The 46043-nt window shown below is 58.4% G+C and carries 42 protein-coding genes, 1 tRNA gene and 1 pseudogene; 29 read left to right on the top strand and 15 right to left on the bottom strand.

Features of this window, described 5'->3' with window-relative positions; translation table 11 throughout:
• The first annotated feature begins 394 nt into the window (after positions 1-394).
• Positions 395-604, top strand: coding sequence for a hypothetical protein (locus MP439_07870; GenBank protein MCI2975978.1), 210 nt, complete (start codon positions 395-397; stop codon positions 602-604).
• Positions 605-629: 25 nt separating this feature from the next.
• Here the strand turns inward: MP439_07870 and MP439_07865 are convergent, their stop codons facing one another.
• Genes MP439_07865 through galU form a run of 3 tightly spaced genes read right to left on the bottom strand, consistent with a single transcriptional unit; the run spans position 630 to position 3266 of the window.
• Positions 630-1118, bottom strand: a complete 489-nt coding sequence (locus MP439_07865; GenBank protein ID MCI2975977.1) for a YbaK/EbsC family protein — start codon at positions 1116-1118, stop codon at positions 630-632.
• 10 nt (positions 1119-1128) lie between these two features.
• The gene (locus MP439_07860) at positions 1129-2385 is read right to left on the bottom strand and encodes a molybdopterin molybdotransferase MoeA (protein MCI2975976.1); all 1257 of its coding nucleotides are present in this window, start codon (positions 2383-2385) and stop codon (positions 1129-1131) included.
• Positions 2382-3266, bottom strand: a complete 885-nt coding sequence (gene galU, locus MP439_07855) for a UTP--glucose-1-phosphate uridylyltransferase GalU (protein MCI2975975.1) — start codon at positions 3264-3266, stop codon at positions 2382-2384. The genes MP439_07860 and galU overlap by 4 nt, the downstream gene beginning before the upstream one ends.
• A 137-nt stretch (positions 3267-3403) precedes the next feature.
• Between galU and MP439_07850 the strand changes: the two are divergent.
• Positions 3404-3496: pseudogene (locus tag MP439_07850) on the top strand (FmdB family transcriptional regulator).
• An 86-nt stretch (positions 3497-3582) separates the two neighbouring features.
• Here the strand turns inward: MP439_07850 and MP439_07845 are convergent.
• Positions 3583-3843, bottom strand: coding sequence for a hypothetical protein (locus MP439_07845; protein MCI2975974.1), 261 nt, complete (start codon positions 3841-3843; stop codon positions 3583-3585).
• 40 nt (positions 3844-3883) lie between these two features.
• The gene (locus tag MP439_07840; GenBank protein MCI2975973.1) at positions 3884-4630 is read right to left on the bottom strand and encodes a hypothetical protein; all 747 of its coding nucleotides are present in this window, start codon (positions 4628-4630) and stop codon (positions 3884-3886) included.
• 339 nt (positions 4631-4969) lie between these two features.
• On the opposite strand from MP439_07840, the gene MP439_07835 reads away from it, so the two are divergent.
• The 5 genes from MP439_07835 to MP439_07815 all read left to right on the top strand — a co-directional run bounded on the left by MP439_07835 (position 4970) and on the right by MP439_07815 (position 10794).
• Positions 4970-6064, top strand: coding sequence for a polyprenyl synthetase family protein (locus MP439_07835; GenBank protein ID MCI2975972.1), 1095 nt, complete (start codon positions 4970-4972; stop codon positions 6062-6064).
• The gene (gene crtI / locus MP439_07830; protein ID MCI2975971.1) at positions 6064-7551 is read left to right on the top strand and encodes a phytoene desaturase family protein; all 1488 of its coding nucleotides are present in this window, start codon (positions 6064-6066) and stop codon (positions 7549-7551) included. Before MP439_07835 ends, crtI begins: the two co-directional genes overlap by 1 nt.
• Complete coding sequence (locus MP439_07825; protein ID MCI2975970.1) at positions 7548-8402, top strand: phytoene/squalene synthase family protein; 855 nt, start codon at positions 7548-7550, stop codon at positions 8400-8402. The genes crtI and MP439_07825 overlap by 4 nt, the downstream gene beginning before the upstream one ends.
• 158 nt (positions 8403-8560) lie before the next feature.
• Positions 8561-9850: an acyltransferase gene (locus MP439_07820; protein MCI2975969.1), complete on the top strand. Its 1290-nt coding sequence runs from the start codon at positions 8561-8563 to the stop codon at positions 9848-9850.
• Between the two features lie 95 nt (positions 9851-9945).
• Entirely contained in the window at positions 9946-10794 is an 849-nt protein-coding gene (locus MP439_07815; protein ID MCI2975968.1) for a hypothetical protein, read from the top strand.
• A 293-nt stretch (positions 10795-11087) separates the two neighbouring features.
• Here MP439_07815 and MP439_07810 read toward each other — a convergent pair whose 3' ends face one another.
• From MP439_07810 to MP439_07800, 3 genes are all read right to left on the bottom strand, one after another.
• A complete protein-coding gene (locus MP439_07810; protein MCI2975967.1) occupies positions 11088-11549 on the bottom strand; it encodes a sterol desaturase family protein in 462 nt (153 codons plus the stop codon).
• Positions 11550-11904: 355 nt separating this feature from the next.
• Positions 11905-12249: a lycopene cyclase domain-containing protein gene (locus MP439_07805; GenBank protein ID MCI2975966.1), complete on the bottom strand. Its 345-nt coding sequence runs from the start codon at positions 12247-12249 to the stop codon at positions 11905-11907.
• 1 nt (position 12250) lies between these two features.
• A complete protein-coding gene (locus MP439_07800) occupies positions 12251-12583 on the bottom strand; it encodes a lycopene cyclase domain-containing protein (protein ID MCI2975965.1) in 333 nt (110 codons plus the stop codon).
• Between the two features lie 293 nt (positions 12584-12876).
• On the opposite strand from MP439_07800, the gene dxs reads away from it, so the two are divergent.
• The gene (gene dxs / locus MP439_07795) at positions 12877-14781 is read left to right on the top strand and encodes a 1-deoxy-D-xylulose-5-phosphate synthase (protein ID MCI2975964.1); all 1905 of its coding nucleotides are present in this window, start codon (positions 12877-12879) and stop codon (positions 14779-14781) included.
• Here dxs and MP439_07790 read toward each other — a convergent pair.
• Complete coding sequence (locus MP439_07790) at positions 14723-15379, bottom strand: SOS response-associated peptidase (protein ID MCI2975963.1); 657 nt, start codon at positions 15377-15379, stop codon at positions 14723-14725. The genes dxs and MP439_07790 overlap by 59 nt on opposite strands.
• A gap of 382 nt (positions 15380-15761) precedes the next feature.
• Between MP439_07790 and MP439_07785 the strand changes: the two genes are divergently transcribed.
• Complete coding sequence (locus MP439_07785) at positions 15762-16496, top strand: class I SAM-dependent methyltransferase (protein ID MCI2975962.1); 735 nt, start codon at positions 15762-15764, stop codon at positions 16494-16496.
• Positions 16497-16698: 202 nt separating this feature from the next.
• Positions 16699-18288, top strand: coding sequence for a divalent metal cation transporter (locus MP439_07780; protein ID MCI2975961.1), 1590 nt, complete (start codon positions 16699-16701; stop codon positions 18286-18288).
• Between the two features lie 234 nt (positions 18289-18522).
• Here the strand turns inward: MP439_07780 and MP439_07775 are convergent, their stop codons facing one another.
• A complete protein-coding gene (locus tag MP439_07775) occupies positions 18523-19770 on the bottom strand; it encodes a CBS domain-containing protein (protein ID MCI2975960.1) in 1248 nt (415 codons plus the stop codon).
• Between the two features lie 121 nt (positions 19771-19891).
• Here MP439_07775 and MP439_07770 point away from each other — a divergent pair, with 121 nt between their 5' ends.
• From MP439_07770 to MP439_07760, 3 genes are read left to right on the top strand one after another with little or no spacing between them, the layout of a single operon-like run.
• Positions 19892-21121 (top strand): glycosyltransferase family 4 protein, encoded by a 1230-nt coding sequence (locus tag MP439_07770; GenBank protein MCI2975959.1) that lies wholly within the window; start codon positions 19892-19894, stop codon positions 21119-21121.
• Positions 21118-21783 (top strand): class I SAM-dependent methyltransferase, encoded by a 666-nt coding sequence (locus tag MP439_07765; protein ID MCI2975958.1) that lies wholly within the window; start codon positions 21118-21120, stop codon positions 21781-21783. The genes MP439_07770 and MP439_07765 overlap by 4 nt, the downstream gene beginning before the upstream one ends.
• Positions 21780-22766 (top strand): hypothetical protein, encoded by a 987-nt coding sequence (locus MP439_07760; GenBank protein MCI2975957.1) that lies wholly within the window; start codon positions 21780-21782, stop codon positions 22764-22766. Before MP439_07765 ends, MP439_07760 begins: the two co-directional genes overlap by 4 nt.
• Positions 22767-22772: 6 nt before the next feature.
• Here the strand turns inward: MP439_07760 and MP439_07755 are convergent, their stop codons facing one another.
• Both MP439_07755 and MP439_07750 read right to left on the bottom strand, forming a co-directional pair.
• Positions 22773-23405 (bottom strand): class I SAM-dependent methyltransferase, encoded by a 633-nt coding sequence (locus MP439_07755; protein ID MCI2975956.1) that lies wholly within the window; start codon positions 23403-23405, stop codon positions 22773-22775.
• Between the two features lie 137 nt (positions 23406-23542).
• Positions 23543-26086: a M1 family metallopeptidase gene (locus MP439_07750; protein ID MCI2975955.1), complete on the bottom strand. Its 2544-nt coding sequence runs from the start codon at positions 26084-26086 to the stop codon at positions 23543-23545.
• 242 nt (positions 26087-26328) lie between these two features.
• On the opposite strand from MP439_07750, the gene MP439_07745 reads away from it, so the two are divergent.
• The gene (locus MP439_07745; GenBank protein ID MCI2975954.1) at positions 26329-27333 is read left to right on the top strand and encodes an adenosine kinase; all 1005 of its coding nucleotides are present in this window, start codon (positions 26329-26331) and stop codon (positions 27331-27333) included.
• Between the two features lie 154 nt (positions 27334-27487).
• On the opposite strand, the gene MP439_07740 is transcribed toward MP439_07745, so the two are convergent.
• Positions 27488-28654, bottom strand: coding sequence for a hypothetical protein (locus MP439_07740; GenBank protein ID MCI2975953.1), 1167 nt, complete (start codon positions 28652-28654; stop codon positions 27488-27490).
• Positions 28655-28770: 116 nt separating this feature from the next.
• Here MP439_07740 and MP439_07735 point away from each other — a divergent pair, with 116 nt between their 5' ends.
• From MP439_07735 to MP439_07725, 3 genes are all read left to right on the top strand, one after another.
• Positions 28771-30549: a glycoside hydrolase family 15 protein gene (locus tag MP439_07735; GenBank protein ID MCI2975952.1), complete on the top strand. Its 1779-nt coding sequence runs from the start codon at positions 28771-28773 to the stop codon at positions 30547-30549.
• A gap of 476 nt (positions 30550-31025) precedes the next feature.
• Positions 31026-32393 (top strand): glucose-6-phosphate dehydrogenase, encoded by a 1368-nt coding sequence (gene zwf / locus MP439_07730; protein ID MCI2975951.1) that lies wholly within the window; start codon positions 31026-31028, stop codon positions 32391-32393.
• Positions 32394-33260: an ROK family protein gene (locus MP439_07725; GenBank protein MCI2975950.1), complete on the top strand. Its 867-nt coding sequence runs from the start codon at positions 32394-32396 to the stop codon at positions 33258-33260.
• A 350-nt stretch (positions 33261-33610) separates the two neighbouring features.
• Here the strand turns inward: MP439_07725 and MP439_07720 are convergent, their stop codons facing one another.
• Positions 33611-34609 (bottom strand): HIT domain-containing protein, encoded by a 999-nt coding sequence (locus MP439_07720; GenBank protein MCI2975949.1) that lies wholly within the window; start codon positions 34607-34609, stop codon positions 33611-33613.
• Positions 34610-34954: 345 nt separating this feature from the next.
• On the opposite strand from MP439_07720, the gene kynU reads away from it, so the two are divergent.
• The 11 genes from kynU (at position 34955) to MP439_07665 (ending at position 45636) form a co-directional block, all read left to right on the top strand.
• On the top strand, positions 34955-36169 hold the full coding sequence (gene kynU, locus MP439_07715) for a kynureninase (protein MCI2975948.1): 1215 nt from the start codon (positions 34955-34957) through the stop codon (positions 36167-36169).
• A gap of 107 nt (positions 36170-36276) precedes the next feature.
• Positions 36277-37371 (top strand): aminotransferase class V-fold PLP-dependent enzyme, encoded by a 1095-nt coding sequence (locus tag MP439_07710; GenBank protein ID MCI2975947.1) that lies wholly within the window; start codon positions 36277-36279, stop codon positions 37369-37371.
• Between the two features lie 43 nt (positions 37372-37414).
• Positions 37415-37882 carry a hypothetical protein gene (locus MP439_07705; GenBank protein ID MCI2975946.1) on the top strand — a complete coding sequence of 156 codons (468 nt, stop codon included), beginning with the start codon at positions 37415-37417 and terminating at the stop codon, positions 37880-37882.
• 763 nt (positions 37883-38645) lie between these two features.
• Positions 38646-39722, top strand: a complete 1077-nt coding sequence (gene ychF / locus MP439_07700) for a redox-regulated ATPase YchF (GenBank protein MCI2975945.1) — start codon at positions 38646-38648, stop codon at positions 39720-39722.
• Positions 39723-39727: 5 nt separating this feature from the next.
• The gene (locus MP439_07695) at positions 39728-40045 is read left to right on the top strand and encodes a hypothetical protein (GenBank protein ID MCI2975944.1); all 318 of its coding nucleotides are present in this window, start codon (positions 39728-39730) and stop codon (positions 40043-40045) included.
• Positions 40042-40881, top strand: coding sequence for a 16S rRNA (cytidine(1402)-2'-O)-methyltransferase (locus MP439_07690; GenBank protein ID MCI2975943.1), 840 nt, complete (start codon positions 40042-40044; stop codon positions 40879-40881). The genes MP439_07695 and MP439_07690 overlap by 4 nt, the downstream gene beginning before the upstream one ends.
• A gap of 39 nt (positions 40882-40920) precedes the next feature.
• Positions 40921-42420 carry a methionine--tRNA ligase gene (gene metG, locus MP439_07685; protein MCI2975942.1) on the top strand — a complete coding sequence of 500 codons (1500 nt, stop codon included), beginning with the start codon at positions 40921-40923 and terminating at the stop codon, positions 42418-42420.
• Positions 42420-43196 (top strand): TatD family hydrolase, encoded by a 777-nt coding sequence (locus tag MP439_07680; protein ID MCI2975941.1) that lies wholly within the window; start codon positions 42420-42422, stop codon positions 43194-43196. The genes metG and MP439_07680 overlap by 1 nt, the downstream gene beginning before the upstream one ends.
• Before the next feature lie 159 nt (positions 43197-43355).
• Positions 43356-43970 carry a septal ring lytic transglycosylase RlpA family protein gene (locus MP439_07675; GenBank protein ID MCI2975940.1) on the top strand — a complete coding sequence of 205 codons (615 nt, stop codon included), beginning with the start codon at positions 43356-43358 and terminating at the stop codon, positions 43968-43970.
• The gene (gene rsmA / locus MP439_07670; protein ID MCI2975939.1) at positions 43971-44828 is read left to right on the top strand and encodes a 16S rRNA (adenine(1518)-N(6)/adenine(1519)-N(6))-dimethyltransferase RsmA; all 858 of its coding nucleotides are present in this window, start codon (positions 43971-43973) and stop codon (positions 44826-44828) included.
• A complete protein-coding gene (locus tag MP439_07665) occupies positions 44812-45636 on the top strand; it encodes a 4-(cytidine 5'-diphospho)-2-C-methyl-D-erythritol kinase (GenBank protein MCI2975938.1) in 825 nt (274 codons plus the stop codon). The genes rsmA and MP439_07665 overlap by 17 nt, the downstream gene beginning before the upstream one ends.
• A gap of 67 nt (positions 45637-45703) precedes the next feature.
• On the opposite strand, the gene MP439_07660 is transcribed toward MP439_07665, so the two are convergent.
• Positions 45704-45802: an AURKAIP1/COX24 domain-containing protein gene (locus MP439_07660; GenBank protein ID MCI2975937.1), complete on the bottom strand. Its 99-nt coding sequence runs from the start codon at positions 45800-45802 to the stop codon at positions 45704-45706.
• Positions 45803-45887: 85 nt separating this feature from the next.
• Here MP439_07660 and MP439_07655 point away from each other — a divergent pair.
• A tRNA-Gln gene (locus MP439_07655) sits at positions 45888-45963 on the top strand.
• The last annotated feature ends 80 nt before the right edge of the window (positions 45964-46043 follow it).

Genomic DNA, 46043 nt, shown 5'->3' with positions numbered 1-46043 from the left:
GCTTGTTGTGGATGCTTACCCGCCCCAGGTGCCGGCCCCTAGGACCCCACCAATGCCATGCAGTTTTGGTGTCCGCCACCGTGCAATTATTTGTCCGCCACTGTGCAGTTTTAGATGTCCGCTAACAGAAGACTTGTTCCGCCTGCGGACGAGTAGCCGCGTCTATGCCGTTGAGCGTCCGTGAGTGGACCTGCGACGGTTGTGGTGCCTCCCATGACCGAGACACCAACGCGGCGAGTTCCGCCGGAAGTAACGACTGTGGAGAAGAAAGCTCTGGCCAAACACCAAGCCTAGGTTTGCCGTCTGGTGAAACTGGCTTCGACGAAGCAGTAAGTGAACTGCAAACCTACGTGAGTGGATTTGTGTGAGGTTCATAGAACGGTAGGATTGGGGCATGCAGACAAAAGACAAGTGGTTGCTGCGACTCAGTGCAGCGTGGAGTATCTACGTGTGGTCAGTGCTCATCAAGAACATGATCAAGGATCGGGAGCATTCAGTTCGCTTTCGACTCGTCCATATTGGCCTTGGTACAATATCGACGAGCTTTGCGGTGCTGACCTGGAAGATTGCTGCCAAGCCACGATTGAGTACCAATAGCGATTGATCAGCTGGTTCTTGGCAGAGCGACCTTAGTGATTTGTCGTCGTCTCTGTCACCCTAATCCATCGGCCACGGGTGAGCATCAGTAGATCGTCGGGCCGGAGTTGCAGCACGTGCGACGGTGTTCCTGCGCTTAACCAAATCCAATCAAACTTGGCTAGGGTGATATCAAGCAGACAGGGTACGTCGTCTGTGACCGCGAGCGGAGTCACGCCGCCCACCGCAAGCCCGAGGTGTCCGAGCACATAGTCGGCGCCGACCGAATGGACCGTGGTCCCGACGGTGGTGGCGATCAGTTGCTTGTCGATGCGGTGGTTACCAGCCGCCACCACGATCAACGGCGTACCGCCCAGGTCAAAGACAATGCTCTTGGCGATCTGTGCGACGTCGCACCCGACGGCTTGAGCAGCGTCTCTGGCGGTGTGGGTTCCGGCTTCAAAGGCCACGATAGTGTCGGCGATACCGCGAGCCGCCAGGCGCTGGCGAACGACCTGTAAGGGATCGTGCGTGGTGGCCATTTGATGGTGGTCAGTCCTGCTCGGCGATCGATGCAGGGATCGAGAGGGACTCGGCCCCGAGATCCCCGATGAGGAGCACCTCCACCGTCTCACCAGGCTGGTGATGGGCTCCGTCTGGTATGAGGATGAGTCCGTTGGCCTGGGCCATGCCGGTGAGGATGTGTGAACCTTGGTGGCCTTGGGGCGTGACGGTTAAGTCGCCAGCGCTATCGGTCTCGATGCTGCCCCGCAGCAGATGGAGCTTGCCATCTCGCTGGTGGTGCAGATCAACCGTCGTTCGGGCCCGAAGGGTGGGGCGAAAGATCGTGGTTGCACCGAGCATTTTAAGAATTGATGGACGCACAAAGAGTTCGAAGCTCACCAGGGCTGAGACCGGGTTGCCAGGCAAGCCAAAGACAGGCACACCGTCGATCAGACCAAACGCGTATGGCTTTGCGGGCTTGATGGCCACCTGAAACCAGGTGAACTGATTGTCTGAGAGTTCGTCAAGTACCGCCTTGGTGAAGTCGAAGTCGCCGACGCTGACCCCGCCCGAGGTGACCAGTGCGTCGCAGGTGGCAACGGCGTTGGTGAAGGAGGTTCTCAACTGCACGGGATCGTCTCCGATGTTGCCGAGATCGAGGGCAACCGCACCAGCAGAGCGAATCGAATCGAGCAACGAGGGTCGATTGGAGTCGCGAATCTTCCCGGGAGGCAGCTCGGGGGCATCGCTGAGTTCGTCGCCGGTGGAGATCACACCGATGATCGGTCGTCGAAAGGCGTTGACCTGCTTGGTCCCAAGCGACGCGAGCACGCCACGCACAGCAGGAGTTATCTTTGTCCCGGTGTCGAAGACGTGTTGGCCGACGTCGATATCGCTACCTTGGCGTCGGATATTGGCGCCAATGGATGGCGCCACGTGAATGGTGACCGTCTCTCCGTCGGTGCTCGTGTCTTCGACCATCACGATGGCCTCGGTCCCAGGGGGAATCGGTGCCCCGGTCATGATCCGGATCGCTTCGCCGGGTGCAACGGGTTGGTCACGAGGGTCGTCGCCGGCGGCGATGGTTGCGGTGACCTTGAGCACTGGAGATGTGGTAGCGCCAAAAGACTCGAGACAGACTGCGAAGCCATCGACCGCGGTGTTGTCAAACGGGGGGACTGGCTGATGAACGAGGACTGGCTCTGAAAGATACAAACCGCTTGCGTCGTCGATGTCGACAGGTGTAACCGGTAGGCGTTGGACGTGATCGAGGGTGTGTTCGATGACCTCGTGGAGTGGCCTCATGAAGTCTCGAACTCCCTCGCCATGATGTTTCGCAACTCGGCTGCGAATGCCGGCCCGATATCGTCGCGCTGTAAGGCCATCTCGACGACCGCCCGAAGGTAATCGAGTTTGTCGCCGACGTCGTAGCGGCCCTGTTGGAAAACCACGCCAAAAACTGGTTGGGACTGGCTGAGGAGTTCGATCGCATCTGTGAGCTGAAACTCGCCGTTCTTTCCGGATGGCGTAGCCTCGATGGCGTCGAAGATCTGAGGAGTAAACAGATATCGGCCGGTGATTGCCAGGTTCGACGGTGCATCCCTTGGATCTGGCTTTTCGACGACAGAGACCACCCGCAGTCTGGAGTTGGACTCTTCGACGACTGCGGCGCAGCCGTACAGGTGGATCTGCTCACGGGGGACCTGCATGAGCGAGAGGACGCTAAAGCCGGTCTCGCGGTGTAGTTGGAGCATCTTGGCGAGGAGATCAGAGTCCTCTGTCATGATGTCGTCGGCGAGCATGGTGACGAATGGATCGTTGCCGACATGGGCCTTGGCCCCAAGGACGGCATGTCCTAGTCCGAGGGGACGACCCTGGCGAATGTAGTGAATGTTGCCAAGCTTTGCGATCCCACGGACGATATCAAGCTCCTTAGGGCGCCCGGTGTCCGATAGTAGCTGTTCGAGTTCGAAGGATTCGTCGAAATGATCTTCAATGGAGCGCTTGCCGCGCCCGGTGATGACGAGGAGGTTGGTCAACCCGTTGCGTATTGCCTCCTCAATCACGTACTGGATGGCGGGTTTGTCGACGATGGGCAGCATCTCTTTGGGCTGGGCCTTGGTTGCGGGCAGGAACCGGGTGCCGAGCCCTGCTGCTGGAATCACTACCTTCGTGATCTGTGACATGCACCACTCCTTTGTTTGCCAGCTCATTCTATCGGATGGAATGAGGACACACACGTGGCGTTTACACTGAAGTTAGCAGTCTAGCACTGAGAGTGCTAGATCATCGAAGCGTAGTTGAGGGCCGAACTGGAGGAGCAATGCCGACGTATGAGTATGCCTGCAAGCAGTGTGGTGAACATGTCGAGGTGGTGCAGTCATTTTATGACGATCCGCTGACGACATGTGAGCATTGTGGGGGCGAGCTTCGCAAGGTGTTTGGCAACATCGGGATCGTGTTCAAGGGCTCCGGTTTCTATAAGACCGACTCGAGGGGCTCTCAACCTAAGAGCGGCGCATCCGTGGCGTCGTCGTCCGACGCAAAGGACACCAGCGCCTCGACGACGGCCGGATCCGGCGAAGTTGGCACCACGACGCCGTCCGAGAAGCCGGCATCGAGCGCGACGCCCCCAAAGGATGCCCCAGCATCGACACCGTCAAGCTCGACCAAGGGTTCTGACTCGGCGGCGTAGTCACCGCTTCCATCGCACCATCCGGCTCGACCCGTTGGTTGTTTCGATACCACTGGCCAGGCGGTCATCCCCTCCAAGTTCTTGGCTTGTCGGTGCCCGCGACGTTCGTCATCGTTGGCGGTTTGGTTTTGTGTCGGTATTGTTGTTCGTGTATTGCATCGGTTGGGCCGTGCTCTCGTTGGAACTGGTAGTCGTGGCGTCGTAGCTCATCACGCCAATCGATCCTGGCGTGACGTTGGTCTTGGTCGGATCCCGGATGGGATCGGCAAAGCGATGGTGGTACCGACCCCTTATGAGCAGCGAGACCAGGTCTTGGGGCCCGGTTGGTTGTCGCGCAATCGTGGTAAAGCTAGACCCGATCGCTTCGCCTACGTGAGCGTCCGAGGATGCGACGACCGGTAGTCCGAAGTGGTTCGCGATAGCCTCGGCTCGATGGTCGACTTTGACGGATTTCGAGTTACCGACCTCGACGATATCGACCAACTGCTCCTGACAAAGGTCTGCGAGCCGTTCGACACCGATGCCATGTCGGACGGTGTCGGTGGGGTGCGGCACATAGACCAGTCCACCTTGAGTATGGATGCGGCGACAGGTCTCGCTCAAGCCGAGGCCTCGCGGGATCAATGAGGTGAGATAGAGGCCGATAACCTCACCCTGGCCAGAGTTGATCTCCTCCCCAGTGATCGTGTCCAGCCCATAGGTGGCTCGAAGCGCATTACCCGCCATGATGTCATGGTGATCGGTGAGCGCGACGAGATCGATGGTCTCAGCTCCTGCGGCGTACTCAGCAAAGCTGGTTTTGGCATCCCCGGAGCGATAGGTGTGTGTGTGAAGGTCAAGGCGGCAAGAACCCACTCCTGTCACCTTAGGGGAGCATGGCGCCGACTCGTGTGTTGCGGTGGCACGCGTCGTGGACGCGTGAAGCCCAAGAATCGACACCCAAGGTCTTTGTGTAGTCGTCGTTGCTCGGTAAGCTGTCTAAAGGAAAGGTTTTGTCTAAAAAACGGCTTTTGCGAGAGGTCCTACCCAACGAGGTCCGGTTCAGTGCACGAGTTCCGATTCCCTAAGATTGGCTTCTCGGCTTGATCGCCCAGCCTATTGGCCCAGCTTATTGGCAAAGTCTCACAAACCGGGAAGAGGGAAGAGACCTTAGGTGGTTGTATCTGTCAGAGAGCCCGTTGAAAGGAAGTTGGTGTGCTGGAGGAGAACAATTCGTTGGCTCACATACTGGTCGATGTGGCCGCACCTCGTTCCATCGTCGAGATATCTCGGAGGGTCGAATCTGAGCTCCTCAAGTTCCTCACAACCGAATACACCCGTTGGAGTTTGATCGACCCAGAATTTTCGATGCCGATCGAGGCATTACGTCGGTTTGTCACCGCGGGCGGCAAGCGTCTCCGTCCTGCATTCTGTTACTGGACGGCCGTTGGCATGGGAGTCGATCCAGACGACCCCACGCTCATGCATACCTTGATTGGGTTGGAGCTGTTGCATACCTTTGCGCTGATCCACGATGACCTCATGGATCGTTCAGCCTTGCGACGTGGAGAGCCATCGGTGCATGCAGCGTTTGCAGCCCAACATCATCAAGAACAGTTGCGTGGATCGTCGGTTCAATACGGGGATTCCATGGCTATTTTGGTTGGCGATCTCGCGTTCGCCTATGCCGATCAGATGTTTATTGACGCGAACCGTCGAGCCAGACAACTCTACGCCGAGCTCAAGCTCGAGGTGAACCTCGGTCAGTCGCTGGATGTGTCCGGTAGCTTTGCTGCCCATACCTCGTTGATCAAGGCTGAGAGGATCGCGCTTTATAAGTCGGGTAAATACACCGTTGAGCGTCCGATGCATATCGGTGCTGCGATGGCGGAGCATTACTTTGCTGCCTCGGATGCCATCACCGACTTTGCAGTCCCATTGGGGATGGCATTCCAGCTGCGTGATGACGTCTTGGGAGTTTTTGGCCAGACCGAACGCACCAAGAAGCCAGTCGGCGATGACTTGCGAGAAGGGAAGCAGACCCTGCTGATAGGGTTGGCATGCCAGAAGTGGTCTTCGGCAGAGCGTGAACTCTTCGAGGGGCTGTTTGGGCGTGAGGATCTCACCATGCACGAGATCACAGCTCTGCAACGGTTGATTGAGGAGTCGGGAGCGCTCCAGGCGATGGAGGATCGAATCGACCAACTGTTCCTCCGTTCCATGGAGGCCTTAGATGGACTAAACCTGATCCCCGAGGCGCGCGCCGCCCTTGGAGAGATGGCTGGGTTTGTCGTCGATAGGTTGCATTGATGCCATCACCGACGGTGGTCATTGGCGCTGGATTCTCTGGATTGACAGCGGCGGTTGAGCTAGCTCGCCAGGGGCATCGGGTGACGGTGATCGATCGCAACCTCTACCCTGGTGGGCGGTCCGGTCGCTTCGATCGTGAAGGTTTTTTCATTGACACTGGACCGACCGTGTTCACGATGCCTGAGTTGTTCCAAGATATCTTTCGTCGAGCTGGTGCTGATCCGGATGACTATGTCCAGTTTCGTCAGCTTGAGCCTGGCTACCTCGCCTCCTTTGCCGATGCCTCGACGGTAGACGGTGGTGGTCGGATTGCGACCTATAGCAACCCAGATCAGATGTACGCAGAGATCGAAGCCAAGATCTCGCGAGACCAAGCCGAGGCTTACCTGCGATTTCGCCGTTACCTGCAAGAACTCTTCGCTGTGGAGTTCCCCTCGTTTATCGACATCCAGCTCAATAGCGTTGCAGCGCTGCTCAAGAACCCCACAGCGATGTGGCGGTTGATGAGGCTGCGTGGGTTCCAGCGTCTTCCAGCGGTGGTTGGTCACCACTTTCGTGACGAACGTCTGCAGCGGCTGTTCAGCTTTCAGGCGCTGTACGCGGGGCTTTCGCCGTTGAAGGCGTTGGGCATCTTTGCCATCATCGGCTACATGGACGTTGTCCATGGGGTCGTTCAGCCGGTTGGTGGTATGCGAGCAGCGGCGGACGGGTTGGCAAAGCTGGCGAGTGATCTAGGCGTCGAGTTCCGATATGGCACGCAGGTAGAGGCCTTTGTCATGCATGAGCACCGCGTGACACGTGTGATCACCGACGGCGGCTCTATCGACTGTGAGGCCGTTATCGCCTCCATGGATCCTGGCCAACTCGCGCTCTTGCTTGGGCGGCCCTTCACGCGTCTCGGGGGTCGTCACTGGACGATGTCACCGTCCTGTTATTTGTCGTTGCGCGGCGTCCAAGGTGAGATACCAACAGCTCTTGCACACCACAACATCTTCTTCGGCACGGAGTGGGCGGGGGCCTTTCGCGATCTCGTCGACCAGGGGCGTCTCATGCGTGATCCATCGACGTTGGTTTCAATCCCCACGCGGTCGGACCCGCAACTTGCACCGCCGGGATCTCACATCGTGTATGCGCTCGAGCCAACGCCCAATCTTGATGGTCGATTCGATTGGGAGCGGCTCGGCGGTGCCTTTGTCGAGCGCTTCGATCGCAGACTCGAACGATACGGGGTGACGCCGGAGTTGGCGACACCGGTGCGCCTCGATTTGGACCCACGCGACTGGGCGGGAATGGGCATGGATGCCGGCACACCGTTTTCGATCGCACATACGTTCTTTCAGAGCGGTCCGTTCCGTCCCTCGCTCGCAGATCCGGTGATCCCAAACCTGGTACGAACCGGCTCTGGAACCCAACCAGGCGTGGGGTTGCCGTTGGTGATGGTGTCGGGAAGGCTGTCAGCTCTCGAGATTGCCAAGGGGTTGTCATGAGCGACCAACTCGATAGCGAACTGGTTGCACCCTCGCGGGAACTGAACCGACGCCACGGCAAGACCTACTACCTTGCCTCTGCACTCCTTTCCAAAGATCGACGCCCATATGTCTTTGCCCTCTATGGGTTCTGTCGTTACGTGGACGACATCGTCGATGTCGACCAAAGTGATGCCACCGAGCGTCTCTCTAGAGTCGATGCCTTCAGGGAACGATTTCTCGCCGAGGTGGAGAGCAATCACTCTGATGATCCAATTCTGGCGGCAACGATTGCCACCATCCATCACTTTGCTATGCCGATCGAATACTTTGAGCGGTTTCTCGCCGCGATGCGCCAGGACTTTCTCGTAGAGCGTTATCGAAGTATCGACGACTTGCTTGGTTATATGGATGGCTCGGCTGCCGTCATCGGCGAGATGATGTTACCGATTTTGGGTGCCACTGATCCGGGGGCGCGCGCACCGGCTCGTGCGCTCGGCAATGCTTTTCAGCTGACGAATTTCTTACGAGACATAGATGAGGATCTCGATCGCGGCCGAATCTATGTTCCGACCGAGGACATCGATCGCTTTGGTGCCTGGAATGCCTTCCAACAGCGCCGAGCCACCGATTCGTTTCGTGAGCTGATGGCCTATGAAATCGCTCGGAATCGTCGCTGGTATGGAGATTCCCTCCTTGGAGATGCCTATCTCCATGGGCGAGCACTGCGCTGTATCCGGGCGGCACGACGGGTCTACGCCGCGATTCTCGACGAGATTGAAGCTGTTGATTACGATGTCTTCGCTGGTCGAGCGACCGTTACCCGGTCGAGACGTATGCGACTTCTCCTTGGGGCGCTGCTCGCCCCGTGATGCGTGGCCATGGATCGTGGGACGAGTTGCCCACCGCCCGTCGGGGGCACGGTTGGGCTCTTTGGATCTGCGTCTAAGACGCGTGAAAGACGATCTCAGACGCTTCTCAGATTGAGCTACGCTCGCGGTGAATGTCTGTCGGTAGCGTAGAAGACATTATGGCTACAGCCTTGGCGATCAACGAGGCCCCTGTCGGCTCCAACGTCGAACGCCCTCGGCGGCTCCCTCGCTTGAGCGCCCTCAGGATCTTTGCGGCGGTGGGAGTCGTCCTCTGTCACGTGGGCTATTACTTTACCAGCACCCGAGTGTTGCGCAAGGCCGAGGTTTATGGCTATGGGGGTGTCGAGTTCTTTTTCTTGCTGTCTGGCTTCGTGCTTACCTGGGCTTGGCTTCATCGTCCAATCGCTGTTCGTCAGTTTTGGTGGCGAAGAATCGCAAAACTCTATCCGATCACCTTGGCCCTCATGATCTTTGCGTACCTAGCACTTTCCCGATATGAGCGCATTCCAGGGGCCAGGGGCAAGGTGCTCGAGCTGACCCTGTTTCAAGCATGGTGGCCAAAGGAGCGGGTGTACTTTGGTGGTAACGGGGTGAGCTGGTCGCTTTCGTGTGAGATCTTCTTTTATCTCGCCTTCCCGTTCGTGTTGGCGGGCATCGAGCGATTGCGAGCACGAGGGTATTGGACGTTGGTGGCCATCACGCTAGGGATCTTGGTTGTTGCTCCGCTGACGGCTACAGTAACCGGTGTCGCTGAGCCGGTGCGCTATTGGTTATTCTTCGTCTTTCCACCGTACCAGTTTGGCTTCTTCCTCCTTGGAATGCTGTTGGCCCGTGCTATGCGGGAAGGAGTACGCCTCCCAAAGCCCTCGCTGATCTTCGGCCTGGCGTTGGCGTGGTTGGGGGTGCTCGTCGCCGTGGGTGCTGACTACTCGTTGAACCATGGACACGGGCTTTCTCGACCGATGGTACTGCTCGTTGCGCTGCCCGCCTTTGTAGCACTGCTCGGGGCTGCCGTCAGCAAGGATCTTGACCGCAAGCGATCGTTCATGACCAGCCGAGTCCTCACCTATCTCGGTATCGTCTCGTTTGAACTCTATCTCGTCCACAAGCCGCTCTTCCTGCTGGCGCTACCCTCTGGGGTCTGGAACAACAGTGGAGGACTGAGTGGAGCCGTGATGCTGATCGGGTTTCTAGGGATCGCGACGGTGGTGGCAATCGGCGTCCATCACGTTTGTCAGGTCCCAATCGAGCGTGTCTTGACAGGGAAAGCTCACCCCCTACAATGGGCTCGGAGTGCGGCGACGAGGCTCAGAGTTTTCGCTTGTGGTCTCCTCATCTGGTTGGCGTGTCGCGACGTGGATTGGTCCGAGGTCGATCACGAGCAGGTTGTGTCTTCGATAGCTTGTCATCCCTGTGATGAGAACGTGTGCGACAAGCTTGAGCTTTGACCGACGCCGAGCTCGGATGGGTGACCCATTTGGCTATGTCGATCTCGGCTGTTGGGCCCGCACAGGTTTGTATCGTTCGATGAGGTGGTGTGGTTGTGGATGCTAGACAGGGAGCACCGTGGCACGACGCTGAGGTGGCGCTCGCAACCAAGCATGGCAAAGAGGCCCAGATTGCTCCAGCGCTCGCGACCGTGGGTCTCGTCACGAGGGTGGTAGCCCTTGACACCGATCAGTTTGGCACCTTCGCTGGCGAGATCGAGCGTCCGGCCCCGGCGTCCGAGGTCGTTCTGTTAAAGGCGCGTGCGGGGCTGGAGGCTTTGGGACTCCCTCGGGGTGTGGCTTCTGAGGGGACACTTGGACCCTACCCCGAGCTTCCCTTGTTGACCTATGACCAAGAGCTTGTGGGGTATGTCGATCTCGAGTTTGGCTTCACCCTGATCGAAGAGGTGCTCAGTTTTGAGACGATGGCGGCATCGGTGCGCGCGCGACCAGGTGACGATCTCGGTGCGTTCTTGGCCTCCATCGATTTTGGTCCGCAGGGCGTGATCGTCAAACGAGGTGATCAGGTGCTGGATCCCATCGCCAAGGGTGTGGTGAACTACGATCAGCTCGTGGCCGCGCTCGAGTGCATCGGGACGAGTTCGACCGATGGCTGTGTGATCATCGAGACCGATCAACGTGCGCACCTGTGTCCCACGCGCTCACTGGTGATCAAAGACGCGGCGAATCGGCTCGCAGATCGGTTGGCACGTCGTTGTCCTGCGTGCTCGTGTCCAGGCTTTGGTGTCGTCGAACACGAGGCTGGCCTCGCGTGCTCAGCGTGTGGCTCAGAGACCAGTCTCGATCGCGCGGTCATCGAGGGATGTCCACGCTGCGGGGAGCGCGTGCGCATTCCGCTCATCAGTCAGGCCGACCCATCGATGTGTCCAATGTGCAACCCATGACACGAAACAACCTCATCGACGTCAACGCAATCTTGGCGCTGGCTCCGTGTTCAGTTCAATGCCGGAGGCTGTTTGATCGCTTAGCCAAAGTGAGCGGCTGATCGTGGATCAGCGGGTCACTGTCAATTAGCAGGCCGCCTGCCCCCACGAAACCGCTGTGGCTGAAAGGACGTCGTTACTAACGCATCAACGGCCACGAACTGGTCGCCCGAGGTGAGGGGCTAAACCGTGCTTCTAAGGCTCTGAGCACCAGGCGTCGAGGAAGAGCGGTTCGACGAACCAGACATGTGAAGCTACGACCGGGCGGGATTCCAGCTCTGGACGACCTCGAGCTCCATCATTGGGCGCAGCCGCGCAGGGATGATGGGTGCCAACATGCCATACGGCTCTTCGTTGTAGAGGTGATGTAGCGCATGAGCATGCTTAAGGTACTCGAGATAGCGAACCTTTGGGATCGCCCCGAGCCGCTGGTGAATGTAGAAGTCGTGGACAAAGCTATAGGCGGCGCCGTAGAGCGTAATGCCGATGGCGATCGGCAACAGGGCGGGGTGCGAGGTGGCGAGCCAGAAGAGGACAATGGTGGGCACCGCGAAGCCGATGGGGAAGAGGTCATTGGCCTCGAACGTCGTCTCCCTCGGGCGGTGATGGGAGGCGTGTAAAAACCAGGCCACACCGTGCATAATTGCCCGGTGCGCCAGATAGGCCACTGGCTCCATGAGGATGAAGGTAGCGATGAGAATCGCGACAAAGACCATAAGACTCTCCTTGTTCTCTTGGTAAGTCTAACAGAACGGCTGCTGTTATTATTCTCCGGCTCCTCATCCAAGGACTGCCGGGACTGTCAGATGATGCTTGAGAAGACGTCATTTGGTAACCGACTCCTGGTGTGATGCCAGGGTAACAACACTCAACGACTGGAGCGTCGTAATCGCAAGTCAATGGCGGCGAATCATGGTAGCTTGAGTCATGGTGGTAGTGGTGCCCCTGCGTTGAAGGTTGGGACAAAGTACGAGTGGATTATCCCACAGCTCTCGGTGCGAGCCTAGCGAAGGCAAGGTGCACTGTGATCGTGATCGGTTCCAGCGATCAGAGGCTGATCAGCATGATTCGTCAGCGCTGTTGGGTGGGCGACTTCTCTTTGGGAGCGTTGTCGCCGTTGGGCGCAAAGCGTAGCCAGAGGGTGATGGTCAAGAGTGTCAGGGCAAAGCCGTAGGCAAAATCTTCGATCGGTATCGACCAGGGAAATCTGATCCCTGAGAACTGATGGGCGTTGTAGATGACGATCGGACTCGAAAGCTTGGTCAACCAGCCATCGACAGGGATTTGGAAGATCGCCACGATAATCCACGCAATCCAAAAGTTAAGCGTGCGCAATGCGCGGGACTTGGTGACGAAGCGGTCGATGATGATTGTTGCCAGGACTGCACCGATGGCCTCAATGGTGTAGAGTCCCACGCTAACTTCTTTGCCTAAGCCGCGCGAACAACGCGCGGCGATGCCGGACGGTTTCGAACGTGAGCAGAGCACAGATCGGTATCACGATGAAGAAGGCGACCTCTTCAATCGGTAGCGTGCCAGCTAGCTTGACCCCTGTTGTGTAGTGCCTGGAGTATGTCCACAGCCCTTGCTTGATCGAGAGAGCGTCAAAGGCGGAGAATAACACGGCGACGATCCCCACGGTCATGAGAAGCCGTTTCGGTTGTCGCCAGACGCGTGCGCCGAGCAGCTCGAGCGGGAGGGTGGCAATGAGGCAAAGAGCCATCAGGATCAGGTATTGAAAGTGAGCCATTCGCACTCCAGCTTAATGGCGTCCGTGTTGGTTGCCCTAAACGCTGGTGGCCGAGCTGTGCTTTCACGGCTACCGACGCCAAGCCTTTGTCATGGGCCACGAGGCGTCACCTGCGGAGCCGTAAGGGCGAGACGAGATCGAGTGCCGTGTGCAATGCACCAATTAGGGTGCGATGGTCAAGTCGATGGAATCCTGAAGGCGTTTCGCTGGTTGTTGCTACTCAATGGGTACCCAGGTAGTATTTCAGTGGAGTCCTTTGCAGCGTCGCAGGATAGTTGGAGTCGGTTAGGCGTATGGAATTAGAGAACATCAGTGGTCCTGGCGACCTCGCTGACCTTAGCACCGTGGAGCTCGAGGATCTAGCCGGTCAGATTCGCGAAAGAATCGTTGGCACCGTGTCGAAGAACGGCGGTCATCTCGGATCGAACCTTGGGTTGGTGGAGATCACGCTGGCCCTTCATCGAAGTTTTGATTCACCCCGGGACGTGATTCTCTTTGACACCGGGCACCAGACCTACCCCCACAAGCTGCTCACCGGCCGGAACAAAGATTTTGATACCCTTCGACGTCGCGGCGGTATATCCGGATACCCAAACCGATCCGAGTCTGAACACGACTGGATTGAGAATTCGCATGCATCGACGGCGCTGAGCTACGCCTATGGTATGGCGGCTGCTTTCCAGGTCGAAGCCGATGACCCTTCGGCGCTGCCGCTTCGCAGGGTAGTGGCGGTTGTTGGGGACGGAGCGTTGACGGGGGGTATGGCCTATGAAGCTCTCAACAATATCGGGCACCGCCGACTGCCGATCATCATTATCTGGAACGATAACGGTCGCTCATACGCGCCGACCATCTCGCGCCTTTCGTCGTCGCTTACCAAGCTTCGACTGAACCCCTCCTACATTCAGGCAAGGAATCGTATTAAGCAGGTCATCACCGAGCTGCCAAAGGTGGGCAATCGCGCGGTGAGTTCTCTTGCGAACATGACCTCCGCCTTACGCGAGGCTATTGAACCACGGGTCTTCTTTGAAGCCCTTGGAGTGCGCTACACCGGACCGATTGACGGACATGATATTGCGGAACTCGAGTATGCGCTCGCTGGGGCACGGGAGTGGAATGGCCCAATCGTCGTCCATGTGCTCACGCAGAAGGGCAAGGGCTATCCACCGGCTGAGGACGACGAGCTGCAGTGTCTGCACGATCTCAAGGTACCCCAGGTGTTCTCAGATGTTGAGGGTGGCCCGCCAGTCTCCTATACCGAGACCTTCTCCAATGAACTGGTGCGCATCGGCCGGGAGAACCCGTCGGTGGTCGTGCTGACGGCTGCTATGGGTGGGCCAACTGGCCTGTTGCCATTCGCAGAGATGTTCCCAGGGCGCTATTTTGATGTTGGCATCGCCGAACAACATGCCGTGACCGCGGCAGCTGGGATGGCCATGGCTGGTCTACATCCTGTGGTTGCCATCTACTCCACCTTTATGTCGCGAGCGTTCGACCAGATCAATCTCGATGTTGGGCTCCACGGCCTTCCAGTGACGTTCGTGATGGACCGGGCTGGTGTGACCGGCGATGATGGTCCGAGTCATCATGGGATTCTTGACTTAGTGCAGATGTTGTCGGTAGCGGATATGACGGTATTCGCGCCATCCTCGGTCGAGGAGCTGCGTGTTCAGCTCAACACAGCTATCGCGATCGAGGGCCCGTCGTCGCTTCGTTTTTCCAAGACCCTCGCCCCTCGAACCGTTCGTGGGGGTGTGGGGGTTGGTATGGAGGCCCGGGTAGTTCGTGAGGGCACGGGCACGATGGTAGTGGTTGGCATCGGGAAGATGTTGGTGCCGGCGTTGCTTGCGGCTGATCTTCTTGAGTCCGATGGACGTGATGTCACGGTCATCGATCCACGGGTGATTCGACCTTGTCCTCCGGCCATGATCGAACGGTTGGCCAGCGCTGATCGGGTTGTGACCGTAGAGGATGGGCTGGTGCAGGGCGGTGCTGGAGCTTTTATCGCCCAGGCAGTGCATGCGGTGAATCCGCGAGTCATGTTTGCCAATCTTGGCATCCCTGCGCAATATCTGCCGCACGGGAACGTCGATGCGCTTTTGACCGAGTTGGGGCTAGACGGGCTTGGAATCGCTCGGGCTATTCGAGCCTTCCTTGCTCAAACCGAGGATGAGGTTCACCAAGCCGGTCGCTCGTAGTTCGCCGCCGTCCAGAGCCAGAGCCAGGCGCAAGAGTGTCTACGTCATTTCTGGCTTTGGTGCGTGCCTTGACTTCGGGTTGACCATCCAGCCTGATGGTGTCGTGGCTGAGCGTCCCCTCGGCGAGCCATAATCGTGCGGTGTTGGTGGTCAAGAGCATGGGCATGCGCCCATGAACCTCAGCGACGTCGTCGTTGGCATCCTGTGTGAGGATGACGAACGATCGGCTCACAACGTCGAGGAGTCCGGCTGCCAGGAGAGATGACTCAGTTGCAGCTTCGCGGAAGATGAACGAGCCGGTTGGCCCCGATTCGTAGAATGCATTCATCGGAATCAATATGCGGCCCCGATCGAGTAGTCGGCGAAAGGTTGGGCGTTCGCTGATCGTCTCCGATCGGGCATTGATCAGCAGTCGCTGCTGTGGCCGATACAACCCAAAAGTGGCCCCCATGATTAGCGCCGATGTGACGATCAGGGCCTCGTCGGTCGGGCGAATAGTTCCCCCAGGAGATGGGGGTGGAGCCAGCGTGATGCCGAGTTGGGCCCCGAGCAGTTGGCACTCCCTTGGACCGAGCGCCTGTTCGAATCGTGCACACATAGCTCTGCTTCCCTCGCCTTCATCGTGGAGTGTGCATCTGCGACCGAGGCAGGCGTGCACCTTGGGTCTAGCATACCGACTGTGCCCAAACGTCGCAGTGTGCGACGATGTGTGCGCCATGTGACAGCATCGCTCATGCAGCGCTGTAGATCACTTGCCTTGGTGGTGTTGGCGATGGAAATTGTCTTCCGAAACTTTCTTACGCCGCCCTTGTATAAATGTCCCTCTTGGATATCGTGACTCTCTGCTCGCTCGATGAGGCATGGGTTGCGAGTACGCAGGGACGAGTTGTTCGCTCATTGGCATCCGTCGGCGCAGGTCCTGAACTCGTTGCTGGCCGGGCGGTCACTGAGCACCTCGAGATCCGTAGACTGGCCGTACTATGAGTGTCTTTGAAGATCTCACGGTTTGGGTTCAGCATTTCGTCTGGCAACGCCGGGTGGAGTCCTGGGAGCACGAGGCATCACCCAACCTTGCCAAGGTAATCGCTGCGGTGATTGAGGAGGCGTCTCCTCACCCATCGATGCTTGCACTCGATTTGGGCTGTGGCTCTGGTCAGGTCGGCTTGGGGCTTGCGCCCTTGGTAGCCTCGCTGACCGGTGTCGATATCTCCGAGCGGATGGTAGAGCGCTTGCTTGCCAGGGCACGAGAGGAGGGTGTGGTCAATCTTGTGGGGCGTGTTGCCCCCTTGGAACACCTTGATCTCGAGCCCGGATCGGTTGATCTGATCGTCTCCAACTACGTCTTCCATCATCTCAATGACGACGCCAAGGTAAGGGTAGTGGAGCTCTGCTATAGCTGGCTGCGACCTGGTGGCCGTCTCGTCATTGGCGACATGATGTTTGGCCGTGGTGGTACAGCCCAAGACAGGCAGGTGATTGCGGACAAGGTCAAACTGCTTGCGGCCAAAGGGATTGGCGGCTATTGGCGCATCGCGAAGAATGGTGTGCGGTATCTGCTGCGTATTCAGGAGAAGCCGATATCGAAGGAGCGCTGGGTTGAGGTGTTGAGGGCCGCTGGGTTTGCTGATGTGCAGGTGCGCACCGTGGTGGCCGAGGCAGGGGTTGTGGTTGGTGCCAAACCGTTGACCGCAGGGGAGACAAAGCATCGCGACTAGTGTGTCTCACAGAATGCTTGCATAACGTGACGACAGGCCCTTCCAGCGCAGGAGCTTTGGATAGGCGCTTTGGAGAGGAGGTATTGGTGCGATCTGAACCCCCAAGTACCGGCCCTCAGTTGTTTGTGGATCCCAAGTAAGCGGACCACCTCCAATTCGTCTCCAAAGTCGCGTCCCCCCCTGCTAAAAGGAGGTCTGTGTTGTGCAAAACCTTGACCCAAGCGTCGAAAGCCAAGAGTCAACTATCCGCGGTGGCCTTGGCAAAATCACCTTCGATGAGCTTCGCTCCTCGCCCTCGCTGAAGCGGAAGCTTCTCGCTCTTCTCGCCGTCATCGGTCCCGGCATCATCGTGATGGTGGGGGACAACGATGCCGGCGGCATCACGACCTACGCCCAGGCGGGCCAGGCATATGGCTACACGTTGCTGTGGCTCATGCCGGTTTTGGTTATTGTGCTAGCCGTATCCCAGGAGATGGTAGTGCGCCTGGGTGCCGTCACTGGGGTAGGCCACGGACGCCTGCTAAAGGAACGCTTCGGTCGTTTCTGGGCGGTGTTTTCGGTCGTCGATCTGTTCGCTCTCAATTTATTGACCCTCATCACCGAGTTCATCGGCGTGCGTTATGCCCTCGGCTACTTTGGTGTTCCGCCGGCGATCGCCGTGACCGTGATGGGTCTGGTGCTCGTCGGTGCGGTCGCCAGCGGTCGGTTTGAGCGCTGGGAGCGTTTCATGCTCATCCTCGTCCTTGTCAGCCTTTTGGTGATCCCACTCGTGCTCTTGAGCCCCTGGCACGCTGGTAACGTGCTCCATGGGCTCTTGATCCCGGGTGTCAGAGGCGGCGTGACCTCGACCGCCACTATCTTCATCATTGGGATCGTTGGGACAACAATCGCCCCCTGGCAGCTTTTTTTCCAGCAATCCAACGTGGTAGATAAGCGTATTACTCCTCGATGGATCAAGTACGAGCGTGCCGACACCTTTGTTGGTTCCATCGTCACCAACGTTGCAGGTGCCTTGGTCATGATTGCAGCTGCTGCCGTGTTTGTTGGCTTCAAGGTGGGAGCTTTCCAAAATGCCGGACGGCTTGCCTCTGGATTTGCCAGCCACCTTGGCTCGATCGAAGGGGTTATCTTCGCGATCATCTTGCTTGAGGCGTCGTTGATCGGGGCAGCTACAGTGACCCTCTCGACCTCGTACGCGCTTGGCGATCTCTTCGGTGTTGACCAATCACTCAACACGCCGGTACGTGAGGCCAAAGGGTTCTATGCCTCGTATGTCGTTCTGGTCGCGATCTCGGCCGGTGTTGTGTTGATACCTTCGCTGCCGCTCAGTCTTGTCAACCTTGCCGTCCAGGTTCTGGCTGGTGTACTACTCCCAAGCGCGCTGTTGTTCCTCCTCCTGCTTTGCAATGACCACGAAATCATGGGCCCCTGGGTGAATCCACCCTGGCTCAATGTGCTTGCGACCTTCATCGTCTCACTGTTGTTGCAGCTGTCGCTCATTCTTACCGTAGTGACGGTCTTCCCAAGTGTTCCCGTCACTGGGCTCCTGGTGGGCACTTTTATCCCCGTCGTATTGGTGACGGTTGGCGTCGCGATCTATCAGTTCAAGGTGCGTGAAATCGTGGTGATCGACAAGGTCAAGCGCGTGAGTTGGTCGATGCCGGCATCAGCCCTACTCCATCGCCCCAAGCAGTCTCGTGGGCGCTCGGTGATCTTGGGGTTCGTCCGTATTTACCTCATCATTGCGGTGGTGCTGATGGTTGTCAGTTTTGTCCGATTGGGTTCGGGCTGATCGTCAACCGGAGACCGAGACGAGGGTTGTCCGCGAAGGACTCAACCATCCAGGGCGTTGTCATGCCTGGACTGTACGGTAGCGCGATCGTACACCTAAAAACATGGACACCCAAAAACATGGACAACTCAACATGGCGAAAAGATGCTCATGTCGCACAAGGGTTGAACGGACCCTTGTGGATACGCCGCTCGTCTGCGGATGATCGGGGGCAGATGGGCTGTCCGAGTATCGCTACTCAGACAATGCCTCTTGTCGTCTGCGCCAGCTTGGAGTGATGGTGCGTGGCAGAACATCATCGACTGTCACCGCGCCGAGCAGGACCCCGGCTTCGTCGATGACCGCTAACGCCGCAAGGTTGTAGTCAGCCATGATGACCGCGACCTCACTTAAGTCGGAGTCTGGTCGAACAATTGGGGGTTCGTTGATTGCATGGATCGCCAAGGTGTCGTCTGCATCAGCGCTGATCAGCTTAGAGATCGAGATCTGTCCAACCAGGTGCCCGTCGGGATCGGTGAGAAAGATGGACCACAGGTTATGTGGCAGTGATTCGCGAGTACGAAGACTGACACAGGCTTGGCCAATGGTGGACTCCGGGGAGAGCGCCACGATATCAGTGGTCATGAGACCACCAGCTGACTCGGGGTGATAGCTGAGAAGCCGATTGATGGACTCGCGTGCGGGGCTCGGAACGGCAGCCAAGACCGGCTCACGGCGCTCTTGGTCGAGGCTCAGGAGGAGGTCGACGGCATCGTCTGGCTCCATCTCGCTCAGGAGCTCACCGACCTCAGCGTCGGTTCGGTGACGAATTGCGTCGCGCTGTCGGGCCGGGACAAGCTCTTCAACCACGTCTGCCTCGAACTCGGGATCGGCCTGGAGTGCGCCCAGGATCTCCTCTCCCTCGACCTCAGAGGCCTCTTCGAGGAGATCGGCGAGTTGGGCCGGATGGAGCTTGCGGATGCTACGAAGTTCAAGACGTTTGCGTGCGCTCGGGACGTGACCGACGAGCGGTACAAGGTCAAGCCAGTCGACTTGTGAGTGGCCACTCGAGGTTCGCTTGGTCTTGAGCCATCGACTTCGATGCGCGGTCGCAACGTCGATGGATACGGCTTTCCAGTCCCTGCCATCCTGGTAAAAACCAACATCCTTGGCATTGACCAATCGTGGTCGGAGCTTGGATTTCGCCCAAATCAAGTGGTGATCGAGCAGATCTCGTTCGATCAGGATCTCTCCGGGACGACGCTCAAACGGGGCGAACTCGCCAAGGGCCTGGTCGGTTGCGATGGACTCATCGGAGAGGGCGCTCAGTTTGTCGCTGGAGACAAAAATTGAAGTGTCGTTGACCACGACCAGGAACCCAGTGAGGACGGGGTAGGCGGCCTCTTCGAGGCGGATGACCGCGTCCTCGATTTTGCCGAGTTCTGAGCCTTGGACGAACACAGGGTTGCGGACGAGCTCGGTAAACCATAGGAGTTGCTCCATTAGATGGATAAGTGTAGCACGTGCACGCGAAGTTAGTGAGGGTGCGCTGACATACCAGGCGGGCCCGCAAACGGTAAGCTAGGCGCTGTGACAGTAGTAAGCCAGACAGCCGCCGTGGCGAATGGGTGACAGCCTGAGGATCGCTGTCACGCTGTACCGCGGCAACCCGCATTCAGGCGGGCAAGGTGTGTACACCGCGTTCCTGACGCGAGAACTTGCTCGGTTGGGCCATCATGTCGAGGTATTCTCTGGCCCGCCCTATCCCGAGCTCGACCCTGCGGTCGTGTTGCGTAAGGTTGAGGGACTCAACTTGTTGCGCGAGCCCGATCCGTTCCGGATTCCTAAGCGCAGCGAGTACCACTCTTTGGACGATCTCTACGAGGTTGGCCTCATGAGCGTTGGTGCCTTTCCCGATCCGAAGGGCTTTGGCAGGCGGCTTGGTCGACACGTACGCGAGCTTCAAGAGGATTTCGATGTTATCCACGATAATCAGTCGCTCAACTGGACACTTACCAAGCTCGCTCAACAGGGAACCCCCGTATTGGCATCCATCCATCATCCGATCAGCGTCGATCGACGCCTGGCGCTGGAGGCGGCGCCGTCCTGGAAGGCGAAGCTGGGGCTCAGGCGCTTTTACAGTTTCATCCCGATGCAGGTCGTCGTCGCTCGCCAGCTTGATCGGATCGTCACGGTCTCGACCTCATCAGCAGGAGATCTTGCACGGGAGCTAGGTATCGATCGACGTAAAATCGCGATCATACCGATTGGCGTCGACACTGAACTCTACGCTCCACGTCCACAGATCCAACGCGAGCCGGGGCTCGTATGCACGACAGCGAGTGCAGACGTGCCGTTGAAGGGATTGCGGTATCTCATCGAAGCGATCAGTTTGTTGCCCAAGGCGCGGTTGATCATCATGGGCCCGCATCAGAACTCGGCCGAATTACCGCTCCTGCTGGAGCGTTTTGGTCTTAGCGATCGGGTGATGGTGACCGGTGCGCTTTCACGCGAGGAGATGGTCGCGATCTATGCGAGGGCGAGCGTGGCGGTCGTTCCGTCGTTGTACGAGGGGTTCTCGCTGCCGGCGGTGGAGGCGATGGCCTGTGCAGTCCCCTTGGTCGCCTCGCGCGGGGGAGCGCTGCCCGAGGTGGTTGGCGATGCAGCTTCGATGACGGCGCCAGGCTCGGCTCGTGGGTTGGCCGAGGCGATCGAAGCGGTGTTCGCTGCTGGTGACAGTGCATATGAGCGCGCCAACTACGCGAGAGAACGAGCGATCGCTCGCTTTTCCTGGCGACAGACGGCGGCCGAGACGGTCAAACAGTATCGAGAGCTGATTGAGCTGGGCCGATGATCAGTTTTCGTTGGAGCCGTGTCGGTGACGTCGATGGCCTGCGAGTCCTCGATCTCGGTGCCGGGGGTGGCAGGCACCTGCGGGCCCTCGCTGCCAAGGGTGCCTGGGTTGTTGCTGGTGATCTATCGCCTGAGGTGCATTCGGCATCGGGTGGTGTCGTGCGTCTCGACGCCCACTACCTGCCTTTTGCTGATCACAGTTTTGATCTGGTCGTGGTCTCAGAGGTGCTTGAGCATGTCGAAGACCCTTTATCGGTGTTGCGGGAGTGTGTACGAACCACGCGCCCCGGCGGTCTTGTCACCATCTCCGTACCTCGCTGGGGACCGGAGGCACTCAATTGGCTCCTCTCCCTTGAATATCACAGCGTGCCAGGTGGCCATATTCGCATCTTCCGGCGACGTGAGCTGGTTGATCTGGCCGAGCAGGCGGGCTTTACGGTCGAGGCAGCCCATCACAGCCACGCCCTCCACAGCCCGTATTGGTGGTTGAAGTCTTTTACCGGGGTCGAGGAGTCATCACGAGTTTGGTTGGTTCGATGGTACGAGCGGATGCTCGTTCGTGAGTTGATGGGCCGCTCAGGCTTGTTGACCCGCATCGAGGCCATCGGTAACCCCGTGCTTGGCAAGAGTATTGTGCTGTATTTGCGGGCGGGCGACGCGTGATCGAGCTAGAGTCAACGCTTGAGAGCATTTGTGCGCTCCAGGATCACCGAGGAATGATCCCTTGGGCTGTGGGCGCGCACGCGGATCCCTGGAACCACACCGAAGCGGTTATCGCGCTGGCGCTCGGCGGGCGCACTGCTGAGGCACTGCTCGGGCTCAACTGGCTGATGTCGGCGGTCAACCGTGATGGGTCGTATTGTCAATTCTTCACCACGTCGGCGGTGCTAGAGCCAAGGATTGACCTCAACAATTGCCTCTACCCTGCGGTTGGTTTGCTCGCCTACCTGGTGGAGTCTAAAGAGATGGGGACTGTACGGCGCTTTATGGAGCGCTTCGATGTGACCGTAGACTTCGTCTTGGGTCAGCAGTGCTCGGACGGCTCGTTCCCGTGGGCACTGGGACCGGATCGGCGTCCGATCGATGGTTCCTTGCTGGCGGGGTCATCGGCGATGGTGATCTCCCTTGAGGCGATCGAGGCATTGGATGCGTTGATGGGTCGAAATCGTCCCCAGGTGAAGGAGGCGGCCGAAGCGCTCACAAGCTTTATCAAAGATCCAGCCAGTCGATTTCTCGCCAAGGACGCGTGGGCAATGGATGGCTATTACCCAGTGTTAGCTGGCGTGCTCGACGAGAGATCGGCCCGTGCAAGGATGGATCGGTTCTTGGCGCGCCATTGGATCGTTGGGGAGGGCATTCAGGCGATTGCAGATAGTCAATGGGTGACGACCGCTGAGACCGCCGAGGCAGCGATGGCGCTGTTGCGACTCGGTGAGCACGGCATCGCCCGGCGATTGCTTGACGATATCGAAGCGCTGCGGTGCGAGGATGGTGGCTACCTCACCGGATGGGTGTTGCCCGATCGGATCAGTTTCCCAGCAGAGGAAGAGAGCGCGTATTCAGCGGCGGCGGTGGTGATCGCTCACTATCTGATGGGGATCGGGCGACCGGTCGGTCTCGTCGAAGGAATCTTGGCCAAAGAATGAGTCAAGTTAGCGGCGCCGGAGTGCAACAAGGGGACCCTCACGATCGACAAGCGCAAAGCCAGCATGCTGAGCGGCGACCATAATTTCATACGGGGGACGGCCACCGTGGGCAGGATTCTCGAACACGTCGTCGATGATGAGAGTTCCTTCGTCATCCAGGAGTTCGCACGCGGTGAGGTAGTCCGTCCAGGCGGAGAGCGGGTCATGACCTCCGTCAATCATGATCATCGCATATCCCGGACGTAGCGACGCCCGAAGGGACCTGCTGGGAGCCACCATGACCGTAACATGGTCTCTTAGCCCGGCGAGCTCCAGAGTGTCCATCAAGACCCACAGCGAATCCAATCGATGATGGGTCCGGTCGATGATCGCTTGGTCGAAATACGGGAATGGCGGTAGCATCTCAATCGAGCCAAGGTGGCGGTCGACGGTGACCAAGCGCCGTCCATGTTGGCATGCGAGCGCGCCGAGCACCACCGTTGAGCGACCACAATAGCTTCCGATCTCCAAGAAGTCACCGGTGGAGTATGCCAATGCAGTTGTCGCGAGGCGTGCGAGCCCCACAAGCTGTGGCACCGGAAAGTAGCCGGGAACCGTAGCCGCTAACGAGAGTGCTGTGTCTAGCCAGGTATCGCTCATCTACAGGTGCCCGCCATTGCTCGAGCTGCGCGGCATGCGACCTCGGTCACAGGAAGGCCTCTTGCATTGCTGTTGCCTACTCCAGCGAGGGGATACGAAGAACCGCCACGCCCGATCACAACGATGGCAGCCTTGGGCTAGGCCAGATAGGAGCCGAGGCGCCCAGCGTAACGGTCGCGAAAACGCAAGTTCACCCGATAGCGCTCCAGCGTTTGGGCGAGGAGTCTTCCTCCCGCCGGGAGGGGGTGCGACTCAAAGAACGCAAACACCTCGTTGGCCCGCCGGTATGACGTCGGTGAGATGAGGCTAGACAGCGACCCAAAGGCCAAGTCATAACTGTTGACCGGGATTCGTGCCAGGATCTCATCGAAGTGCGACATCGCGAAGTCGAGGCCTAACTCACCAACGGCGTCGTTGGCGATGACGCGATTGAGGACGAAGGCGCCGTCTTGTGATCGGATCGACGTCAAAACCATCGGAAGAAGCCGGTTGATAAGGGCTGGTTGACGGAAGTCGGCGAGTGCAAGCAGGTGCCTGCGCTCATCCAAAGGATCGATGGGGTTGCGGTAACGATCGAGCATGAAGGCGAATTCAGAGTCGTCTCCGTGTTTGGCGACGATTGCAAGTACCGCGCTGGCGAGATCGCCGCTTGGACCACCAACACCGCTCATCTCCTCACGGAACCATTGCAGCGCTTGGGCTCGTACCTCGGAGTCGTCGGCGATGGTACCGAGGGCTGCAAACGCGACCGATCGCGCAACCTTGGTCAGAGAACTGTCATCGGGCGTCGGCTCCATACCAAGCGTAGCAAGTACCGGTCCGAAGATGTTCTGAGCGAGGGCGGCGATGGCTGAACGCTCGTTCTCTGAACCGATGCGCAGCAGGAGGGTGAGCGCCGCGGAGACGGTCTGGAGGACGTTGGGGTCGGTCTCGGTTGTGCAATGGTTGAACAGCTCGATGGCGTCGTTGAGCGGAGACTCGTTCGCGAGAACTAGAGACCATGTGTCGGCAAGGAGGTTAAAGCGCTCAAGGGTGGCGAGCGAGGTGAAGTGTTCGCAGATCTTTGGCAAGACCTGTGGCGAGTAGCGAGTGCGATAGGGGCCGATGCCCCCGGCGTTCACGACAACCGGATCTGCTTTTGTACTGACGACCTGGTCTTGGGCGCCGAGGAGAATGCGTTGGTGTGCGCCTTCGAGATCACGAGTGACAATCGGCACCATCCAGGTTGTGCCGATCTCCCCGATGGGATCGGAGTCCTCGTTGAGGAATCGGAAAGGACTCTGGGAGAGGCGTATCCCTTCTGGAAGGGCGTCGACCGCGACGAGTGGGTGGCCACCCTGGAAGATCCAGGTGTTCATCACATCGGCGACCGGCTCTCCGCTGACCTCCTGGAGGGCCAACCAGAGGTCCTCAGTTTCGGCGTTGCCATGCAGGTGGGTGTTGAGGTACCTGCGGACACCAGCCTTAAAAGTTTCCTCACCGAGGTATTGCTCCATCATCTTGATGACCGAACAACCCTTCTCGTAGGTGAGCAGGTCGAACATGTCATCAGCGTCCGATGGTGCGGTAACCCCAAACTCGATGGGGCGTGTCGAGGGCAACCCGTCGATGTTCATGGCGCTCAGGCGGGCGATGCCAAAGGACTCCCATTTGTGCCAGTCAGGATTGAAGGCATCTGATGCGGTGGTCTCCATGAACGTGGCGAATGCTTCATTGAGCCAGATGCCGTTCCACCACTTCATGGTGACGAGGTCGCCAAACCACATGTGTGCAATTTCATGGCAAACGACATCGCAGATACGTTCCAGCTCCGACTGTGAGGCTCGTGATTCTTCGACGAGGAGGGCGGTTTCTCGGAACGTGACGGCACCCAGGTTCTCCATCGCACCAAAGGCGAAGTCAGGGATCGCGAGAAGGTCGAGCTTGGGTGCTGGATACGGGATCTGGAACCAGTCTTCAAAGAAGGCGATCGCGTGCTGGGCGACCCGAAGCGCATATCCGGTCAAGGCCTCTTTCCCGGGCGTGTGACAGACTCGGATGGGAATCCCCTGGGCATGCACTGGTGACGTCACGCGCAGATCACCGACGATAAAGGCCAGGATGTAGGTGGACATGACCATGGTTGGCTGGAAGTGATGAACCGTGTGGCCAGCCGAGCGGCTGGGCTCAGTCGATTGCTCAGGATAGTTGGAGATCACCGCGAGCGACTCTGGTGCCTCAACGGTGATGGCAAAACTCGCTTTCATGTCCGGCTCGTCGAAACAAGGGAAGGCTCGCCGAGCCCCGGTTGCCTCGAATTGGGTGGTGGCCAACGCACGATTCTCCCCGCTTTGATCCTTGTACGTGGAGCGGTAGAGACCCGACAGATCCGTGCGGAGCTTCGCCCCAAAGGTGAGATAGATCTCGCTCTCAGTACCTGGTGTCAAAGGAGACCCAACACGAAGTTGGACGATCTCGTGTTCAGCATCGACGGTCACCGTGGCCGCCTCTGCATTGATACGGGCATCGGTAACGGTCAGGTCGACCGCGTTGAGCTCGACGACTGGAGTCGCATCGTTCACTCTTACCTTGATCGTCACGTACCCGGAGAAGTCATCCTGCTCGGGATCGACGTGTAGAAAAAGGTCGTAGTGAATTGGCTCGACCGAACGGCTAAGGCGGAATGGGTTGTCATCTCTCACCCCACCTACCATAGCCGAGATCGCCACCGCTGCCGAGCCCACGCGTTGCCAAGGCGGCGATTGTTCGCTACGCACCTTACGGCGTGGGTCCTCAAAGGAGTGTGAGACTGGTTCCACGAGATGTTGAGATGGAGGTAAAGAGGTGGTACAAGATGATTGATTTGGCGATGGTGAGCCGTTTGCTTGGATGATGTTCTTCTGTGGGAGCTGGTGAGTCTTCGAGGCTTCTAGGCTGTCACCCCGTGAAACCAGTTACTGTCTTGGGCTTTGGCTCGGCGATCGTTGACACCTCGACGTCGGTCAGTGATGCTCAGCTGCGCCAACTCGGCCTGACTAAGGGGTCGATGCGACTCGCTACCAAAGATGAGCAAGAGCGCATCCTTGGCGCCATTCCTGGCCAGTGGCAACGACAAGGCGGTGGTTCCATCGCCAACTCGCTCGCTGGCCTTGCTCTGCTTGGCATCGATTGCGGTCTCTACACTGCGGTTGGCAACGATGCTGACGGCTCCCTCTTTGCGAAGGACCTGGCTGACCTAGGCGTCGAGGTCGTGCTTTCAGATCATGAGTACCGAGAAGGCACCGGACGTTGCATCGTGCTCGTTACCGATGATGGCCAGCGCACGATGTTAACGTACCTCGGCGCGTCCCAAGAGCTGGACGTCGACTTATTCCCCTACAAGTTGACCACCGGGACCCCGTTTCTGCTGATGGAAGGCTACCTACTCGATGTACCCGGCCTGGGGGAGCGGCTGTTTTCCATTGCGCGCACGGTGCGACGGTACGGTACAAAAGTCGTCTTTAGCCTCTCTGATGCAGGTCTGGTTGAGCGCCACTTACCAGCACTTCGCCGCGCGCTCCCCTCAAGCATCGATTATCTCCTCGCCAACGGTGAGGAGGCGAGTGCGTTTACCCAACGAAGTGATCTCGAACAGATTGTGGACGCGTTGGCTGCGATGCGTTTTGCAGGTGCGGTAACCCTTGGGAGCCGTGGTGCGTTGTACTTTGGTCAAGGTGTTTACGAATACCTTGAGGCACCGACGTATGCTGAGCCGATCGATACCACGGGCGCCGGCGATCTCTTCGCTGCCGGCTTCATCGCAGGACTAGCGCACGAACTCGCTCCAGTGGATGCCTTGCGCCTTGGACAGTCACTCGCAGCTGAGGTCATCGCTCATTCCGGGGCGCGCCCGAAGTGCGACCTTGGTGATTGGCTTGCCGAGCATGAACCAGATTTGGCTAATAGCTAACGGTTCGTTCCGTTGGTGGCCCTGCCTCGTTGGTGGCCCTGCCTCGTCGGTCGATTCCGATTGAGGCCTGTCCCGACCTGACCTTGGGTCATGGTTCGCGTCGTGACGTATCAAGCAGCGTTGATCGTGTGCGAACGTGGGTGAGATCACCTGTTCATGAGCGGCGAGGGCGCGGGTGGGTCAGGAGGTATGCGACCGCGAGGGCGATCGTGCCAAGGGCACTAAGTACGAGAAGCGTACCGAGTGTCAGTGTGTGATCGAGGAGCGCAAAGGCGATCGCGGCAGTGACACTTCCGATCGAGTAACTCGAGTAGATCATCGAGAAGGCGGCGCCATGAAGATGGGCTTCGAACCTATGGGTCGCCGCGAACGTGCGAAGCCCGTTCGTGGGTGCGATGCATCCACCGAAGCCAAACAAGACGGCCGCGAGCAGCCACTCGTTCGTGTCGGCGATGGCACCGATGATGAGGCAGAGTGAGAGGCCAAGGAGGAGGATCGCGATCCGGCGTTGGGGCACGATCGTTTTTGAGTGAGTGCCAAGGTGGCTGTAGATCGTGCCGCCGATGATTGACCCGATGGATAATACGACCATGGAGATCGCTCCAAAGGCCGCGTGGTGAATCAGGTCACTGGCGATCGGGACGATGGTGACCACCACCATGCCCTCTACCAGTCCCTCTCCGGCGCTCAGCGCCCATAACCAGGCACGTAACGTGATGCGCCCTGAGGCTACAGGTGACGCGGCGGGCTCTGAGGGCTGGCCAAGCACGACGGGAGTGAGGATCGCAAGTATGGTTGGCAGCACCAGGAGAACGCGAGTCTCGGCGAACGCAACTTGGAGCGTAATGAGTCCAGGCGCCACCAGATACGCGAATTCAAGCGCCACGGCGTCCCACGAGAGGTAGCGCTGCAGTGACGGGGGGCTGAGCCGATCGGTTAAGGTGCGGCGCAGTTGACCATTGCCAAGGGCAGTGAGGGCCCCTGTGCAGAGGGCTGTCGGGAGACTGAGGACGAGTAAGGGATGAACCAGGCTAGCCGTCATCAGGATGCTGTCAGCGATCGCCAGGAGCCAGAGGGTTACCCGGGCATCGAGCAAGGCGACCCGATGTCCAAGTCGGGTCGTGACGATTGCGACCACCGAGAGCTCTCCAACCCCAAGAGCTCCGACGACGAGGGAGGCAAGCTGAAAATTGGCTGTCGAGCCGATGACGTATTCGATCGCCAACGGCAAAATTGCAACAGGTAGCCGAAAACTGGTTGCAGGAATCAGCCAGCGAAGGTAGGTCGATCGATCAGTCACGTTCCGTTTTTTATCGACCATTTAGTCTTTTCTCTTTGAGCTGAGCTAGTTTGGTAGTGGGTTTTACTGTGCCTGTAAAAGCCCTTAAGAGTTTACGTCGTTGTTGTACGGCGACCGGTTCCAGAAGGACGTGGTAAATGTCGCTCGGTTTGGAACAATGTGGTCTCATAGGAGACCTGCATACAGGTGCTGTCGTCTCTGACGAGGGCGCAGTTGAGTGGTTGTGTGTACCTAGATTTGACTCCGACGCCTGCATGGCGCGACTGCTGGGCGATGACAGCAATGGATTTTTTCAGGTCGCCCCAGATGCAAGCTCTTTTCGCCATGAGCAGAGCTACGAAAAGGACACTCTTGTCCTGACGACTACGTTCCACACCGAGACTGGTTCGGTCCGCCTTGTTGACTTCATGCCGATTCGTGAGGAGCACGCCAGAATTGTGCGCATTGTGGAGGGACTCAGTGGATATGTCGACATGAAAGCGACACTTTCCCTCCGTTTCGATTACGGAGTTTCGATCCCCTGGGTTCGACAGGTCGACCGTGGTCTGCTCTTTGTCCTTGGTCCCAACGCAGCCCTGCTGGAGTCGGAGGTCCAACTCGAGGGAGAGGACATGGTCTCGGTTGGACGGTTCCGGGTGCGAGCTGGCGAGGAGCAAGAGTTCGTCCTCGTCTTCTACGGCTCCACCGAGACGATTCCACGCGCTGTGAGAGCTCGCGAGGAGCTTGCCAGGGTCCGGGCGTTCTGGCGTGGTTGGGTGGCAGAAGCCAAGGATGACTGTGGTCGCTATGAGGAGGTTGTACGCCGATCGCTCATCACGCTGAAGGCGCTCACTTATGCACCGACCGGTGGGATGGTCGCGGCCCTGACCACCGCGCTCCCTGAACAGATTGGTGGAAGCAGAAACTGGGATTATCGCTATTGCTGGCTGCGAGACGCGACGTTCGCCCTCTATGGGTTCCTGCGGCGAGGCCATGTGGTCGAGGCTCGATCCTGGCGAGCTTGGCTCCTGCGGGCGATCGCCGGGAGTGCGGACCAGCTCCAGATCATGTACGGTGTTGCCGGTGAGCGAAGAATTCCGGAACTCGAGCTCGATTGGTTGAAGGGGTATCGTGATTCGCGACCGGTTCGGATTGGCAACGCTGCTTCGGAACAGTTCCAACTCGATGTCTATGGCGAGGTCGCTGACCTCCTGTATCAGATGCTTGTCAGTGGCCTCAAGCCCGATCGTAACGTCTGGGAGATCCAGCGGTACCTGACTGATCATGTGGTCTCGGTCTGGGAGCAGCCCGATGATGGCATCTGGGAGATCCGAGGTGATCGCCAGCACTTCACCTACTCGAAGATCATGGCCTGGGTGGCGATCGATCGCGGGATTCGAACGATGGATATGCTCGGCTATGATGGACCCCGTGAGCTGTGGGACCAGGAGCGCTCCCGGCTCGAGGAGCGAATCTTCGCCGATGGCTACAGTGAGAAGCTCGGCTCTTTTGTGCAAGCCTTTGGGTCAGAACGGCTCGACGCCTCTGTGTTGGTGGCTCCCATCATGGGATTCATCGATGCAAAGGATCCGCGGATGGTCTCGACGGTCGAGAGGATTCAAAAGGATCTATCGTCGGAGGGCTTTATCCTGCGGTACCAGCCAGATGCCGGTGTTGACGGGATCGATGAGCCGGAGGGCGTCTTCTTGCCATGTTCGTTTTGGCTAGTTGAAAATCTCGCCATGCAGGGTCGACTCGATGAAGCTGATGCGTTCCTTGACAAGCTGATTGGGGTGGCGAACGGACTTGGGATCTACTCGGAGGAGTACGACCCAACCCAACGGGTCATGTTAGGCAATTTCGCCCAAGCACTCACGCATGTTGGCCTCGTCAATGCGGCCCAGCGCGTCGCTCATGCCCGCCGTCGTGATGGCTGAATCGCATCCGTGACGGGCCCGACCATGTCACCGATTCACAGTCCATAGATCAAGACAGTACACATCAAGACCGCACAGATCGAGAGAGCACAGACCGAGGAGGGCGTGTCGTTGAGAAGTGTTGAGATGAACAAGCGTTGGAATCATCTGTTGGCGGGTTATTTGCACGGTGACCTCTGGCTTGATCGTCAAGGCAGGCGTCTTGATCGTAGTGCTTGTGTCGACCGTGTGGCACTTCGGCAGCCTCGGGTAAGGCGAGGGGCGTGGTGAAATGAGAACGCCGATGAATCTGGCCTACGATGAGGCTAGGACATGACGAGGTCGATGGTCTTAGGAGGCCCTCGACGATGAACGGTTGGCTCGCTTCCCTAAGGTAAGAGAGGTCCAAGGACGCGATCCACCCGCAGGGGATGGCGACGGTTAATGGTTGCACGTAACGAGCGGGACCTACGGGACTGCGAGAGAGAGGAGCGGGAGTGAAAGAGATACCATTTGTCCTGTTTGGTGCCACAGGTGACCTGGCAAAGAAGATGCTGTTGCCGGCTTTGATGACGCTGTATCGTGATCATGAAGACTATCGGCTCAAGGTTGTTGGGGTCGCAGACACCGACCATAGCGTTGACAGTTTCCGTGACTACGTAGCGAGCCTGCTGGTGGAGTCAGGGCATTTCGAGCAGAGCCAGATTGGCGCCTTCGTCCGCGATGTGCACTATGTTCGCGGCGATTATGGGTCGGACCCACTTTATGAGGAGTTGGCCAAGGTCGTCGATGCTGAGGCCGAGCCGATTTTCTACCTAGCAATCCCACCTCGGTTCTTTGAGGTGGTGGTAGACCAACTGGAAGCGACGGGTTTCGCTGAAACTGGACGCGTGATGGTCGAGAAGCCTTTCGGTCGTGATCTAAGTGATGCACGGCATCTTTCCGAAGTTCTCACGCGAGCGTTCCGTGAGTCCCAGATCTATCGGATCGATCACTTTCTTGGTAAGGAGGCCGTTCAAAATCTCCTCGTCTTTCGGTTTGCTAACTCTATTCTGGAGCCACTCTGGAACCGAAACTACGTCTCGAGGATCGAACTGAACATGCTTGAGGACTTTGGTGTCGAAGGACGAGGTGCGTTTTATGACAGCGTTGGTGTGCTCCGTGACGTTGTACAGAATCACCTACTCCAGCTGCTGTGCCTGCTCCTGATGGAGCCGCCACTCTCGATGAGCAGTGAGGCCGTCGCTCTTGAGCGGGTCAAGGTTCTCTCCTCCATGGAGCCTCTCTCACTCGCCGAGTCGGTGCTTGGACAGTATCGCGGTTATATGAATGAGTCAGGCGTTACGCCTGGGTCATCGACGCCGACCTTTGTCGCCGTGCGCGTCCGGCTCAACTCTTGGCGTTGGGCCGGCGTCCCGGTCTTTATCCGGGCCGGCAAGGCCGTCGACGAGACCCGCACCAATGCGATCATCGAGTTTCGATCTCCACCGACTCTGATTTTTGACTCCAATGATTCCCATCATCAGCCAGAGCCGAACCGTTTGATCTTCGAATTCAAACCGGATGATCTGATCGACCTGCGGATGCAGGCCAAGGTTCCTGGTCCTCAGCTCCGCTCTGCCCCGGTCTCCCTTGAGGTGGGGCGTGCCGGTGGGCCGGTGAAAGGGGAGGAGCCCTATGCTCAGCTAATCGACGACGTTACCCGGAACGATCAGTCCAGGTTTGCCTCAGAAGAGTCGGTTGAGGCTGCTTGGCGGGTAGTATCACCACTACTTGATCAGCCAGCCTCTCTCCTCTACGGCGCAGGTACCGGTGGCCCCAGGGAGGCAGACGGTTTAGTCAGCGAGTTTGGAGGTTGGTGTTAAATGGGTGAAGTATTAGCAGTTGACCTGGGCGGGACCAATTTTCGCATGGCTCGCATCTCAAGCGATGGCGAGATCCTCAAGCGGGCTGCCCTCAGCACCAAGGAGGCCACGTCGGTCGGTGAGGGACTGGCCAAGCTTGTCGAGCTCGTTGATGGTGCCGAGGTGCCAACGCTGATCTTCGGCGCACCCGGGGTTGTTGACTATACCAAGGGTCATGTCGTCTACGCTCCGAACCTCGATCAAGAGTTCCTCGCTGAGCTCAGCGTGGCCGCGCTCGAAAAGGTTCTCGACAAGCGCGTGATCCTTGTCAACGATGCTGACATGGCAGCACTTGGCGAGTCTGAGCTCGGGGCGGGTCAAGGTGGATCCACCGTCGTTTTTCTCACCTGCTCGACGGGCATTGGAGCAGGCGTGGTCCATCAGGGACGACTGTTGCGCGGACACTTCTCGACGATGGAGGCCGGTCATACTCGCCTTGGGCTTGAGGCGATGGACGAGGCCGAATCACTCGCCTCTGGCACTGCCTTGGCTCGCATGGCCAAGGAGGCTGGTTTGAGCGTCGAGAATCCTGCCTTGGTCAAGTCGGCCGCTGCTAACGCTGGTATCGAACGTGAGGTGCTCAGCAGAGTGACCGAGGCGCTCGGCATCTTGCTCTCGAATGTCGCCTGGCTGTTGGCTCCAGACAAGATCGTCGTCGGTGGTGGTCTTGGACTGTCTGATCCGGTCGTGCTTGAGATGACCCAGCAGGTCTTTGACCGCAGCGTGCCAAAGTACCTAGCTGGCCTGCAACTGATCCCTGCCCAGCTCGGTGATGACGCTGGCTTACGGGGCGCGGCCTTTGTCGAGACGGCGCTTACCACGAGCTAGGACGTTGATCGCGCCAGTTATCCTCGCTTCGGGATCGTACTGAGGTCGGCGCGTGAGTGAATGAGTGTAGCCATCCTGGGCCGTGACCCCAATCACGACCCTGATCGAGCGTGTCGATGTGTGCGGTAAGCGCGGTGGAATCCATGACCGGGGCTCGGCTGGCGCAACGCTTGAATTGTGCTGGTAGCAGTGACCACTGATTTTCGATGACATCATGTCGTTTGACCGGTAGCCGAGCGGTGCTCGGCCCTGGGGCTCGATGCATTGGAAGCCGGTTTGAACCGACTGTTACCGACCCGCCGTGCGCACCGGTCCGGGCTGCGAGGCGTGTAAACCTTTGGGAAAGCCTCTCACCCCACCGCGAGGTGCCGTGGGCCGTCGGTGAGTACCTCGATTGCGAGTTCCGGGGAGACGATGTTGATCTGCACGCCAGTGCCCATCTCAAAGCCTGCCAACGTGGAGAGCTTGGGGTAGACGTGAGCATGCCAATGAAAATTGCTGAAGGCCCGGTACGGCGAGGAGTGGAAGACGATGTTATAGGCGACCGGGCCGACCTTCTCACGAAGCGTTGCGAGCGACGTAGCGATCGCCTCTCCTACCCCGAAGAGCGCATTGGGGTCTGCGAGGTGCAGATACGGCCCGTGTTCGCGAGGAACAATCAAGAGTTCGAACGGGATCGAGGACCAGTATGGTGCGATGACGGCGAGATGGTCGTTGGTAAAGAGCACTCTTGAGTCGATCGACTCCTCGAGCGCCACCGTCGTACAGAGCAAGCAGCCGCCAACGAAGCGGGAGAAGCCACCTTGCTCATCGGCCAACTCTCGTGGAACGAATGACATCCCAAGGAGCTGGGCATGTGGGTGTGCCATGGAGGCACCGGCATCGCGGCCTTGGTTGACGATCGTCTGCGAATACCGTATGGAGCTTGAGTGGGCGTGTGCCTCAGTTCGATCACGAATGGCTGACATCACTATCCGAGACTGCTCGGCATCGAACTCACTCCATTTGGCGTGGTGATCTGGGGAGAGGATGAGGACCTCGTGGATCCCGGTTGCGGGAGCCTGGGTAAAGACCGGACCGTGACTCACGCTCACCATTGGGGCCTCACCCTGGAACACGGGATAGAGGTTGGGCACGACGCGCACCTGCCACGAGCCAGTTGGCCCGTAGGTCTCGAGCGCTGAGGGCGTCGCCTCCTCGTTGCCGGGGCAGAACGGGCACGGACGGGATGGGTCCTCGGGTGATGCCTCCGATGAGAGTGAGATGGCAGCAGGGCGATATCGTCTACCCTCGGCAACGACAACCCATCGGCCTGTTAGCGGGTCAAGTCTTAACTGATGTGCATCCACCGGCGCTCCTTTACCTCCTCAAGCTAGCAGGTGCAGCCTCGGTTGGCTTGAGTTGTTCTCCAAGTTACAACCTCATATCGTGCCGGTTGTTCCTCACTGGCCAAGAACATTGGCTATTCGGTGGGCATATACGTGAGGTCAGACATCGCCTAGCAAGGGCGCTCCAGTTGCAGCAGTGACGGCTCCAGTATAGGCTCATGACTGACCGTCGACGAATGACGAAGACCATTACTGGCACCAGACGAACGAGTCCTGTGCGAGACGAGTGAGTCACCGGTTTGACGTGTGTGATCGTCGGGGCCGATCCGGCCTCGTGTGCGGTCCAACAGAGAGAGGGGAGTCGCTATGGCTGGATTGAGTGAGCGGGTTGGCCAGCTTGATGAGACCGATGAACTCAGCGATTATCGGGAGCGTTTTGTCAAAGACCCACAGGCGATTAACTATTTGGATGGGAACTCCCTCGGTCGGCTGAGTCATGCAGCCCGTGAAGCCATCATGGTCGCGATCGATCAGGAATGGGGTGGGGAGCTAATTCGGGGCTGGGAGCACTGGACTGAACTGAGCTATTCGTTGGGTGAAACGCTAGCAAGTCATCTTCTGGGTGCCGCCCCGGGGCAGGTCGTGGTCTCTGACTCCACGTCGGTCAATCTCTACAAGGCGATCATGGCGGCACGTTCGTTGGTGCCCAACCGGCGAGTCCTTCTCGTCGATCTCAACGATTTCCCAACCGATCGGTACATTCTTGATGGCATTGCGAGAGAACACGACATGGAGTTACGGCTGGTCGCGAGCTCAATGGATGCGCCGCTCACCACCGATGACTTTGCCCCATACCTCGATGACGATGTCGCTGTGGTGGTGCTGAGCCAGGTGAATTACCGGTCTGGGGCGCTCAACAACCTCGCCGAGATCGCCGACCTCGTCCACTCGGTAGGGGCGATGCTGGTTGCGGATCTATCGCACTCGGTTGGTGCGGTGCCGATCTCACTCGACGACGATGAGGTTGACTTTGCCGTGGGCTGTACCTACAAGTACTTGAACGGCGGACCTGGGTCACCCGCCTTTCTCTACGCTCGGGCGCGCCTGCAATCCGAGCTCACCCAGCCGATCTGGGGGTGGTTCTCCGCCGCTGATCAGTTTCAAATGGCAACGACTTACGAACCGGTTGCTGGCATCGGGCGCTTCCTGGTTGGGACCCCTCCTGTGCTTGCGCTTTCAGCCCTCAAGGGTGCCCTCACGGTGGTCTGTGAGGCTGGCATCGAACGGCTTCGAGCCAAGTCTTTGCTCCAAACCGATCTGGCGATTGAACTTTTTGATAGCGTGCTCGAACCGCATGGATTTCGACTTGCGTCTCCGCGTGATGGGGCATCGCGCGGAGGACACGTGACCTTTGAGCATCCGTCGGCGCTCGAGCTTTCCAGTCTCCTTATGCAACACCATAAGGTTTTGGTCGATTACCGAGTACCCAATCGCATCAGGTTCGCGCCCTCCCCTCTGTACACAAGCTTTGCCCAAGTGCATGAGGGTGTGATGGCGCTCGCCAAGGTCGCTGGTATCTAAGCAGGGCCCCATCTAAACAGGAACTGAGGAGGAGGCATCGAGGCTGACCGTCTTGCGTAGACTCATGAGGCGTGGACGTGTACCTCGATCATGCAGCAACCTCCCCGATGACCGAGAGGGCACTGTCGACCTACGTCGCTGTAGCCAGGAAGAGTCCGGGTAATCCTGCCTCGGCACACGCTTGGGGCGCCGAGGCCAAACACGAACTTGAGTTGGCTCGCACCAGGCTGGCCAATCTCTACGGGCTCGCTGCCGATGAGGTGATCTTCACTTCCGGTGCGACCGAGTCGCTGAACTGGGTTGTGCGAGCTATGGAGCGTCGCGTTGGCTGTGTCGTTGCGACACCGATCGAACATGGCTGCGTGATCGAACCATTGAAGCGCCTTGGTGACCGTGTTGTTTGGCTACCGGTAACGCCTGCGGGGATGGTTGATTTTGAAGCCTCTGCCGAACTGCTTAAGGTTCGAGGATCGTCGATCGCTGGACTGATCGTCATGGGTGCAAACAATGAGACTGGTGTGATTCAACCAGTGCGCGCACTTTCCTCCTTGGTCAAGCGTTTGAATCCGGATGCGCTAGTGGTATCGGATCTGGTCGCCTTGGGCTCCTGGGGTGGGATCGCTGAGACGATCGAGTGGGTTGATATCGGTGTGCTCAGCCCGCATAAGGTTGGTGGCCCAGTTGGAGTCGGCGTACTCCTGCGACGTCACGGCGTCGCCCTTGAGCCTCTGTTGGTCGGCGGTCCACAAGAGTACGATCTTCGTGCCGGTACGGTGTCGGTACCGCTGGTAGCCGCGGGGACGGTAGCGCTTGCTGATGCGTCGATAGCCTTTGAGGAGCATCGGGAGATCTGTCGGGCCCTGCAACATCGCCTTGAGCGTGGTCTGACGGCGCTTGGAGTCGGCGTGGAGATTGTCGGCGCCGATTGCGAACGAGTTGGTATCACCAGCGCCCTGTTTCCGGGTCTGCGTGCCGAAGATCTGCTTTTTCTCCTCGATGAGCGAGGAGTGCGAGCTTCAGCTGGTGCAGCGTGTGCGTCAGGCGCGATGCAGCCCTCACATGTGTTGTTAGCACAAGGGTACCCACCACTAGCCGCGCGTTCCCAAGTTCGGTTCTCGTACGCGTCCAACCTCGACAGTGGTGGCATTGACTTCACCGTGGATGCGGTTGGCGAGGCAGTTGCAAAGTTGCGGTCTCATTGAGGACCCCCACGTTGAGGTTGGAGGAAGAGTCGAGGCAGCACCTGTGAAACTCGGTGTCAATAACCCCATGTACGTACTGTTGTTGATCTTCCATGTGGGGGTTGGGCTGATCGGATTTGGTTCCAACGCAATTGCTGGTTGGACTGCGAGAGATGCTGCCCACGGTGGCCCCACCGATAGCGTCCGGCGCTTCTTCGACGGCAAGATATCACTTGCCCAATGGTGTGTGGTTTTGGTGCCAGTCTTTGGCATCAGCCTGCTGGTGGTGCGCAACGCCTCCGACATCAGTCAGGGATGGTTCCTGAGCGCGGTGACCATTTGGGTGATCGAACTCGGAATCTTGACGGCTCGTGCTTGGCCCGCCCAGCGAAAGCTTGGCGCATTGCTTGAGGTTGACGGTGCTGGTGACTTTGCAATTCATCAAGCCGGCCAACAGGTTCTGCGCACCCAGCAGATCGTTGTGGTGCTTTACCTCGTTGCCTTTTATTTGATGCTGTTTAAGCCGTTTTGAGCCAAGCACCTTCGCCTGACTATTGTCAACTCAGCGTTGCGGGGCAATGATATCGAGCGATGGTGTCTCGTGATGCTATCATCGGTGCCCTTGACCGTACCAGAGTCGATCGAAAGCGGTGCTTGGTGTTCGAGGAGACCATTGCCGACGCCAATGCCCCAAGGAGGCCGACCGCGTTAGTTCGCTGGTTGGTGCGCCAGTGATGGTGGCACCATCGATTCAGCAGTGATCGTGGTGCCAACAAGAGGGCGATCGCCCGTTGTTCCCGCATCGGTGTCGATGTCTAGCATGTTCTTGTTACGGCGCCATCATCGGACGACCACAACACGTGAGATGTCGAAGGCGTAGGGCTGCTACGACGGGTGCGCTCGAGCAACGCTCGGTACCCGTCCCACCGAGACTGGCTTGCACAAAGGAAGGGCGCCACAGGCCAGTCACCGCAACACTGGCCGACGAATGTTGTAGCTCACAGCAAGAGACATCAGCCAATACATCGCAGGTGGACCTCAATGGGTGGCGTTGGGTAGGTTGGGTTGCACGGATTGGCACAACCAAAGGTGGTGCCATGCATCACCATCTTAGGATGGCTTAACGATCGTGTGCAGGTCTCTCAGCCGCGACCGCAGTTCGGCTTCTTACCATGGTTGGCCTTTTTCTTGGCACGGAGCTTTCGCTTGACAGTTCGCTTTGACATAGGCAAAACACACTAGTCGCTTCACGTGTTCCACGTTGCCACCGAGCGAATCACGGTAGGCTTCTGGGTATGGAACGACTCGGCCTGGTTGGCCTCGCAAATGCTGGCAAATCGACCCTCTACAACGCACTGACTGGTTCCGACACCCTTGTCGCCCCGCACCCATTCTCGACGACCGAGAGTGTGGTCGGTGAGGCGGTCGTCCCTGACGAGCGTCTGGATAAACTCGCCAAGCTGCATGATTCCAAGAAGCTTGTGTATGCCCACATCCAGGTCGCTGACATCGCGGGGCTTGTCTCGGGTAGCTCTACCGGTGCTGGATTGGGCAATCGTTTCCTTGGTCAGATTCGCGAGGTTGATGGCATCGTCTATGTCCTGCGAGCCTTTCGGGACGACCAGATACCGGGTGAAAGCGATCCGCTAGAGAACCTTGAGACGTTGGAGCTGGAGTTGACCTTGGCTGACCTCGCCAGTATCGAGGGGACGCTGGATCGACGTCGTCGAGCGGCACGAGCCGACAAGTCATTGGCCGGCGAGATCGAGGCGCTTGAGGTCGCGCGAGCGGCTCTTGGGGAAGGTACGCCGATCTACCGCGCGAACCTCGACGCTGAGGTGCTCGCGATCTTGCACAACTCCTTCTTACTCACTAACAAGCGAGTCCTAGCGATCATCAACACCGATGAGGAGAGTCCCCAGGGCGACCCTGGGCTGGAGGCGAAGGTTGCCTCCCAACTTGGAGGCGATGCCGTCGTGCTCTCGGCGAGTCTCAAACTCGAATCTGAGCTCGTACGTCTGAGTCGTGAGGAGCGTGATGAGATGCTCGGAGCCCTTGGCATCGAGCGTCCCGCGCTCGATCGAATCGCTGAGGCGGCCTACCGCGCGCTTGATCGACGCACCTTCTTCACGACAGGCGACAAAGAGTCCCATGCCTGGACTTTTCGGGCTGGATCGAATGCCGTGGCGTGTGCTGGAGTCATCCATTCGGATCTCGCTCGTGGATTTATCCGTGCTGAGGTCATCTTCTGGGAGGATCTGCTTGTGGCTGGCTCATGGTCAAAGGCAAAGGCTGGTGGTAAGTTGCGACTTGAGGGTAAGGACTACCTGGTTGCCGATGGTGACGTTTTAGAGATTCGCTTCAACGTATAGCAGCGATGGCATGGTTGGTTGACTCCCATGGTCAGGTACTGGCATCGTTGATCTTGGCGCACTCCCTCGGTTGGTCGATGCGCGCAGGACTCGACCTGGCGATGGATCTCGGTACTGGATTGATCCTCTGGCCTGGCTTTGGCAGGGCGGGTCGGGGGGTGGCTATCGTGTTGGACACCAATCTCATTGTCAGACGTGTGCGTGAGTTGCGGCCCGCCCGCCCATGGTTGATGATCTCCACCGAGCGCGTCGTTGTCCTGCCACGCCACGTCATCGCGCTCCGTGCGCCATCGGTTGGTGATCGGATGACGATTCGCTCGTGACTGGCACGCTGTTCGTCGTTGGGACTCCGATCGGCAACCTTGGCGACCTGAGCCCGCGAGCCCGCGAGTGTCTCGCGTCGGTCAACCTCGTGATCGCTGAAGATACCCGTGTCTTTGGGCGTCTATGTCATCTTGTGGATCTTCGACCGCGCCTGGTGCGCGGCTACCAAGGAAGGTTGCGGATCACCGATGCCGAGTTCAGTACTGCCCTCGAGGAGGGCGACGTCGCACTGGTCTCGGATGCCGGAATGCCAGGAGTCTCCGATCCTGGCGCGGCCTATGTTGCACTCGCCCTCGCTCAGGGAGCGAAGGTCTCGCCGGTCCCTGGCCCGTCGGTGTTGTCGGCTGCCTTGGCACTGTGGCCCCAAGACCTGAGTGCTGCTTGTTTTTACGGGTTCCTGCCGCGACACGGCCAGGAGCGCAAGGCGATGGTTGAGCGCCTGATGGCTGCTCCCGCCGTCGGGGTCTTCCTCGAATCCCCGAAGCGGCTGCGTGAGACCTTGGCAGAACTCGCAGCCATCGATGGCGATCGATACGCCCTCTTGTTGGGAGAACTCACCAAGCTTCATGAGTCGATCCGTTGGATGACACTGGCACAGGCTCATGCATGGCTGATGACCGTCGACGTCAAGGGAGAGTGGGCAGTGGCGATCGATCGGTCGAGAACGTCAGCGCCCTCTGCCAAGGCGAGTGAGCCACTGTTGGCGGCACTTGCTCGATCAAGCCTCGGCACCAAGGAGGCTGCGACGATTTTTGCCGAGGTGCGGGGGATCGCGATTCGGGAGGCCTATCAGTTGATGGTAGCTCGTCGGTCCGATGGCGATGAGCCGAGTTAAACTAGCCTTTTACCGCAATGATGGATTGGACCGAGGTCAATGAGTCGCTTCTATATCACGACACCGATTTTCTATGTGAATGGTGATCCGCACCTAGGGACTGCCTATGCGGCTATCAACGCTGATGCATTTGCGCGCTGGCATCGTCTCCTAGGCGATGAGGTGCTGTTCCTCACCGGTACGGACGAACATGGACTGAAGATCCAGCAGTCCGCCGACGAACATGGCATCTCTCCCCAGGCTTGGGTTGACCAGACGTCGTCGCACTTCATCGGCGCGTGGGGCCAACTCGATATCGCCTTTGATGACTTCATCCGCACGACCCAAGAGCGTCACCATCAAACGGTGCAGCAGTTCTTGCAGACCATCTACGACAATGGTTATATCGAAAAGGGACACTATGTCGGACTCTATTGTGTCGCTTGCGAGGCATACTACGAAGAGAGTGAACTACTTGACGGCAATCGGTGCCCAGTTCATGAAAGACCTGTGACGGAGATGAGTGAGGAAAATTACTTCTTCAAACTCTCTGCGTTTACCGATCAGTTGATTGATCTCTATCAATCTGGAGCTATCAAGGTTACCCCACAATTTCGAGCCAATGAGGTGCTCGGTTTCCTGCGACAGGGTCTCCGAGATATCTCAATTACTCGTACCTCCATCTCCTGGGGTGTGCAAGTTCCGTGGGATGAGAATCACGTCTTTTATGTCTGGTACGATGCGCTCATCAATTATCTTACGGCCATTGGGTACGCCCAGGACCCCGAGCGATTCACCCAGTGGTGGCCAGCCGTCCATCACCTGTTGGGAAAGGATATTATTCGTTTCCACGCCGTTTGGTGGCCCGCGATGTGCTTGGCAGCCGGTATCGAGCCACCTGCCGAGCTCTTGGTGACGGGTTGGCTACTTGTAGACGGCGCTAAAATGTCAAAGTCGAGTTCAAACCAGATCGATCCATTATCAGTGGTTCATGAATTATCCTCGGATGCCTTGCGGTATTATCTTCTGGCTGCCACCAGTTTTGGCTCTGACGGTGATGTGTCATTAGAGCGCTTGGAGTCGAGTTATAACGCAGACCTTGCTAATGATCTTGGTAATCTGGTCTCGCGTACCGTGGCACTCATTGTGCAAAAGCTCGATGGAGCAGCTCCGCCTGTTCCCGAGCTTGACGAGCGAACACAACCGATTGCTGATCTTTGCGCGCAGGGGTGTGTCGCCTGGAACGAATTCCGTCCCAATGTGGCACTCGCCTCAGCGATGGAGATCGTGCGCCTTGCAAATGCGCTCCTAGAACAGGTCGAGCCGTGGCGACGGCCGGCCGGCGATGCGGAGACGAGTTGGTGTCTTGGCGCCGTCACCGAAGGCCTGCGGCTTGCGAGTAGTCTGCTCAGCCCCGCAATTCCGCGCGCCGCTGAAGGGGTCTTGACGCGGCTAGGTCTTGGGGACCCAGGCGTACTGCAATGGGTCGCTGGCGGTGAGCCGCGTCATCTTGAACGAGTGGAGCCGCTCTTCCCACGTCTTTCGAAGGAGCGATGTTGATGTGGTTTGACTCGCACGCCCACCCCACACTCGATGGTCTTGGGGCTGAGGTCGCCGCTATGCAAGAGGCAGGGGTAAATGGGTTCGTCGCGGTCGGTACGTCGGTGGCATCCTCGAGAGAGGTTGTGGATCTTGTGACGTCGATGAAGGCTGATGACTCCGCTCTCACGGTGCGTGCCACCGTCGGAATTCATCCCCACGATGCCGATGCGGCAACGGACGAGGACCTGGCGGCGCTCGCCACGCTCATCGAGCAGAACCCCTCGGTTGTCGTCGGTGTTGGCGAATGCGGCCTTGACCTGTTCTATGAGTATTCACGGCCTGCGGTGCAAGATGAGGTTTTTCGACGTCAGATTGCGCTTGCCAAGCGCTTCGATCGAACACTCGTGGTACATACGCGCGATGCCTGGGATGCCACCTTTCGCATCTTCGAAGACGAAGGCGTGCCACGCCGTGTCATCATGCACTGTTTCGTGGGGGGGCCCGCTGAGGCCGAGCGAGCACTTGACATAGGGGCGTATCTATCCTTCTCGGGGATTGCTACCTTCAAGAACGCCGACGACGTTCGCCAAGCTTTTCTCCTGACGCCGCTTGAGCGGATCCTGGTGGAGACAGACGCTCCCTACCTGGCGCCAGTCCCACTTCGTGGACGCCCGAATCGGATCGCCAATGTCGCCATCACAGGATCTTTTCTCGCCCAGCTCAGAGGCGTTGAGCCACAAGAATTTGCTCAGCGGACGTGGCAGAATGCTATTGAAGTCTTTCAAATACATTGAAGAAGCGTATAAAATCTCCTGAGAAGTGACGAGGTGGTAACTTAGCCATGCTAAGTTGACCAAGGCTTTTGCGCCGTTGCAGATTCGTTTAGGCGAATCTGATGTCCTATTGTCGAGTGGAAGGACTTCGCTCTGAGACTTCGCAAGAAGTTGGTTCGCATGGGCAAGGCAATGCCAGTCGGTATTGGCCTTGCTTCACTTGTCGCGACCAGTTGGGCGGTTGCTGCTGAGCCTGGGAGTTTCTCCCTCGCTAGCTATGGCACCGCTGGGCGTCAGCAATCTGTTGGACCTGTTGGTCCCAACGGAGCGCTCCCTGTTACGTATTCATCGACATCGACGGTCACACTCTTGAGTGAAAATGGCCTCGCGGTACTCGCCGACCTTGGCCCGTTGGCCAATGCCACGGCTGGCGTGACCCCGCTGGTGGCTCCGCCGACACCACCCCCTGGCCCGCTACCCATCCCGTTGCCGGTGGCCACGCCTCCACCTCCACCACCACCACCACCACCTCCTCCTCCACCACCACCTGAGTACACGCAGTCCGGAGTTGTCTCCTGGTATGGCTCTCCTGCGGGGACGTGCGCTTCGCCGGGTTTGCCGTTCGGAACAGTAGTAACGGTGACGAATGCTTCAACAGGAGCCTCGACCCAGTGTGTGGTCAATGATCGAGGTCCCTATGTTGGCGGTCGTATTCTCGACCTCTCGCCTGCTTCGTTTGCCAACATTGCTCCGCTTGGACAAGGCCTAACCGAAGCGGTGCTACACTGGCAATAGTTGGCCACTGGTGTATCCAAATCTGAACTTAATCGCAGGCTGTTCGCCCATGGCTTTGAGCCATCGAAGGCTCTTGGTCAGAATTTTCTGATCGACGCGAACATCGCGCGCAAGATTGCCAGCGAAGCGTCGTCTGGGCAGCGAGCACGAGCGATCGAGATCGGTCCTGGGGCTGGTGCGTTAACAATTTTCCTTGCTGACACTTTTGAACGGGTGCTGGCTATCGAGGCCGATCGCCGGCTGGTGGCTGAGTTGCACCTGTCGTTGGCGGAGCGAGGCATCACCAACGTCGACATCGTAAACGATGATGTGTTGCGCTTCGATTTTATAGGTGCTGATGTCGCGCGGTTGCCAACTGTCGCCGTCGGCAACCTCCCATACAACATCGCATCCCAAATCATTCTCCGGTTGCTCGAACATGCCTGGTATGTTGAGTCGTTGGTCGTCATGGTGCAGGCCGAGATGGCGGATCGGCTGCTTGCCCCAGTGGGGACGAGGAATTCTTCGGCGTTTGGTGTCCATGTCGCGCTGCTCGCGACCGCCAAAGCGGTGCTGACGGTTCCTCCGTCGGTTTTCGTGCCAGCCCCCAAGGTTGGCTCGAAGGTCATCAGACTTGATCGGGTGCGTGATCCTCTCTCCGTGGTCGAGCCTCAACTCTATGCCACTCTTCTTTGGTTGATCCGTGGAACCTTTGGCCATCGCAGGCAAATGCTGCGGCGGGTCTTGGCCCCCGAACAGCGCGTGATCGTCGAGGCATTGGGGATTGAGGTCACTCGCCGTCCAGAATCGCTTGCGATGGACGAATGGATTGCCATGGCGCGTGGACTAGAACAGGCCGGCGTTGGTTTACCGGGTTAACGCGCCAGCCAAGCTGACGACATACTTTAAGGTGCGTGGACGGCGCAGTGATGGCTATCACCTGATCGAGGCTGAGATGGTCGCCCTCTCTTTGACGGATGCGATTTACATAAAGGATGCCGACGGTGCTGCGCTCGTCCAGATGGTTGCTGACCCAATAGTAGGAGATGTCAGCCGGTACAAGGTTCCCGTCGACGGCTCGAACTCCGTCATGCGGGCACTCCAATTCATCGGGATCACTGCCAGCGTGACCGTGCGCAAGCGGATTCCTGCTGGAGCGGGCTTGGGGGGTGGATCAAGTGACGCTGGTGCTATCCTACGGGCGCTTGGCTACCGTGGCGATGTCAGCGCCACGGCGGTCCTAGGTGCGGACGTACCACCTTCGTTAGTCGGTGGGCATGTCTCGGTCGGTGGGATTGGTGACGAGGTGAGGCTACTTGACGAGGTTGCCAGGAACTATGTACTGTTCTTGCCTGCCTTTTCGATCTCCACTGCCGCGGTCTATCAGACGTTCGACACCGTGGGTGGCGACGGGGGAGAGAACGATCTCTATGTGGCTGCCTGCAGCGTAGAGCCGCGCTTGGGTGTCCTCGCCGATGAGCTCTCCGATCGGTTCGCACGCCCCGTCAAACTGGCCGGCTCAGGCTCCACGTTGTTTATTGAGGGGTCACCCACTGACCTTGGTGTGGTGTGTAAGCGCCGTGCCCCAGGCGTCGCGGCCACCATCATCCCGACCGCCGTTGGGCCAGTGGCTGTGATTGCATGTCGTACCGTCGGTCGTGACGAGCTTGCGGCGGGGAGGCGTTAGAAAAAATTCACCCGCCAGCCTTACGGGCCAGCGGGCGAATCCGTACGCTCGGTTGTGAAAAGATCAGCTATCGACCAGCGCGTCGCTGCCAGCGCGTCTTCTTCAACATCTTCTTATGCTTCTTTTTGCGCATGCGCTTACGGCGCTTCTTAATCAGTGATCCCATGATTGTGAAATGCTAGTCGCTCCAAGTCTGAGGTGGCGCGTTGGTCGGCGGGCAATCCGGCGCATGGTAAGGTAACAGGTTGCAGTGGCGGGTAGTTCAATCGGCAGAACGCCTGACTTTGGATCAGGAGGTTCCAGGTTCGAGCCCTGGCCCGCCAGCCACATTCTACCAGTTCAGAGGCCTAATCTGAATCTTATCACTGCTACGATCCCCATTGACCCAACATAAAACCCAACATTCG

The sequence above is a fragment of the Ferrimicrobium sp. genome, assembly GCA_022690815.1.
In the GTDB taxonomy this organism is placed as follows: domain Bacteria; phylum Actinomycetota; class Acidimicrobiia; order Acidimicrobiales; family Acidimicrobiaceae; genus Ferrimicrobium.
The sequence above is the reverse complement of the archived record's forward strand: the minus strand, read 5'-3'. Positions and strand labels throughout refer to the sequence as shown.

Bases quoted from the DNA above. Each gene is read 5' to 3' on its own strand.
- MP439_07755 (MCI2975956.1), bottom strand. From the start codon at position 23,405: ATGAGCGATACCTGGCTAGACACAGCACTCTCGTTAGCGGCTACGGTT.
- MP439_07695 (MCI2975944.1), top strand. From the start codon at position 39,728: ATGGCATGGTTGGTTGACTCCCATGGTCAGGTACTGGCATCGTTGATC.
- MP439_07860 (MCI2975976.1), bottom strand. From the start codon at position 2,385: ATGAGGCCACTCCACGAGGTCATCGAACACACCCTCGATCACGTCCAA.
- MP439_07680 (MCI2975941.1), top strand. From the start codon at position 42,420: ATGTGGTTTGACTCGCACGCCCACCCCACACTCGATGGTCTTGGGGCT.
- MP439_07675 (MCI2975940.1), top strand. From the start codon at position 43,356: ATGGGCAAGGCAATGCCAGTCGGTATTGGCCTTGCTTCACTTGTCGCG.
- galU (MCI2975975.1), bottom strand. From the start codon at position 3,266: ATGTCACAGATCACGAAGGTAGTGATTCCAGCAGCAGGGCTCGGCACC.
- MP439_07725 (MCI2975950.1), top strand. From the start codon at position 32,394: ATGGGTGAAGTATTAGCAGTTGACCTGGGCGGGACCAATTTTCGCATG.
- MP439_07790 (MCI2975963.1), bottom strand. From the start codon at position 15,379: ATGTGTGCACGATTCGAACAGGCGCTCGGTCCAAGGGAGTGCCAACTG.
- MP439_07870 (MCI2975978.1), top strand. From the start codon at position 395: ATGCAGACAAAAGACAAGTGGTTGCTGCGACTCAGTGCAGCGTGGAGT.
- MP439_07820 (MCI2975969.1), top strand. From the start codon at position 8,561: ATGGCTACAGCCTTGGCGATCAACGAGGCCCCTGTCGGCTCCAACGTC.
- MP439_07660 (MCI2975937.1), bottom strand. From the start codon at position 45,802: ATGGGATCACTGATTAAGAAGCGCCGTAAGCGCATGCGCAAAAAGAAG.
- MP439_07800 (MCI2975965.1), bottom strand. From the start codon at position 12,583: ATGGCTCACTTTCAATACCTGATCCTGATGGCTCTTTGCCTCATTGCC.
- MP439_07865 (MCI2975977.1), bottom strand. From the start codon at position 1,118: ATGGCCACCACGCACGATCCCTTACAGGTCGTTCGCCAGCGCCTGGCG.
- crtI (MCI2975971.1), top strand. From the start codon at position 6,064: ATGCCATCACCGACGGTGGTCATTGGCGCTGGATTCTCTGGATTGACA.
- kynU (MCI2975948.1), top strand. From the start codon at position 34,955: ATGGCTGGATTGAGTGAGCGGGTTGGCCAGCTTGATGAGACCGATGAA.
- MP439_07740 (MCI2975953.1), bottom strand. From the start codon at position 28,654: ATGGTCGATAAAAAACGGAACGTGACTGATCGATCGACCTACCTTCGC.
- ychF (MCI2975945.1), top strand. From the start codon at position 38,646: ATGGAACGACTCGGCCTGGTTGGCCTCGCAAATGCTGGCAAATCGACC.
- MP439_07765 (MCI2975958.1), top strand. From the start codon at position 21,118: ATGATCAGTTTTCGTTGGAGCCGTGTCGGTGACGTCGATGGCCTGCGA.
- MP439_07785 (MCI2975962.1), top strand. From the start codon at position 15,762: ATGAGTGTCTTTGAAGATCTCACGGTTTGGGTTCAGCATTTCGTCTGG.
- dxs (MCI2975964.1), top strand. From the start codon at position 12,877: ATGGAATTAGAGAACATCAGTGGTCCTGGCGACCTCGCTGACCTTAGC.
- MP439_07710 (MCI2975947.1), top strand. From the start codon at position 36,277: ATGACCGAGAGGGCACTGTCGACCTACGTCGCTGTAGCCAGGAAGAGT.
- MP439_07735 (MCI2975952.1), top strand. From the start codon at position 28,771: ATGTCGCTCGGTTTGGAACAATGTGGTCTCATAGGAGACCTGCATACA.
- MP439_07845 (MCI2975974.1), bottom strand. From the start codon at position 3,843: ATGACCGCCTGGCCAGTGGTATCGAAACAACCAACGGGTCGAGCCGGA.
- MP439_07770 (MCI2975959.1), top strand. From the start codon at position 19,892: ATGGGTGACAGCCTGAGGATCGCTGTCACGCTGTACCGCGGCAACCCG.
- MP439_07825 (MCI2975970.1), top strand. From the start codon at position 7,548: ATGAGCGACCAACTCGATAGCGAACTGGTTGCACCCTCGCGGGAACTG.
- MP439_07775 (MCI2975960.1), bottom strand. From the start codon at position 19,770: ATGGAGCAACTCCTATGGTTTACCGAGCTCGTCCGCAACCCTGTGTTC.
- metG (MCI2975942.1), top strand. From the start codon at position 40,921: ATGAGTCGCTTCTATATCACGACACCGATTTTCTATGTGAATGGTGAT.
- MP439_07810 (MCI2975967.1), bottom strand. From the start codon at position 11,549: ATGGTCTTTGTCGCGATTCTCATCGCTACCTTCATCCTCATGGAGCCA.